At 64.2% G+C, this 57,518-nt stretch carries 51 protein-coding genes and 1 tRNA gene (1 of these 52 running past the window's edge); 15 read left to right on the top strand and 37 right to left on the bottom strand.

Annotation, left to right across the window (positions count from 1 at the left end):
* From ASD80_RS13250 to ASD80_RS13240, 3 genes are all read right to left on the bottom strand, one after another.
* Positions 1 to 142 carry the beginning of a Gfo/Idh/MocA family protein gene (locus tag ASD80_RS13250; RefSeq protein WP_056233612.1) on the bottom strand. The gene continues 797 nt to the left of window position 1, outside the view, so only the first 142 of its 939 coding nucleotides appear in the window; its start codon is at positions 140 to 142; the stop codon falls past the left edge of the window.
* 73 nt (positions 143 to 215) lie between these two features.
* On the bottom strand, positions 216 to 563 hold the full coding sequence (locus ASD80_RS13245) for a VOC family protein (protein ID WP_056233610.1): 348 nt from the start codon (positions 561 to 563) through the stop codon (positions 216 to 218).
* 11 nt (positions 564 to 574) lie between these two features.
* Positions 575 to 1,831 (bottom strand): glycerate kinase, encoded by a 1,257-nt coding sequence (locus ASD80_RS13240; protein WP_056233608.1) that lies wholly within the window; start codon positions 1,829 to 1,831, stop codon positions 575 to 577.
* Between the two features lie 114 nt (positions 1,832 to 1,945).
* Between ASD80_RS13240 and ASD80_RS13235 the strand changes: the two genes are divergently transcribed.
* The 5 genes from ASD80_RS13235 to ASD80_RS13215 are packed head-to-tail and all read left to right on the top strand — an operon-like array spanning position 1,946 to position 4,734.
* Positions 1,946 to 2,641, top strand: coding sequence for a DUF1045 domain-containing protein (locus ASD80_RS13235; protein ID WP_056233605.1), 696 nt, complete (start codon positions 1,946 to 1,948; stop codon positions 2,639 to 2,641).
* Positions 2,641 to 3,777 (top strand): alpha-D-ribose 1-methylphosphonate 5-triphosphate diphosphatase, encoded by a 1,137-nt coding sequence (locus ASD80_RS13230; RefSeq protein ID WP_056233603.1) that lies wholly within the window; start codon positions 2,641 to 2,643, stop codon positions 3,775 to 3,777. Before ASD80_RS13235 ends, ASD80_RS13230 begins: the two co-directional genes overlap by 1 nt.
* 3 nt (positions 3,778 to 3,780) lie before the next feature.
* Entirely contained in the window at positions 3,781 to 4,347 is a 567-nt protein-coding gene (phnN, locus tag ASD80_RS13225; protein ID WP_056233601.1) for a phosphonate metabolism protein/1,5-bisphosphokinase (PRPP-forming) PhnN, read from the top strand.
* 53 nt (positions 4,348 to 4,400) lie between these two features.
* Positions 4,401 to 4,547, top strand: a complete 147-nt coding sequence (locus tag ASD80_RS18965; protein ID WP_200950317.1) for a hypothetical protein — start codon at positions 4,401 to 4,403, stop codon at positions 4,545 to 4,547.
* Complete coding sequence (locus tag ASD80_RS13215) at positions 4,534 to 4,734, top strand: hypothetical protein (RefSeq protein WP_156460449.1); 201 nt, start codon at positions 4,534 to 4,536, stop codon at positions 4,732 to 4,734. Before ASD80_RS18965 ends, ASD80_RS13215 begins: the two co-directional genes overlap by 14 nt.
* Here ASD80_RS13215 and ASD80_RS18780 read toward each other — a convergent pair whose 3' ends face one another.
* Positions 4,735 to 4,956, bottom strand: coding sequence for a hypothetical protein (locus tag ASD80_RS18780; protein ID WP_056257371.1), 222 nt, complete (start codon positions 4,954 to 4,956; stop codon positions 4,735 to 4,737).
* A 535-nt stretch (positions 4,957 to 5,491) separates the two neighbouring features.
* Between ASD80_RS18780 and ASD80_RS13205 the strand changes: the two genes are divergently transcribed.
* A complete protein-coding gene (locus ASD80_RS13205; protein ID WP_082555272.1) occupies positions 5,492 to 6,541 on the top strand; it encodes a LacI family transcriptional regulator in 1,050 nt (349 codons plus the stop codon).
* A gap of 93 nt (positions 6,542 to 6,634) precedes the next feature.
* On the opposite strand, the gene ASD80_RS13200 is transcribed toward ASD80_RS13205, so the two are convergent.
* Positions 6,635 to 8,455: an ABC-F family ATP-binding cassette domain-containing protein gene (locus tag ASD80_RS13200; RefSeq protein WP_056233591.1), complete on the bottom strand. Its 1,821-nt coding sequence runs from the start codon at positions 8,453 to 8,455 to the stop codon at positions 6,635 to 6,637.
* A gap of 1,182 nt (positions 8,456 to 9,637) precedes the next feature.
* Complete coding sequence (gene rirA / locus ASD80_RS13195; protein ID WP_056233589.1) at positions 9,638 to 10,099, bottom strand: iron-responsive transcriptional regulator RirA; 462 nt, start codon at positions 10,097 to 10,099, stop codon at positions 9,638 to 9,640.
* A gap of 213 nt (positions 10,100 to 10,312) precedes the next feature.
* On the opposite strand from rirA, the gene ASD80_RS13190 reads away from it, so the two are divergent.
* On the top strand, positions 10,313 to 10,642 hold the full coding sequence (locus ASD80_RS13190) for an HU family DNA-binding protein (protein ID WP_156460448.1): 330 nt from the start codon (positions 10,313 to 10,315) through the stop codon (positions 10,640 to 10,642).
* On the opposite strand, the gene ASD80_RS13185 is transcribed toward ASD80_RS13190, so the two are convergent.
* The 6 genes from ASD80_RS13185 to ASD80_RS13160 form a co-directional block, all read right to left on the bottom strand.
* Positions 10,613 to 11,818 carry an ROK family transcriptional regulator gene (locus ASD80_RS13185; RefSeq protein ID WP_162247361.1) on the bottom strand — a complete coding sequence of 402 codons (1,206 nt, stop codon included), beginning with the start codon at positions 11,816 to 11,818 and terminating at the stop codon, positions 10,613 to 10,615. The genes ASD80_RS13190 and ASD80_RS13185 overlap by 30 nt on opposite strands.
* Before the next feature lie 252 nt (positions 11,819 to 12,070).
* A complete protein-coding gene (locus tag ASD80_RS13180) occupies positions 12,071 to 13,126 on the bottom strand; it encodes an ABC transporter ATP-binding protein (protein ID WP_056233582.1) in 1,056 nt (351 codons plus the stop codon).
* Between the two features lie 10 nt (positions 13,127 to 13,136).
* Positions 13,137 to 16,349, bottom strand: a complete 3,213-nt coding sequence (locus ASD80_RS13175) for an alpha-mannosidase (protein WP_056233580.1) — start codon at positions 16,347 to 16,349, stop codon at positions 13,137 to 13,139.
* Positions 16,346 to 17,158 carry a carbohydrate ABC transporter permease gene (locus ASD80_RS13170; protein ID WP_056233578.1) on the bottom strand — a complete coding sequence of 271 codons (813 nt, stop codon included), beginning with the start codon at positions 17,156 to 17,158 and terminating at the stop codon, positions 16,346 to 16,348. The genes ASD80_RS13175 and ASD80_RS13170 overlap by 4 nt, the downstream gene beginning before the upstream one ends.
* Positions 17,158 to 18,048, bottom strand: a complete 891-nt coding sequence (locus ASD80_RS13165; RefSeq protein ID WP_056233577.1) for a carbohydrate ABC transporter permease — start codon at positions 18,046 to 18,048, stop codon at positions 17,158 to 17,160. Before ASD80_RS13165 ends, ASD80_RS13170 begins: the two co-directional genes overlap by 1 nt.
* A 347-nt stretch (positions 18,049 to 18,395) precedes the next feature.
* Entirely contained in the window at positions 18,396 to 19,712 is a 1,317-nt protein-coding gene (locus ASD80_RS13160) for an extracellular solute-binding protein (RefSeq protein ID WP_056233575.1), read from the bottom strand.
* Between the two features lie 284 nt (positions 19,713 to 19,996).
* On the opposite strand from ASD80_RS13160, the gene ASD80_RS13155 reads away from it, so the two are divergent.
* Complete coding sequence (locus tag ASD80_RS13155; protein ID WP_056233573.1) at positions 19,997 to 21,034, top strand: LacI family transcriptional regulator; 1,038 nt, start codon at positions 19,997 to 19,999, stop codon at positions 21,032 to 21,034.
* Here the strand turns inward: ASD80_RS13155 and ASD80_RS13150 are convergent.
* The 15 genes from ASD80_RS13150 to ASD80_RS13080 form a co-directional block, all read right to left on the bottom strand.
* A complete protein-coding gene (locus tag ASD80_RS13150) occupies positions 21,031 to 21,957 on the bottom strand; it encodes a LysR family transcriptional regulator (RefSeq protein WP_162247360.1) in 927 nt (308 codons plus the stop codon). The genes ASD80_RS13155 and ASD80_RS13150 overlap by 4 nt on opposite strands.
* Before the next feature lie 28 nt (positions 21,958 to 21,985).
* Positions 21,986 to 22,600 (bottom strand): flavin reductase family protein, encoded by a 615-nt coding sequence (locus tag ASD80_RS13145; protein ID WP_056233920.1) that lies wholly within the window; start codon positions 22,598 to 22,600, stop codon positions 21,986 to 21,988.
* On the bottom strand, positions 22,600 to 23,952 hold the full coding sequence (locus ASD80_RS13140) for a lyase family protein (protein ID WP_056233569.1): 1,353 nt from the start codon (positions 23,950 to 23,952) through the stop codon (positions 22,600 to 22,602). Before ASD80_RS13140 ends, ASD80_RS13145 begins: the two co-directional genes overlap by 1 nt.
* On the bottom strand, positions 23,949 to 25,781 hold the full coding sequence (locus ASD80_RS13135) for an ABC transporter ATP-binding protein (protein ID WP_056233567.1): 1,833 nt from the start codon (positions 25,779 to 25,781) through the stop codon (positions 23,949 to 23,951). Before ASD80_RS13135 ends, ASD80_RS13140 begins: the two co-directional genes overlap by 4 nt.
* Positions 25,782 to 25,783: 2 nt before the next feature.
* On the bottom strand, positions 25,784 to 26,692 hold the full coding sequence (locus tag ASD80_RS13130; RefSeq protein ID WP_056233565.1) for an ABC transporter permease: 909 nt from the start codon (positions 26,690 to 26,692) through the stop codon (positions 25,784 to 25,786).
* On the bottom strand, positions 26,689 to 27,606 hold the full coding sequence (locus ASD80_RS13125) for an ABC transporter permease (protein ID WP_056233563.1): 918 nt from the start codon (positions 27,604 to 27,606) through the stop codon (positions 26,689 to 26,691). The genes ASD80_RS13130 and ASD80_RS13125 overlap by 4 nt, the downstream gene beginning before the upstream one ends.
* 54 nt (positions 27,607 to 27,660) lie before the next feature.
* Positions 27,661 to 29,193, bottom strand: a complete 1,533-nt coding sequence (locus ASD80_RS13120; protein ID WP_056233561.1) for an ABC transporter substrate-binding protein — start codon at positions 29,191 to 29,193, stop codon at positions 27,661 to 27,663.
* Positions 29,194 to 29,397: 204 nt separating this feature from the next.
* Positions 29,398 to 31,308, bottom strand: coding sequence for a glycoside hydrolase family 127 protein (locus ASD80_RS13115; protein WP_056233559.1), 1,911 nt, complete (start codon positions 31,306 to 31,308; stop codon positions 29,398 to 29,400).
* Positions 31,309 to 31,316: 8 nt separating this feature from the next.
* A complete protein-coding gene (locus tag ASD80_RS13110; protein WP_056233558.1) occupies positions 31,317 to 32,378 on the bottom strand; it encodes an ABC transporter ATP-binding protein in 1,062 nt (353 codons plus the stop codon).
* A complete protein-coding gene (locus ASD80_RS13105; RefSeq protein WP_056233555.1) occupies positions 32,375 to 33,202 on the bottom strand; it encodes a carbohydrate ABC transporter permease in 828 nt (275 codons plus the stop codon). The genes ASD80_RS13110 and ASD80_RS13105 overlap by 4 nt, the downstream gene beginning before the upstream one ends.
* A complete protein-coding gene (locus tag ASD80_RS13100; RefSeq protein WP_056233553.1) occupies positions 33,199 to 34,101 on the bottom strand; it encodes a carbohydrate ABC transporter permease in 903 nt (300 codons plus the stop codon). The genes ASD80_RS13105 and ASD80_RS13100 overlap by 4 nt, the downstream gene beginning before the upstream one ends.
* Before the next feature lie 67 nt (positions 34,102 to 34,168).
* Complete coding sequence (locus tag ASD80_RS13095) at positions 34,169 to 35,395, bottom strand: ABC transporter substrate-binding protein (RefSeq protein WP_082555270.1); 1,227 nt, start codon at positions 35,393 to 35,395, stop codon at positions 34,169 to 34,171.
* A 108-nt stretch (positions 35,396 to 35,503) separates the two neighbouring features.
* Positions 35,504 to 36,559, bottom strand: a complete 1,056-nt coding sequence (locus ASD80_RS13090) for a LacI family DNA-binding transcriptional regulator (RefSeq protein WP_056233548.1) — start codon at positions 36,557 to 36,559, stop codon at positions 35,504 to 35,506.
* Positions 36,560 to 36,619: 60 nt separating this feature from the next.
* On the bottom strand, positions 36,620 to 37,522 hold the full coding sequence (locus ASD80_RS13085; RefSeq protein ID WP_056233918.1) for a sugar phosphate isomerase/epimerase family protein: 903 nt from the start codon (positions 37,520 to 37,522) through the stop codon (positions 36,620 to 36,622).
* Between the two features lie 11 nt (positions 37,523 to 37,533).
* On the bottom strand, positions 37,534 to 38,568 hold the full coding sequence (locus ASD80_RS13080; RefSeq protein WP_056233546.1) for a Gfo/Idh/MocA family protein: 1,035 nt from the start codon (positions 38,566 to 38,568) through the stop codon (positions 37,534 to 37,536).
* Between the two features lie 167 nt (positions 38,569 to 38,735).
* Between ASD80_RS13080 and ASD80_RS13075 the strand changes: the two genes are divergently transcribed.
* The gene (locus ASD80_RS13075) at positions 38,736 to 39,773 is read left to right on the top strand and encodes a LacI family DNA-binding transcriptional regulator (protein ID WP_056233544.1); all 1,038 of its coding nucleotides are present in this window, start codon (positions 38,736 to 38,738) and stop codon (positions 39,771 to 39,773) included.
* Between the two features lie 25 nt (positions 39,774 to 39,798).
* Here ASD80_RS13075 and ASD80_RS13070 read toward each other — a convergent pair whose 3' ends face one another.
* From ASD80_RS13070 to ASD80_RS13045, 6 genes are read right to left on the bottom strand one after another with little or no spacing between them, the layout of a single operon-like run.
* Positions 39,799 to 40,698 carry a carbohydrate kinase family protein gene (locus tag ASD80_RS13070; RefSeq protein WP_056233542.1) on the bottom strand — a complete coding sequence of 300 codons (900 nt, stop codon included), beginning with the start codon at positions 40,696 to 40,698 and terminating at the stop codon, positions 39,799 to 39,801.
* The gene (locus ASD80_RS13065) at positions 40,695 to 41,762 is read right to left on the bottom strand and encodes an ABC transporter ATP-binding protein (RefSeq protein ID WP_056233541.1); all 1,068 of its coding nucleotides are present in this window, start codon (positions 41,760 to 41,762) and stop codon (positions 40,695 to 40,697) included. Before ASD80_RS13065 ends, ASD80_RS13070 begins: the two co-directional genes overlap by 4 nt.
* Positions 41,762 to 43,270, bottom strand: a complete 1,509-nt coding sequence (gene argH / locus ASD80_RS13060; RefSeq protein WP_056233539.1) for an argininosuccinate lyase — start codon at positions 43,268 to 43,270, stop codon at positions 41,762 to 41,764. The genes ASD80_RS13065 and argH overlap by 1 nt, the downstream gene beginning before the upstream one ends.
* A gap of 3 nt (positions 43,271 to 43,273) precedes the next feature.
* Positions 43,274 to 44,134, bottom strand: a complete 861-nt coding sequence (locus ASD80_RS13055; RefSeq protein WP_056233536.1) for a carbohydrate ABC transporter permease — start codon at positions 44,132 to 44,134, stop codon at positions 43,274 to 43,276.
* Position 44,135: 1 nt separating this feature from the next.
* Positions 44,136 to 45,071, bottom strand: coding sequence for a carbohydrate ABC transporter permease (locus tag ASD80_RS13050; RefSeq protein ID WP_056233534.1), 936 nt, complete (start codon positions 45,069 to 45,071; stop codon positions 44,136 to 44,138).
* An 8-nt stretch (positions 45,072 to 45,079) separates the two neighbouring features.
* Entirely contained in the window at positions 45,080 to 46,333 is a 1,254-nt protein-coding gene (locus ASD80_RS13045) for an extracellular solute-binding protein (RefSeq protein WP_056233532.1), read from the bottom strand.
* A gap of 176 nt (positions 46,334 to 46,509) precedes the next feature.
* Between ASD80_RS13045 and ASD80_RS13040 the strand changes: the two genes are divergently transcribed.
* Together ASD80_RS13040 and ASD80_RS13035 are read left to right on the top strand one after the other, a co-directional pair.
* Positions 46,510 to 47,754 carry an ROK family transcriptional regulator gene (locus tag ASD80_RS13040; protein ID WP_056233530.1) on the top strand — a complete coding sequence of 415 codons (1,245 nt, stop codon included), beginning with the start codon at positions 46,510 to 46,512 and terminating at the stop codon, positions 47,752 to 47,754.
* A gap of 9 nt (positions 47,755 to 47,763) precedes the next feature.
* Complete coding sequence (locus ASD80_RS13035; protein WP_056233528.1) at positions 47,764 to 50,118, top strand: PIG-L family deacetylase; 2,355 nt, start codon at positions 47,764 to 47,766, stop codon at positions 50,116 to 50,118.
* A gap of 23 nt (positions 50,119 to 50,141) precedes the next feature.
* On the opposite strand, the gene ASD80_RS13030 is transcribed toward ASD80_RS13035, so the two are convergent.
* Positions 50,142 to 50,231 (bottom strand) — tRNA-Ser (locus ASD80_RS13030).
* 244 nt (positions 50,232 to 50,475) lie between these two features.
* On the opposite strand from ASD80_RS13030, the gene ASD80_RS13025 reads away from it, so the two are divergent.
* The 3 genes from ASD80_RS13025 to ASD80_RS13015 all read left to right on the top strand — a co-directional run bounded on the left by ASD80_RS13025 (position 50,476) and on the right by ASD80_RS13015 (position 51,993).
* A complete protein-coding gene (locus ASD80_RS13025; RefSeq protein ID WP_056233526.1) occupies positions 50,476 to 50,799 on the top strand; it encodes a hypothetical protein in 324 nt (107 codons plus the stop codon).
* 57 nt (positions 50,800 to 50,856) lie between these two features.
* Complete coding sequence (gene msrA / locus ASD80_RS13020; protein WP_056233523.1) at positions 50,857 to 51,513, top strand: peptide-methionine (S)-S-oxide reductase MsrA; 657 nt, start codon at positions 50,857 to 50,859, stop codon at positions 51,511 to 51,513.
* A 135-nt stretch (positions 51,514 to 51,648) separates the two neighbouring features.
* Complete coding sequence (locus tag ASD80_RS13015; RefSeq protein WP_156460445.1) at positions 51,649 to 51,993, top strand: MmcQ/YjbR family DNA-binding protein; 345 nt, start codon at positions 51,649 to 51,651, stop codon at positions 51,991 to 51,993.
* 196 nt (positions 51,994 to 52,189) lie between these two features.
* Here ASD80_RS13015 and ASD80_RS13010 read toward each other — a convergent pair whose 3' ends face one another.
* Positions 52,190 to 53,971 carry a hypothetical protein gene (locus ASD80_RS13010; protein ID WP_056233518.1) on the bottom strand — a complete coding sequence of 594 codons (1,782 nt, stop codon included), beginning with the start codon at positions 53,969 to 53,971 and terminating at the stop codon, positions 52,190 to 52,192.
* Positions 53,972 to 54,399: 428 nt separating this feature from the next.
* Between ASD80_RS13010 and ASD80_RS13005 the strand changes: the two genes are divergently transcribed.
* Positions 54,400 to 55,824: an MFS transporter gene (locus tag ASD80_RS13005; protein WP_056233515.1), complete on the top strand. Its 1,425-nt coding sequence runs from the start codon at positions 54,400 to 54,402 to the stop codon at positions 55,822 to 55,824.
* 219 nt (positions 55,825 to 56,043) lie between these two features.
* On the opposite strand, the gene ASD80_RS13000 is transcribed toward ASD80_RS13005, so the two are convergent.
* Together ASD80_RS13000 and ASD80_RS12995 are read right to left on the bottom strand one after the other, a co-directional pair.
* Entirely contained in the window at positions 56,044 to 56,679 is a 636-nt protein-coding gene (locus tag ASD80_RS13000; RefSeq protein ID WP_056233512.1) for a peroxiredoxin, read from the bottom strand.
* Between the two features lie 157 nt (positions 56,680 to 56,836).
* On the bottom strand, positions 56,837 to 57,331 hold the full coding sequence (locus ASD80_RS12995; RefSeq protein ID WP_056233509.1) for a CreA family protein: 495 nt from the start codon (positions 57,329 to 57,331) through the stop codon (positions 56,837 to 56,839).
* Between the last annotated feature and the right edge of the window lie 187 nt (positions 57,332 to 57,518).

The raw sequence follows: 57,518 nt of genomic DNA, 5'->3' as shown, positions 1-57,518 counted from the left end.
ATACCGGCAATCCGTTATGGCCAAGCCCGCGCGTCGACACAGTCGCCGCCAGTTCGAAATCATCGGATGCGTCGATCACCGGCAGGTGCTGGTCCTGCGCGATCTTGCCCACGCCGATGACGGCGATCCTGCGTTTGGCCATGAAATGGCTCCTTCCCGAAAGTCGGGCGTATAGAACAGAGCCACCCCCTCCCTGCCAAGGGGCAATTGTATGATTATTTTGCCGGCTGCCAGAGCTCGACCTGGTTGCCCTCCGGGTCGTGGAGGCGACAGAACCGTCCGGTTTCCGGCGTGTCCCACTCATCCGGCCGGGTTTCGGTAGCGATGCCGGCCGCATTGAGTTGAGCCATCATGCCGTCAAGGTCATCGACGCGGAAATTGATCATCCATTGCTTGTCGGCCGGGAAATATTCCGTCGTCTGGCTGAACGGCGCAAAAACCGTGAGCCCCTTCTCCTGCTCCCAGAGTTCGGTGACGCCCAGATGCAGCTCATACCAGGCGGCCAGGGCCTTGGTGTCACGGGAGCGGAAGAAGATGCCGCCAATGCCCAGTACTTTCGCCATTGTCCAATCTCCTATCGGATGAGGATCGCCCGGAAGTCGTTGACATTGGTGCCGGTCGGCCCGGTCACCAGCAGGTCGCCGATGGCGTTGAACGCGCCCCAGGCGTCGTTGCCGGCCAAAGCCGCCAGCGGATCAATGCCGGCCCGGCGCAACCGCGTCGCCGTGCTGCCATCGGCGAAGGCTCCGGCATTGTCCTCCGAGCCATCGATGCCGTCGGTATCGGCAGCCAGCGCCGAAATGCCGTCGACGCCATCGATGGCGATGGCCAGCGCCAGCAGGAATTCGGCATTGCGCCCGCCCCTTCCGCCCTTGCCGCGCAGGGTCACGGTGGTTTCCCCGCCCGACAGCAGCACCACGGGCTTGCTGAACGGACGGTTGCGCTGGGCGATTTCACGCGCCATGGCGGCATGCACCTGCGCCACGTCGCGCGATTCCCCCTCGATGGAATCGGAGAGAATGGCCGCCTCGATCCCTTGCGCCCGCGCCAGTTCCGCCGCCGCGTCTAGCGACAAAGCGGCCGAAGCGATGGTGCTGACGCTGTTGCGGGTAAAAACCGCATCATCGGGCTTCGGCGCTGGATTGTCGTCACCCGCCAGCAGCGCCTGGGCGTGGGGCGGCAGGTCCAACCGATAGAGTTCGGCATATTGGCGCGCCAGTTCGCGCGAACCCGATAGCGGAATGGTCGGCCCCGAGGCCACCAGAGCCGGATCGTCCCCCGGCACGTCGGATACGACCAGGGTCGCCACGCGCGCCGGAGCGCAATGCACCGCCAGCCGCCCGCCCTTGATAATGGAAAACTGGTTGCGGATGAGGTTCATCACCGAAATGGGCGCGCCCGAAGCCAGCAGCGTCCGGTTGATGGCCTGTTCGTCGTCGAAGGTCAGCCCCGGCGCGGGCGCCGGCAGCAGAGCCGAACCGCCGCCCGAAATCAGCGCCACCACCAGATCGTCCGGCCCCAGCCCGGACACGGTTTCGAGCATGCGTCGCGCCGAGAGGAACCCGGCCTCGTCGGGCACCGGATGGGCCGCCTCGACGATTTCGATCCGCTCGCAGGCCTCGGCATAGCCATAGCGCGTCACCACGAGCCCGGTCAGCGGGCCGTCCCACGCTGTTTCGAATGCACGGGCCATCTGGGCCGAAGCCTTGCCGGCGCCGATGACCACGGTGCGGCCAACGGGTTTGTCCGGCAGGTGCCGGCGCACGGCCAAAGCCGGCTGTGCCTGCGCCACGGCTTGGCGGAACATCTGTTCGAGCAGGGCGCGGTCCATCGTCTCTCTCGGCTTGCGATTCGGTGCGGGCAAGGGTAGCCAGCAATGGGTTGCGTGGACAGTTGTCAAACAGGCGACACAGAGTCCGAATAGCGGGCTGGTCAAGGAGTTCCGATGACAGAACGATTCGCGATCTATTTTGCCCCTGCTGCCACCAGCAATCTGTGGGAGCGGGCCGCCACTTGGCTCGGGCGCGATGCTGCTGACGGCGATCTCTTCAATGGCCCCGTCGCCGGCATAGACCGCGATCGCCTGCTCAATCTCACCCAGTCGGCCAACCGCTACGGCTTTCACGCCACCATCAAGGCGCCAATGGCGCTGGTCGAGGATGCCAGCGAAGCCGACCTTCGCGCCGCCCTCGCCGAATTCGCGCCCCGCCACCGCCCCATCGATCTCGGCCGGCTCAAGCTCGCCTCATTGCAGGGTTTTCTGGCACTGATGGTCGATGGCGAGAACGAGGCATTGCAGGATTTTGCCGCCCATGTGGTGGAAGATTTCGACCCCCTGCGAGCGCCGATGAGCGTCAAGGATCGCGCGGCGCGGGCCGGCAAGGGGCTCAGCGAGCGGCAGATCGAGCTGCTCGACGCCTATGGCTATCCCTATGTGTTCGAGGAATTCCGTTTCCACATGACATTGACCGACCGGCTGGAGGACGGTGATGCGCACGACATCGCGACCGCCGCCGCCACCTGGTTCGGCCCGGTGCTGGAGGAACCCATCCTGCTCGACCGGTTGTCGCTGTTCCATGAAGCCGAGGCGGGCAAACCGTTCCGTCGTATCGCCGATTTCAAGCTGGGAGAGGTCGCCTGATGATCGATGCCCGGTTCCGCAATGCCCGTATCGTGCTGGCCGGCCAGGTTATCGAGGGCAGTCTCGCCACGCGCGACGGCAACATTGCCGCCATCGATTCCGGCCTGACGCAGGCGGGCGAAGATCTCGATGGCGACTATCTGATCCCGGGCCTCGTCGAGTTGCATACCGACCATCTCGAAAGCCACTACCGCCCTCGCCCCGGCGTGTTCTGGGACGCAATGGCGGCGCTGCATGCCCATGACGTGCAGATCATCGGCTCCGGCATTACCACCGTCTTCGATGCGGTGCGCGTGGGCTCGGACCCCGACCTGCCCAATATGGGCGAGCATGTCGAAAAGCTCACCGGCGCCATCGCGGCGGGGCGGGAGGATGGCTGGTTGCGCGCCGAGCATTTCGTGCATCTGCGCTGCGAATTGCCGGCGCATGACGTCATCGCCCAGTTCGAGGCCCATGCCACGCACAACCATACGCGGCTGGCTTCGGTGATGGACCATACGCCGGGCCAGCGACAGTTCCGTTCGCTCGACGACTACAAGCGCTTCTACAAGGACAAGATCGGCCGCAGCCAGGCCGAGCTCGACGACTATCTCGCCGCCAGGCAGGCCGAGCATGACCGTCACTCGGCGCCCAACCGCGCCCATATCGTCGCCCGTGCCCGTGAACTGGGCCTGCCGCTGGCCAGTCATGACGACACGACCCTGCTCCATGTCGAGGAGGGCGTTGCCGACGGCGTGGCGATTTCGGAATTCCCCACCACGCTGGAAGCGGCCTCGGCCGCCCATGATGCTGGGCTCGCCATCCTGATGGGTGCGCCCAACGTGGTGCGCGGCAAGTCCCATTCGGGCAATATATCGGCGACCGACCTGGTGCGCGCCGGGCTGCTCGATATCCTTTCCTCCGATTATGTGCCCTTCGCATTGCTGCAGGCCGCCTTCGTGCTGCCGCAGCGGGTCGATGGACTGGCTTTGCCACAGGCGCTGGCCACGGTGACGCGCAATCCGGCACGCGCCGCCGGGCTCGACGATCGCGGCGAAATCGCCCTCGGCAAGCGGGCCGACCTAGTGCGTGTCAGGGTGATGGGCGGGTTGCCCATCGTCCGCGGCGTCTGGCGGCAGGGCGTGCGGGTGAGCTGACCCATGGCGCGACCGCTCGGTTCACTTGTCCTGGTCGTCGGCCCCTCCGGGGTGGGCAAGGACACGCTGATAGCGGGCGCCCGCCATGCCTTGGGCAATGACAAACGCTTCGTCTTCGTGCGCCGCATCGTGACCCGCCCCACCGATGCCGAAGTCGAGGACCATGACAGCATGGATCCCGAGACCTTCCGGCAGTTGGACGCGGCGGGGCGTTTCGCTCTCTCCTGGGATGCGCATAACCTGCGCTATGCCCTGCCGCTCAGCCTCGATACCGACCTGGCTTTGGGCAAGATCGTGGTCGCCAATGTTTCCCGCCATATCGTGGCCGAGGCGCTGGACCGATATCCGAGCTGCGCCGTGGTCCTCATCACCGCCGAAATTTCCTGCCGTGCCGAGCGGCTCTCCAGACGCGGACGCGAAAGCGGCGACCAGATCACCGCGCGGCTGGCCCGCGAAAGTGCGCCCGTACCGTCGGGCGTCACCCCTATCATCATCGACAATTCGGGCCTGCTCGCCATCGGCGTGACCGCCTTCGTCATGGCTTTGCGCACCATCGCCGCACAGGAATGAACCCTTGCGCTTCTGGCGCGTTGCTCCGGCACGTCAAGCGTCAGGAGTTCTTCATGAATCGCAATGGTCTATATGCCGTGATCGCCATCCTGCTGATCGCGGTCGTCGGCTTTGCCATCTATACCTACCAGCAGCAGACCCGCCCCGGCATTGAAGTGCGCGTGGACGAGCAGGGGATTTCCATCGATGGCAATGGATGATGCACGCGATCGCCGCCAGGCCATCGCCACGGCGATAAGGGCCGAACTGGAACGGCAGGCGCAGAACGGCGCTGTCCGCATTGATGTCGATGCCCTGGCCAAGGCGATCGACATCGCGCTCGATCCGTCTTCGCCGGACGGCGAAGGCCGGCACCCGGACGAATTGAACGCCACCAATGATGATTGATCAGGCTGCGTCGGCGCTGCCCTTGCGGACGGCCTGCGACACGGCAAAGTGCGCCTTTTCGACCGTTTCGAACTGCTGGCCATCGATGGCGAAGGCCGGCAGCTTGACGGCGAGGAAGCGGTAGCCGTCGGCATGCGGCACCACGACGCCGAGCGGTTCTCCGGCGACTTCTATGACAATTGGCTTATGGGCCTGAGCCCGGTCGAGACTGCGTTCCTGCATGGGTGGATGCTCCACTTGCGCATTGCACGGGGCCAGAATTGGGAGCGCGAAAACGAGTCGCACATGCTGGCCGGCAACGCTGGGGGTCTATCGGAAAACTGAGACGAAGGCGTGACAGCAGGTCACATTCGTTTGCAGCGACAGGTCCCTTGCCACCGTTTGGCGGCGTGCAGGTTGGTGCGTACGAGCGGACAACCGGCATGGATAGTGAAGGTAATAGATGGAGACATCTTCATTCCTTTCCTGCGGGGTTGAACGACACGGAGCATCGGCAAGTGCCGATACATGACGGCAAGATAGGAGCGTTTGGCGCCGATTGCTAGACGCGCAGCGACCACGCGATGCAGTTTTTCGGGAAAAGACTGCTCGACTTTAGCCGCATGCCAGAAATCTGATCGACTCGTTCATATTTTGACATACGTCCATCAACGCGCCGGCTCTGCTGGCAGCGCTTGAACTGGGGCGGACAATCTGATGTTGTCCGCTTTCAACAAGGCGCCACCGCGGAACAATCGCGGTCCGGGGGGTATACGACGTGTCCGAAGACGACCTGCCTGCTGCAGCGAAGGGCAAGCGCGGCGTCAAGCCATCCGGCAAGCCGACGCTCAAGACCATCGCCCAGATGACGGGCTTTGCCGTCACCACAATTTCCCGCGCCCTCAACAATGCCCCCGAGCTCGCTCAGGAAACGCGCGACCGCGTACAGAAGATCGCCGCCGAAATCGGCTACCTGCCCGACCGGGCGGCCCTGCGCCTCAAGACCGGCCGCACCAATGTCATCGCCCTGGTGCTGGAGCCCGATGAGCAGATCTATGGCTTTGGCTCGTCTATCGTCACCGGCCTCACCGAGGCGGTGCGCGACACGGCCTATCACGTCGTCATCACGCCCTTGTTCCGCAATGTGCAGCCGATCGAGCCGATCAAGCATATCGTGCGCAACCGCATGGCCGACGGGGTGATCTTCTCCAAGGCCGAGAGTTTCGACGAGCGCATCCGTTTTCTCATCGACAATGATTTTCCGTTTGTCAGCCATGGCCGCACCAACTGGCCCGAGCAGCATGCCTCGGTCGATTTCAACAATGAGGCCTATGCCTATGGCGCGGTGAAGCGCCTGGTGCAGAAGGGCTGCCGCAAGGTGTCGATCGTGCTGCCCGAGAGCGCCCTGACCTATACCGATCACCTCAAGACCGGCATGGCCCGCGCCGCCGGCGAGGCCGGCATCGAGCACGAATTCGCCGCCGACGTGAACCTGGGCAGCCCGACCGACGCCATCCGCAATTATGTGATGAAGCGCACCAAGCGCCCCGACGGACCCGACGGCTGGGTCTGCGCCTCCGAGGTCTCGGCCCTGGCTGTCATCGGCGGCCTCAACGAAGCCGGAAGGGTGGTCGGCCAGACCGCCCATGTGGTGGCCAAGCAATCCTCGCAGATGTTCGCCCAGTTTCAGCCGGGCGCCGAGACCGTATTCGAGGATTTCGTCGATGCTGGTCGCCAGCTCGGCGCCGTCCTGCTGCGCCGCATCACCGGCGAAGGCCCCGAAGGGCTGCAGCAACTGACCGAACCGAAATTCGAGTGGAAGGACTGAGGAGGGCAAGTCTGTCCCTCCTCGCGTCATTGCCCGGCTTGTCCGGGCAATCCATCTTGTCGCAGGTATACGGACCTTGCCCCGACGATTCCCCTACCCCTCCAGCTCTTCCCGCAGCAGTTCCAGCTCCAGCCACTGCTCTTCCGCCGCTGCCCGCTTGGCCTCCGCCTCTATCAGCGCCTTGGACTTGGCCGCAAAACCCGCCGGGTCGCGCGCATAGAGATTGGCATCGGCCAGTGCCGCGTTGATCGTCTTGATCTCGTCCTCGAGCCCATTGATCGTCTTGGGCAGGGTTTCCAGCGCGTGCTTTTCCTTGAAGCTCATCTTGCGCTTCGGCGCCGCCGAAACCGCTGCCGTGGTCTGCACCAGGCTGGTCTTGCCCGCCCGATGCGCCTTCACCACCGGCTCGCGGGCGGTCACCCCCTCGCCGCGCTGGATCACCATGTCGGAATAGCCGCCGGCATATTCGGTCCAGATGCCATCGCCCTCGGCAATGATGACAGAGGTCGCGACACGGTCGAGGAAGTCGCGATCATGGCTCACCACGATCACCGTGCCGGCATAGTCCGACACCATTTCCTCCAGCAGGTCGAGCGTTTCGAGATCGAGGTCGTTGGTCGGCTCGTCCAGCACCAGGAAATTCGACGGCAGCGACAAGGCCCGCGCCAGCGCGACACGCGCCCGCTCGCCACCACTGAGCTTGCCGATGGGCGTATTGGCCTGTTCGGGACCAAACAGAAAGTCCTTCATATAGCCCACGACATGCTTGGGCTGGCCGTTGATCTGCAGCGTATCCGAGCCGCCGCCAGTCAGCGCCTCCTTGAGCCGGGTATCGGGATGCAGCCTGGCCCGGCCCTGGTCGAGCATGGCCAGTTCCAGCGCCGAGCCGAGCTTGATCGTGCCGCTATCGGGCTCCAGCAATCCGGTCAGCATCTTGATGAGCGTGGTCTTGCCGGCACCGTTGGGGCCGACAATGCCGATGCGATCGCCGCGCAGCACGCGGGTCGAGAAATCGTCGACGATGACCCGCTCGCCGTAGCGCTTGGAAATGCCTTCGGCTTCCACCACCAGCGCGCCGGAGGTCCGCCCTTCGCTGACCTGCATATTGACCGAGCCGGTGACCCTGCGCTGTTCGCGCCGGTCCTGCCGCAGCCCGGCCAGCCGCTCCAGCCGGCCGACATTGCGCTTGCGCCGCGCCGTCACGCCATAGCGCAACCAGTGTTCCTCGCGCACGATCTGCCGATCGAGCTTGTGACGGTCGCGCTCCTCTTCCTCCAGCACCGAGTCCCGCCAGGCCTCGAAATGCGAAAAGCCCTTGTCGAGCCGGCGCGTCACGCCGCGGTCGAGCCACACGGTGGCGCGGGTGAGGTCGGAGAGGAAGCGGCGGTCGTGGCTGATCAGCACCATGGCCGACCGCAAACTGTCCAGCTCCGCCTGCAGCCATTCGATGGCCGGCAGGTCGAGATGGTTGGTCGGCTCGTCCAGCAGCAGGATATCGGGCTTGGGCGCCAGCACCCGTGCCAGCGCGGCCCGGCGGCCCTCGCCACCCGAGAGGTTTTTCGGGTCTTCCGCCCCGGTCAGCCCCAGCGAGGTCAGCAGATATTGCGCGCGATACTCATCGTCGCCCGGCCCCAGCCCCGCTTCGACATAGTCGAGCGTCGTCGCATAAGCGGAGAGGTCGGGCTCCTGCGGCAGGTAACGCAGAGTGGCGCTCGGCTCGACGAAGCGCACGCCGCCGTCATGAGTCACATCGCCCGACGCGATCTTGAGCAAGGTCGACTTGCCCGAGCCATTGCGCCCCACCAGCGCGATGCGCTGGCCCGGCGACACGATGAGCTCGGCGCTTTCAAGCAGCGTCGTGCCGCCGAAGGTCAAATGGATATTCTGGAGCGAAAGAAGCGGTGCAGCGGCCATGGCGCGGATAGAGCATAGGAAGGGGTCAAAGGGAAGGCGCAACAGGCGTGCCAAAGCGCCGCCTGAACGCGGTTTTCACTGACGTTGCTGCGACATGGGGCAGGCACCGCCTCGGTGCCGGTCGTCCGGCGATGAAAAATGAAGCAGAGCCTGCCCCATGTTCCGGAGACTCGGCGGACACGATTGAACCAGCGGTATCTTCCTTCTTACAACCGCCCATGACGTCCTGCCGTCCACACCCTGCTGGCGCCGTACAGGTCTCCGGGGCAGTGCAGCCGCCCACGGAAAGGCCATGTCTGACCCTGGGAGTCTGGCCGGGCCTGGTTCGCTCATGCCGTCGGATGGGAAGCGACCCTCCCATCATCCGGCTCTCCCTGCCGACCGTTCGTCGCGACCGCGCAGCTTGCGGGGAGATGGGGGCAGTATGCGCGCGGATCCGGAGAGGTGGATAAGATGGATAGATTTGTGCTTGTGGGCCGCTTGCGCCGGGCTGCGAGTGGCCCTCGGATCAAGTCCGAGGGCGGTCCGGTGGGTGGGAGCGTGACGATCCACCTTGCGGCTGGGGTGTGATCTCGGGATGGATCCCGGCTCAAGGCCGGGATGACATCGGGGATGGGGCAAAGAAAAGGCCGGTCAGGACGTTGAGGATCCTGACCGGCCCGGGGAGACGGTAGCAGCAAGCCCCGTCGTCTCGGCAGCCTGGCGGTTGGTGAAGTCCCCTCGACCCAACCTCCGCCGCGCGATGACGGGAGAAAAGCATAAGTTATTATGAGTGTCAAACTCATAATAATGAGCAGACGGGAATTTGCGGTGCGCGACAAAAGCAGTTCGATGGGTAGCCTTGGAGTGGAGCCCCCTGCCCTATCCCATGCTTCGATGCCGGAGAGAGACCAGCAGCCCCCTCATCCGCCCTTCGGGCACCTTCTCCACTCAGCGGTTGGCGCACGACACCACCCATCCAAGGGACGCTGCGAGAGACGACGAGTGGAGGCCCACCCTCCCCCTTGTGGGGAGGGAAGCGAGATAGGGCTTCGCGTCAGCTAAGTCCGTTGAATCGAGCAGGGTGGGGGTGTCGGAGGTTCCACATACCAGGTGGTAGCGGAACCTCCGACACCCCCACCCTCGATCCCTCCCCACAAGGGGGAGGGAAGAACGACTGAAAACCCGGCGATAGAGCCGTTCTTAATGCGCCGGCTCCATCACCGCTTCCAGCGCGCTCAGCCCCAGGCGGTCGCGGATGGAGCGCTTCTTGCTGGCGAGGTCGGCAATGGTATAGCTGGCCAGCACGTCAAAGAATGCCCCCAGCGCTTCGCGCAGGGCGCCGTTGAGGTCGCATTCGCCGATCAGCGGGCAATCGGCGCCATCTTCGAAACATTCCGCCAAAGCGAAATTCTCTTCGGTCAGGCGGATCGTATCGAGCAGGGTGATGTCCTCGGCCTTCTTGCCCAGCTTGATGCCACCGTGGCGGCCGCGCACCGTGGCCAGCAGGCCATTTTCCACCAGCGGCTTGATCAGCTTGAACAGGAACAACTCGGAAATATTGTAGGCCTTGGCAATGTCGGCCACCCGGCTCAGTCCCGGCTCGTTGACAGCGCAATAGACCAGGGTGCGGATCGCATAATTGGATTGGCGGGTCAGTCTCACTTCGGACCTCATATCGGTCTGGTCGGGCGTCGTAGTCGGCGCCGGCCAGCCATGATTCGACTTGTTATCCGTTCATAGAACGCCTCGCAGCTTATAACCATTCTAAAATATGTCAACGTAACTTGATCGATACGATCATATTTGTTCGTCGCCGCACAAGCTCTGGACAGGGGGATAACTTCCTCCTATGAACTTAAAGAGGGGGACGGCACATTGAACACGACAATTACGCGAGCCATGCTCAGCGAAGCGGCGGCTCGACGAACCGGGGTCAGCAAGGCCGACGCTGCGGCCGTTGGCGAGGCCATGTTTGCGCTGATGGGCGAGGCGCTGATGGCGGGGGAGAATGTCAAGCTCACCGCTTTCGGCTCGCTGCAGGTGCGCTCGCGCGCCGAGCGGCTTGGCCGCAATCCGCGCACCGGCACCGAGCATCGTATTTCGCCGCGGCAGACGGTGGTGTTTACGCCCAGCGCGCAATTGCGCGAGGCGCTGAACCATGCCGAGCCGGCGCCGTCAGCCGGCCAGGTCCGCCAGCGTGCGTGAGAAATAGCGGCGATAGAGCGTCAACTCGGCCCCACCAATGGCGGGGGCCAGCGCGCCCAGATGCCCCGGCAGCACCTGCGGCGGCACATAGGAAGCAATGGGCAATAGCCGCAATTCGGCCTCCAGCCGCTCTACCAGTTGCATCACGATGGCCGGCGGCAGGATGCTGTCGACCAGGACCAGCCCGCTTTCGATGACCGTCATAGTGTTGAACACCACCTTGGCCAGCGCCTTGGCGCTGTCGGCCAGCCATTGGTCGAGCGCCGGCCCGAAATCCTGCCAGGGCCAGCTGGCCGGATCCCGCGTATCGACGGCAAAGCCCGTCGCGACGAGCCGGTTTTCCAGCGCGGTGACCGAGGCGATGAAATGGGCCACTTGCGGACCATCGGCGCCATCCACCAGCATGGAGCCGAGATTGGCGGAATTGTCGCTGGGGCCTTCCCACAGCGTGCCCTCGCCGACAATGCCGGCGGCGATATAGCGGCCGATCAGGAAATAGATGAAATTGGCCGGACGCGGCTTGGGGAAGGCGATCAGCTCGGCCCAGCAAGCGGCATTGCCGTCGTTGAACAGGGTCACCGCTATCCCCATGCGCTGCTTCAGCGCCGCAGCGATATCGAGCTGCAGCCAGTGCTCCTTCTGGTCCTCGGGTGCCACCACCAGCGCCAGGTTGCCGGCAATGTTGGTCGGCAGCGCCACCCCGATATCGGTCAGCCTGGCCCGCAGGCTATCGGGCAGCGTCGCCAGCACCTCGTCCGTCATCGCCACGATATCGTCGACGATCGCGGTGGCGTCGGGAAAATCATGGTCGCGATGCCGCCGCGCCAGCACCTGCCCCTGCAGGTTGAGCAGCAGCACATCGACATGGCGCCAGCCGATTTCGACGCCGACGGAAAAGGCGCCCTCCGGGTTGAGTGAAATCGGGGTCGCCGGCTGGCCGCGCCGCCCACGCAGCACCTCCCCCCGCGTGATGAGCCCCAAGCCGTCGAGGTCGATCAGGATAGCCGAGACGGTCTGCGGCGCCAGCCCCGACAGGCGCGCGATATCGGCATTGGACACGCCGGGATTGAAGCCGATGATGGTCAGCACGGCCCGTTCATTGGCGCGACGAAGCCCCTGGTGCTGCAATCCGCGCCCCCCCGCATCGAAGGCGTCGCGTACGGGCTCAGTGGTCATCGTCGGCATCCCAAAAGGTCAACCACCGAACCGGGCCCGCGCGTGCAGCGTGGGTCCGTCCGGGATCACATAACAAAATGAAGGTGACACGGGCGCCGCAAACGCCCGTAATCCGTGATTCGAAAACAAGTCCGGCAATCATGCCAAACCGGGTCCGCCGCGCCAAGTCCCGAGCCTTCAAATGAATAGAAGACTAAAGTCGTGTCTATTGGGAGATCTACGAGGCGCCCCGCGTCGCGCGGGCCACGGAGCTTAGCGGAGGGCGCGGCCGGCTTCGTCGAACAGATGCACGCCTTCGGCTGGCAGGCCGATATGGATCGTCTGGTGCAATTGCAGGTCGGGCGCGCCATCGAGCTTGATGGTGACGAGGTCGCCGCTGGGCAGCTCGATATAGGCTAGGGCATATTCGCCGAATTGCTCAATCACCGACAGCGTGCCGCTGAAGTGGGCCGCCTCGGGGCTCGCCAGTTCCAGGTGTTCCGGACGCACCCCAAGCGTGCGCGCTTTTTCACGCTGCGGGTGGCTCAATGCTAACAGTCTGTTACCCGGAAGGGACAATCCGTCACCGGTTGGCGTAACCGAAACAAAGTTCATGCGCTGGCTGGCGATGAAGCCGGCGACGAAGGTGTTGACCGGGTTCCGATAGAGTTCGAGCGGGCTGCCGACCTGCTCGATAATCCCCGCGTTGAGCACCACGATCCGGTCGGCCAGCGTCATGGCCTCGACCTGGTCATGGGTCACGTAAATCATTGTGGCGTCTAGCGTATCGTGCAGCTTGGCAATCTCGATGCGGGTCTGCGCCCGCAGCGAGGCGTCGAGATTGGAGAGCGGCTCGTCGAACAGGAAGACCTTGGGATTGCGCACGATGGCCCGGCCGATGGCGACGCGCTGGCGCTGCCCGCCGCTGAGCGCCTTGGGCATGCGTTCGAGATAATCCTCGATCTGCAAAATCCGCGCCGCCTCCCTAACCCGCTGATCTAACTCGGCTTTCGGCGTCTTGGCCAGTTTAAGGCCAAAGGCCATGTTCTCGTAGACACTCATATGCGGGTAGAGGGCGTAGCTCTGGAACACCATGGCGATGCCGCGCTGGGGCGAAGGCACGTCGTTGACAACTTTTCCGCCGATGGAGATATCCCCGCCGGTGATGGGCTCGAGACCGGCAATCATGCGCAGCAAGGTGGACTTGCCGCAGCCGGAGGGGCCGACAAAAACCACGAACTCGCCGGACTTGATATCGAGGTCGACCCCATGGACCACCTCGAGTGATCCATAGGATTTGCGGACGCCGCGCAGCGATACGTCGGACATGAAGGCCTCCTCAGATTTCGATCAGCAGCGTTGATATCTCGAAGGGTCGCAGCGACAGGGTGACGCCATTGTCCTTGAGTTCCAATGGCTTGCTGTCGCCCTCCTCCATCAGGTTGACTGACCGGACCGACTTGACGGGGATGCCGAAGCGGATGGTCGCCTCGGCGCGGATATTGGCGTGCTCGAAGAGGCGCAGCACCACGGCATCGGACTTTTCGGCCTTCTTGACCGTTTCCAGCGTCACGTTGGACTGGTCGGCGCTGGCAAAGCTGAAGCTGGCGAATTCCGCGGCCGGACTGCTCGCATGCTTGAGCGAGCCAATCACGGCCACCGGATTGTTGAAGCGCTCGGCGGCGCGATGCACGTCGGCGAGGTCGGCCACTCCGTCATGCACGAAGAGCGCATAGCGCAGGCGATGCTCGCCCAGGTCGGCATCGGGGCTGGGGAAAGTCGAGCCGCGCACCAGGGTCAGCCGCACCGATTGCTCAAGGCAATCATAGGCATACTTGCAATCATTGAGCAGGGCGACCCCGAAGTCGGATTCGCTCAGGTCTACCCAGCGATGCATCGAGGCCTCGAAGCGGGCCTTGTCCCAACTGGTGTTGCGATGGGTCGGACGCTTGACATGACCGAACTGGATTTCCGCACGGATTTCCGAGGTGTTGAGGTCGAAGGGGAACTGCGCCTTGAGCACCGTCTGGCGCTCCTGCCAGTCGATAAAGGTATCGAATTCCACCTGCCGCGCGCCTGATGCCAGCGAGATGACCTGCACGACTTTCGAGGCCTGGTAACTCCGCTCGATGCGGATGGCCGCACGATGCGGGCCGGTTTCTACTACTGCTATCAAGGCTTTGCCATCAGCCAGCGGCCAGAACTGTTCCTCGAAATATCGGTCGATATCCCAGGCGTCCCAGTTCATTGGCTTGTCTTCGTAGGCGATGAGCCGATTGGCTTTTTCGCCCGCCGCCAGAGTCTCGCGATGGCGCGTCTTGTCGAAGACCGAGGTGATTTCGCCCGCCTTGTCGAAGGTGATTTTCAGCAGCTCGTTTTCGAGGTGCTTTTCGGAAACCGAGAGGCTCGACGTGCTGTTGACGGCGCCGCCGGCGACAACTTGTCCCCCGGTCCAGCCGAGGGGAGACATGTCGGATACCGGGGCGGCGAAGCTGACGGACCCATCGGCGGACACCAGCTTCTGGATTGGCGCGACCCCTGAACTGGTCGCCAGCGAGGCACCGGCAAGCTCTGCGGTTTCCTGCGCTTTTCCTGCGAGCTGCACGAGTCCCGCTCGTGTCTGGCCGGTGAAGTTGAACAGGCGGAGCTGATCGGCCCCCGGTTTGGCGAAGGCCTGGGCGGCAGAATGCCAGGGACCGTTCTGCGAACCGAGCGTCGAGAAGATCTGGCCATACTCGTTGTCGCTGTCGACATAGACCTCGGGGATCGAGGTGCCGGGCAGGATATCGTGGAACTGGTTGATGAGGACCAGTTCCCAGAACTCGGCGAGCGTGTCCGCCGGATACGGCGCGCCAGACTGGGTCAACGCCATGGCGCCGAGGAATTCCAGCTCGCGCAGCAGCCGCTCGGCGCGACGGTTGTTGGCCTTGTTCTTGGCCACCGAGGTCAGCGTGCCACGATGATATTGCAGGTAAAGCTCACCATTCCATGTGGGGAAGCGGTTGCCCCTGGCGTCCATCGCCTTGCCGAGACGGTCGAGGAAGGGAACGATGCCTTCGAGCTTGACGCGGGGGGCGCCGGGAATGCCGCGTTCAAGGCGGATGCCGCGCTCGATCATGGCTCGGGTCGGGCCGCCGCCGCCATCGCCATAACCATAGGACATGACGACTTCATCATGCACCGCCTTGGGCTCGTAGCGCTTCCAGGCGCCCATGGTCTCGCTGACCGAAAGATCGCCATTATAGGTGGTAAAAATCTGCTCGCTTTCGAGCCGCTGGGCCGTGATGAGCTGGGCCTTGGTAACGGTGCCGTCGATGCCGCGCCAGTGGAAACTGTCATAGGGGAAACGGTCGGTATCGTTCCAGCTCAGCTTGGACGTGACGAAATATTTGAGGCCGGATTTGTCCATCACCTGCGGCAGGTTGGCCGAATAGCCGAAGGTGTCGGGCAGCCAGACCGTCTTGGGATCGACGCCGAAATGCTCGAGATGGAAACGCCGGCCGCGCATGATCTGGCGGACGAGGCTTTCTCCCGAGACGATGTTGACGTCGGGCTCCACCCACATGGCGCCTTCTATCTCGAACTGGCCGGATTTCACCCGCGCGACGAGGCGGTCCCACAGCTCCGGATAGTCCTTCTTCAGGAAGTCGAAGAGCACCGACTGGTTATACATGAAGACAAATTCGGGGTACTCCTCCATCAGGTTGAGCACCGTGGCGAAGGAGCGGCCGGTCTTGTCGCGCGTATGCATGACGCGCCACAGCCAGCCCACATCGAGATGGGTCGAGCCGACGGCCGTGATCTGCGGCTGGTTCTCGGTATCGACCAGCTTGTAGATTTCCGTTGCTATCTTCTCGGCAGCGCCCAGCGAGGCGGCGAAGGCCTCGCTATGGCCGCCGCGTCGGTCCAGCGCGCGCAACGCGCGGTCCACTATGGCGAGGATGGCATGGCGGCGCGGATCGGACTGGTGCAGGCGGATAGCGACGTCCAATGGGGTCTGCAAGTCGTAATAGAGCTTTTCGGCCCTCTCGTTGCGCACGAAGAACTCCACCGTGAAGCCGACCAAAGGCCGGTCGAAGAAAGTGAAGGCATTGACCAGCAGGACATGCTTGCTGCCCGGCTTGGCTTTGCGCTCGATGACCAACTCGGTGTGGTTGCCATCCAGCGCCTGAGCGATCTTGCCGTCGAGATAGGCGAGGCATTGCGGGTCGGTGGAGCCCGGCCGGTCCTGCCACTGGCTGGTGAATTTGAGCACCAGCGTCTGGCCCGCTGCCGCCTCGGGCACGTCGACTTCGGCGGCAAACCAGGTATGGCCCTGCTTCTTGGCCCAGACCGAATGAGGGCCGAACTCTTCCCAGGTGCGCCAGTCATCGGCGAGGGCCGCCGCCGTGGTCGTATCGGCGCGCAGCACATGCCACTGGAACGGCGCATCGGCGATGGGCGTCAGGATTTTCTTCTCCAGGTCGGCGCAGAGCCGCAGGAGTTTCCCTTCCATCTTGAGGTCATCGTCCAGCAGGCCCAGTTTGGACGAAAGGGGGTTGGAATAGGTCATCCTTTGACTCCGACACCGGCGAACCCTGTGTTCATGTTGCGCCGTAACAAGAAATACACGCCGACCGCCGGCGCAGCGTAGATAATGGAAAAGGCCGTGAGGAACCCGTAATTGATGGCGCCCTGCTGGCCGAAGGCCGCGTAAAGCCCGACCGACATGGGAAAGGCATCCTGCACGCGGGCGAAGATCAGCGGCAGCAGGAACTCGTTCCAGGCACCGGTAAAGCTGTAGAACCAGACCACGGCGATGCCGGCCCGCGACATGGGCAGCACGATCTTCGTGATGATCTGAAGCAGGCTCGCGCCTTCGACATAGGCCGCCTCCTCAAGCTCGATCGGCACGGTGTCGAAGAAATTCTTCAGCAGCAGCAAGGTAAACGGCAGGTTGAGCACGGTCAGCGCGATGATGACGCCGAGCTGGTTGAGCAGGCCCGAGCGCTGCGCGGCGAAATAAAGCGGCACCAGCACGCCGGCCGAAGGCAGCATGCGCAGCAGCACCAGCGTCCAGAGGAAGGCATTGCGGCCGGGAATACGCAGCCGCGACAGCGGATAGGCCGCCGAAATGCCGACAATGACACTGAGTGTCGCCGTGCCGGCAGCGATCAGCATGGAATTGATGAATTGCCGTCCGGCATTGCCGCTGACCGCCAGCGCGAAATTGTCGAGCCCGACGGCGCGCGGAATTTCCAGTTGCCCGGTAGAGAGCGGGTTGAAGGCATTGAGGAAGAGCCAGGAAAACGGGCTGATCCAGATGACGGCCATGAAGGCCAGGGCAATGGCTGTGGTGCGCGACGGGCCGGTGGATTCCATTATTTCGGCTCCCGCAGCATGCGCAGATAGACCAGCGACAACAGGCCGACAATGAGCAGCATGGCCACCGAAATGGCGCTGCCGAAGCCAAGATTGCCGCGCGAAAAGCTCTGATTGTAGAGGAACACCGCCAGCACCTGGGTCTGGCCGCCCGGGCCGCCACCGGTCATGGCGAAAATCAGCGGGAAATAGGTGAAGGTCCAGATGGTGATGAACAGCATATTGGTGGCGATATGCGGCCTGATGATCGGCAGCTGCACCAGCCAGATGCGCTGGAATGGGGTCGCCCCATCGACCTTGGCCGCCTCGACCACTTCACGCGATACCGAATCCAGCGCCGCCGAGAACAGCAGGTAGGACCAGGCCGTGCCCTTCCAGATATTGGCGATGGTGACGATCGGCAGGGCATATTCGTTGATGAAATTGATCGGGGGAAAGCCCAGCGGCACGATGATGAGCTGGTTGATCAGCCCGGTCTGGCTGGTGGTGGCCGACCACAGAAAGGCCGCCACGATATCGGGCAGCAGCCAGCCCAGCATGATGCAGACCTCGACCACGCTGCGAATGCTGGATTGTGTTCCGCGCAGCAAGGCCGCCAGCAGGAAACCCAGCACCGACTGGCCGACAATGGCCGAGAAGAAGACGAAAATAACCGTGGTCCAGAGGGATTCGAGGAAGCCGCGGCGGGTGAACAGCCGTTCGAAATTCTGCAGGCCGACCCAGCTCCATTCCACCGACTTGCGGCCCACAAGCGCCAGATCGGTAAAGCTGAAGGCGAAGGCCCAGGCCGTGAAATAGAGCAGCGCGCCGATGAGTATGGCGGCCGGCAAAAGCCCCAGGCCGAGGACGAACAGATTGCTGGTGAGCCAGGGATTGGCCTGGTTTTTCATGGGCTATTCTCGCTCAGTGCCGTTCCTCCCCTTGCGGGGAAGGGTATTCAGTCAAGCGCTTCGTTCCTGCCCCGGGGAGGGATTGAGGGAGGGGGTCGTTCAGCGGCCCGCAAGTCCACCCCCACCCCAGCTCTGCCACGGCCCTTCGGGCCTGGCGACGCTACCCTCCCCTCAAGGGGGAGGGGGGCGCAAACTCATACATCTACAACGACCACGCCCCGTCACGGCGGCACCCGGAGGACAGTGGGCGCCGCCGCGTCGGGAGGTGCCATTCGAGCATGGCTCTCATGGCCTTCTTGCCTCAGATCGCTCCACTGGAGCGATCTGCCCTTCGGGACGGCTCGAAGTTATTCGTAGGTGATGACATTCTCTTCGCCGAATTCATCGACCAGGGCATCGTGATAGCTCTGGGCGACCTCATCGACGCTGGCGCCATCGAGCAGGTCGGACGTGGCCTGCTGCACGAGGGCCGAGACGGTCTGATAGCCGGGAATGGTGTCGCGGCCCGTCGTCGTGGCGGCGAGCTTGGTCGCCTCGGCCAGGAATGGATCGGCGGTATATTCGGCGCTGTCCGAAATATCGGTCCGCACGGCCATGCGATGATTGGCCAGAGTCCATTCCTTGAAGTTGGCTTCATCGAAGATGGTGGTGATCAGCTTGAACGCCATGTCCTTGTCGGCGGCATTGGCATTGACGCCCAGGGTCCAGCCACCGGAAATGTTGGTCGTGGTCATGGCGCCCGGCTCGCCAGAGCCAGGGAACGGCGTCCAGGCGACCTGCGCATCGCGGTCCGCACGGCTGGGAGGATTGTTGCAATCCCACAGGCACGCATCTTCCCATGAACCGGAGGCCAGGATGCCCAGCTTGTCGTCGGCAAGGGCCTGGCGCACCGCGGCGCCGATATCGGTGGCGTAGTTGAGATCGGCCGGGTTCAGCTCCTGCTCCACATAGACCTGGTGGTAGAGGTCGAAGACGCGACGAAGCGCCGGGCTGTCGCCGATCCACTGGTTGGTATCGCGCTTGAGCAGGCGATTGCGATCGCCATCCGGAACGTCGGCGCCCAGCAGGGCCATGTAGAAGCCCTGCATGGTGGTCGCTTCACCCTGCTTGATGCCAGCGGGCAACTGGAAGGGGTATTGGACGCCCGCTTCCTTGAGCTTGGTGGCGGCGTCGAGAATATCGGCCCAGGTCTTGGGCTGCCATGGCGTGGCAATGCCGGCCTTCTCGAAATTGGAGAGATCATACCACAGCATGCGGACGTCAGTATCGGTGGGCAGGGCGTAGACCTCGCCCTGATAGGAGGCCACTTCGAGCAGGCCGGGCAGGTAGTACTGGAACTGATCCCAGCCGGCGGCGAGTTCGCCCAGCGGAGCCAGATACCCCGCGGCGGCCAATTCGCTGACCATGAAGCTGTCGACCAGGCTCACGTCGGCGGCGGTGCCGGCCGCCAGGTCGAGCGCGATGCGCTGGTCATAGCCCTGGCCGGGCAGCTTGATGGCGTTGACGGTCTCGCCGGTCTCGGCCTCGAAATCGGCAATGCCCGACTCGATCAGCGAGCCGAAGGCTTCGATATACATGATCGACACTTCAGCCCTTGCGGGGATCGCGGCGGCGGCCACGAGCGACACGGCGGCCACGGTGGTCAGAAAACCTCGTTTGAGCATCAACTCCTCCTCTGCTGCTCGCGCTGCCTCTGGTCGGGCAGCCTTGCGCCGGAACCCTCATCCGAAACGCGGCCCGAGATAAACACATGTTATGCAACGTTGCAATTCTGAATCGTATTGCGGCAGCTATCGTGACATTATGCAAATTTTCATGTTATTTATCAGCGTATTGGCGATCTTAAATCGTTTCAAAAGGATTAATGGGTGCTATGTATCGTTGCAAAATTTGGCCTGTTTGGTTTCCGTGCCGACCGGTGTAGAAACGGGTGGGGGAAGCAGGACGCATGAGCAGCAAGACCATATCGGGCGGCAATGGCAGGGGGGCGGGAAGCCAGCGGGTTACCCTGCGCACCATCGCGGAGGTGACGGGGCTGAGCCTGTCCACGGTGTCGCTGTCACTGCGCGGCGGCACCACGCTGAAGCAGGAGACCCGCGACAAGGTGGCCGAGGCGGCCAAGGCGCTGGGCTATATTCCCGACCGCGCCGGCGTGCGCCTGCGCACCGGCAAGACCAATGTCATCGCGCTGGTGCTCGACGGCGCCGAAGATTCGATCGATTTCGCCCGGCAGATGATCCAGGGCATCGGCCATGCCATCAGGGGCACGCGCTATCACCTGACGGTCATTCCCGAATTCGAGCGCAATCTCAGCGCCGACACGATCCGCTACATTCTCGACAACCGCACGGCCGACGGCGTCGTCATTACCCATACCGGCCCGCGCGACCGGCGCGTGCAGATGATGATCGATGCGGATTTTCCCTTTGTCAGCCACGGCCGCACCGAATTCTATACGCCGCACCCCTATCACGACTTCCATTCCGAGGTATTTGCTGCCCTGGCCGTGGAACGGCTGGCCAGCAAGGGCTGCAAGCAGGTTATGCTGGTGATCGGCGACGACAGCACCACCAACTACCACAACATCGTCACCGCCTTTCACCGGGCGACGGCGCGCGCCGGCATCGAGGCCCGCATTCTCGAAGGCACGCAGGGGCTGACGCCGGCCGAAATGCGCAAGATCGGGCTCGACCTGGCGGCGGAGACCCAGCGGCCGGACGGCATTATCTGCGACAGCGAGATGCGTACCATCGCGCTGGTCGGTGGATTGCAGGAGAGCGGGCTGGTGGTGGGGCGGGACCTGCACCTGATCTACAAGCAGACCTCGGGCATCCTGCCCACGCTGTTCCCCGATCTCGACAGCATCCGCGAGGATGTGTTTGCCGCTGGCACCGAACTCACCCGGCTGCTGATGAAGCGGATCGAGGGTGCCGAGGCGGAAAGCCTGCAGACCATGGCCGAACCACAGCCGCACTGGCGCAGCTAGATCAGGCGCAGCATGGCGCCGGCCTGACGGCGGCCGGTCTCGGCGCGGATGAAATCGCGCATGGCCTCGATGAACTGGCCGCTGCGGGCCGGCCGGGGGCCATTGGGATGGATCGTGGCGTAGGTGATCCACTTTTCGATGGCCAGGGGTTTGAGCAACAGCGGTTCGTCATCGGCGATGCGGCCGCAGATGCAATCCACCACCGTCAGGCCGGCGCCGTCGCGGACGAGGCTCTTGACCACCGGAGTCGACGTCGTTTCGAGGTGGATTTCGGGCATGAGGCCGGAAGCCGAGAAGATGTCGTCCAGGCGTTCGCGCCAGCGCTGCCCCTTGGTCAGTGCCACGATGGGGTGCCTGGCCAGCTCGTCGATGGTAATTTCGGCGTGCCCGGCCAGCGGGTGGTCGGTTCGCATCAGCACGCCGAGGCGCGTTTCGAGGAAAGGCTCGATGGTGAGATCGAGAATGCCATTCTCGATCGGCAGCGAGATCACGCCGACATTGTAGGCGCGCGCGGCGACCTTGCTTTCAAGATCGAACCGCGTCTCGACATTGATGACGCATTCAAAGGCCGCGTCGCGCTGCTGCATGAGCGCCAGCGAGGGCGAGATCAGTCCCATGGCCAGCGGCGCCGCCGTCACCAGGCTCAGCAGTTCATTGGTCTGGGCGCGGATTTCGGCGGCGATAAGCTCCATCTCGTCGAGGCCGCGCAGGATATGCTCGGTCTGCCGGTAGAAGCGGTCGCCTTCCTCGGTCAGTTCGAGCCGGCGCTTGGAGCGGGAGAACAGGGTGAGCTTGAGCTCGGATTCGAGCAGCGACAGCAGGCGGCTGGCGGCCGAGGGCGATATATTGAGGTCAAGCGAGGCCTGGGCGAGCGACCCTGTCGTCACCACCCGGCGGAAAATCCTGAGCGAGCGCAAATTCACCGGGCACCTCCCGCAGACCGTTGCAGTCCTAGCGTCCCGGCCGCAGCATTTCAAATGTCTCGCCGGCCTCGACATAGTCGCCGCGATAGCCGCAGCGGGCGATGGTCCGGGCGCGGGTGATATCGAACAGGCCATCGACCAGGCAGGACTGATTGATGTGAACCTGCACCACCTGCCCGATGACCAGATGGGTATCGACCGGCGCGCCGTCTGCGTCGGTGAGCTGCTGCACCTGCACCAGCCGGCATTCCATGGCCGCGGCCACCCCGGCAACCCGCGGCGGCGCGACCTTTGTCGATGGCGTCCTGTCGAGGCCCGCCAGCACGAATTCATCGATATGGGGCGGATGGGGCGCCGAGGTCTGGTTGACGGCTTCGGCCAGGTCGCGCGTCGCCAGGTTGAAGACGAATTCGCGGGTCGCTTCGATATTGCGCACCGTGTCCTTGCGGCCTTCGCTGCCGAAGATGAGGATGGGTGGCCTGTGGCTGAAGATGTTGAAATAGCTGTAGGGCGCCAGATTGGCTATGCCCGCGCTATCCAGCGAGGAAATCCAGCCGATGGGCCGCGGCGCGACGATGGCCTTTATCGGATCGTGTGGCAGGCCGTGGCCCAGGGCCGGGTCGAAGGAATGATAGGTGGTCATCACCCCGGCCATGCCTCCGACCGGGACCGGATTGCGCTGGCGGTGGCGGTGGCAAGCGAGGCAGCCTTGCGCGCGATGGCGACGCTATCGCCCAGATAGTGCGCGGGGACCAGCGCCGCCTCCATTTCGGTCCGGCTCATCGCGCCGCTGACCAGGCTGTTTTCGAGAAGGCTATCGGCAAGGCTGGCGGCGTCGCTGTGGAGGACGGCGTGATGCACCACATCATGCGCCACGGTCCTGCCGAGCTTGTGCGCGAGCAGCATCATCAGCTTCTCGCTGGCGATGACGCTGGCATTGAGATCGAGATTTTGCGCCATGCTGGCGGCGTGGACTTCGATATTGGCCAGGGTGGTCTCCAGCCGCTCGGCCAGCTCCCAGGCCAGGGCCGAGGCGCTTTCGATGGTGCTCGACATCAACTGGTTGCTGGCCGCGTCGCCTTCGTGGGCCGGCATGCCCGCCTCAAGGGCCGGGGTGACCTTGGAGCGCAGATGAGCGGCGGTCGACACCAGATGCACGACATGCTTGGGATTGACCTTGTGCGGCATGGTGGAGCTGCCGACGACCTCGATGCCGAGGGTTTCGCTGACTTCGCCGACCTCGTCGGCCATGAGGCGATAAAGTTCGGAACCGATGCGGCCCACACTCATGCCGAACAGAGCCAGACAGGCCACGTATTCGGCCTGGCCGTCGAGCGAGACGCGATCGGGAACCAGCACCGGAGTCAGGTTGAGGCGGCGGGCAATGGCGGCGTTGAGGGCTTCGCCCTTGCCCTCGAAGGAGTGCATGGCGCCGATGGCGCCGCCGAAATGCAGGGCGAAGACGCGCTTTTCGGTCGACAGGAACCGCTCGTTCTGGCGCGCCAGTTCCTCGATCCAGCCGGCCACCTTGAAGCCGAAGGTCATGGGCAGGGCCTGGCGGTGATTGGTGCGCCCCACCATGGCAGTTTCGGCATGCTGGTCGGCCAGCGCTGCAAGCCGGTCGATGGCGCCGGCCAGCGCGGTGAGCATGGCCTGGTGGGAACGGCGGACCAGCAGCAGCCTTCCGGTGGACATGATGTTCTGCGTGGTGCCGCCCCAATGCACGAACCGGCCGGCCTCGCCACAGATGTCGGACAGCGCCCGCACCAGCGACACGATGGGGGCCATGGTTTCGGCCACCGAGAGTTCGAGTTCGGCCGTGTCGAAATTGTCCAGCCTGGCCTTGCTCGCGATCTGGTCGGCCGCCCATTGCGGGATCATGCCGATCTCGGCCTGGGCCAGCGCCATGGCCGCTTCCACATCGAGCCAGGTCTGCCACAGATTGGCGCGGGAGAAGACGGTCTGGGGCGTGATCATGGTTTCGCCGGCACTCACTGGTTGTTGCTCCCGGCGGCGGCCAGTTCGGGCACTGAGGAAAGGAGGAGCCTGGTGTAATCATGCTCGGGCGCGCGCAGGATCTTGCGGGCCTCGCCCATTTCCACGATCCTGCCCTGGTGCATGACGGCGATCCGCGAGGCGACCTGGTGCACGACGGCGATATTGTGGGTGATGAGCAGGTAGGTCAGGCCGAGATCCTGCTGCAGGTCGGCCAGCAGGTTGAGAATCTGGGCCTGCACCGAAACGTCGAGCGCCGAGGTGGGCTCGTCGCAGACCAGCAGAGCCGGCTTCATGATGAGGGCGCGGGCAATGGCCACGCGCTGGCGCTGCCCGCCCGACATCTGGCTGGGATAATTGTTGAGGACGCGCTCGGGCAGGCCCACGCGGGTCATGACATCCAGCACCGCCTGCTTGCGCGAAGCGGTGTCGCCGATGCGATGCACATCGAGCGGCCGGGCGATGATCTGCGCGATGGTGTGGCGCGGATTGAGCGAAGAGTAGGGGTCCTGGAAGATCGGCTGCATCAGGCGGGCGCGCTTGCGCGCATCCATGGCGTTGACCGGCTCGCCATCGAGCAGGACGTCGCCGCCATCGGCCGGGCTCAGGCCAAGCAGGATCTTGGCGAGGGTGGTCTTGCCCGACCCCGATTCACCGACCAGCGCAAAGGTCTCGCCGCGCCGTATCTGCAGCGACACGGCATCGAGGGCATGGAGCGTCCTGGTCTTGCCGAAGAGGCCCTTCCTGTCGCGGTAGAATTTGTGGATGCCGCGCGCCTCGATCAGCGCCGGCCCCGTTTCCACCATTGGCGGCGACATTTCTTCATTGGGCTGGGCCGGCGGGAGGGTGTCGATCTCGTCGGGCGACAGGATGCAGTTGTAGCTGCGCTGGCCATCGCCCTGGATTGGCGGACGCTGGGTGCGGCAGATGTCGCGGACATGGGCGCAGCGCGAGGAAAAGACGCAGAAGTCGACCTCGCCCAGCAGCGCCGGCACGATGCCGGGAATGGCGCCCAGCCGGCGCGGCGTGCCGTCCATCCTGGGCACGCAGGCCAGCAGGCCGCGCGTATAGGGGTGCATGGGGTTGGCGAGCACCTCGTGGCACGGCCCTTTTTCGACGATCTCGCCGCCATACATCACCGCCACCTTGTCGACGGTCGAGGCGACCACGGCCAGGTCGTGGGTGATGAGGATCATCGCCATGCCGAATTCGCGGCGGAGTTCGGCCAGCAATTCCATGATCTGGGCCTGTACCGTGACGTCCAGAGCGGTGGTCGGCTCGTCGGCAATGATGAGTTCAGGCTCGTTCATCAGCGCCATGGCGATCATCACCCGCTGGCGCTGTCCGCCGGACAGCTGGTGCGGATATTGGTCGAGCCGGCCGACGGGGTCGGGTATGCCCACCCGCTCCAGCAGTTCGATGGCGCGGGCGCGCGCCACCTTGGGCGAGAGGCCGGCAAACTGCACGGCCGCCTCGGTCAACTGCCTGCCGATGGAATAGACCGGATTGAGCGAGGTCATCGGCTCCTGGAAGATCATGGAAATCTTCTGCCCGGCGATGGAATGGGCGAATTCCCGGTCATTGGCCGTGTCTATGGCCACGCCGTCCAGCGCGATGGCATTGGCCCGCAACCGCGCGACGCGCGGCAAGAGCCGCATCAACGCCAGGGCGGTCATCGACTTGCCCGAGCCCGATTCCCCGACAATGCCGATGGCTTCGCCGGCCTTGAGATCGAAACTGGTGCCGCGCACGGCCTTGAGGTCGCCGACCGCGGTGTGGAGGACGACTTCGAGGTCATCGACGCTGAGGATGGTGCGTTTGTCGAGCATGGTCAGTTCCTCCCCTGCGGCGAGGTGATGTCGCGCAGGCCATCGCCCAGCAGGTTGGCGCCGATCACCAGCAGGAACAGCGACACGCCGGGCAGAATGACCAGCCACGGTCGGTAGAACAGGGCCTGCTTGCCCTCGGCGATCATCAGGCCCCAGGACGGGGTGGGCGGCTGGATGCCGACGCCCAGGAAGGACAAAGAGGATTCGGCCAGGATCGAAATGCCCAGCTCGAAGGTGAAGATGACGATGATCTGGCTGGAGAGGTTGGGCAGGATTTCGGTGCGCAGGATCTGCCAGCGCGTGGCGCCCATCGCCCTGGCGGCGGCCACGAAGTCCTGTGATCGCAGGCGCTGCGTCGCGGAGCGCGTGACCACGAGGAAATAGGTCCAGTGCAGCACGCCGATAATGCCGATCACCACCCAGACCGACGGGCCGATGATGAAGACCAGCGCCATGGCCAGCAGCAGGCCGGGAAGGGCCAACTGGGCGGTGAGCAGGAAGCTGACCGAATGATCGACCCAGCCGCCGAAATAGCCGGCGCAGACGCCCAGCGTCACGCCGATCATCATGCCGATCAGCGCGGCGCCGAAGCCGATGGTGAGCGAGACGCGGGCACCGTAGATGAGCCGGCTGAGATAGTCGCGGCCGACCTGGTCGGTGCCCAGCAGATAATCCCAGTTGCCACCCTCGGCCCAGACGGGCGGCAACAGCCGGTGGGGCAAGGATTGCGCGAAGGGATCGTGCGGCGCCAGCCACGGGGCCAGCAGGGCGACGAGGATGAGCGTGCCGACAATGACGACGCCGGCAATGAAGCCCTTGTGCTCAAGGGCCCGGCGCAGCATCAGCGCGCGGGGCGTGGGGGTTTTCGCCTCCGAGGCGGCGGGCAGGTCGGCTGGCGTGGAGATGGTCATGTGATGCGGATCCTCGGATCGAGCGCTGCATTAAGCAGGTCGGCCAGCAGATTCATGAGCACGAAGATGAGGGCGAAGATGAAGATCAGCATCTGCACCGTTGGAATGTCGGAGCCCAGGATCGACTGCAGCGCCAGCCGGCCGAGGCCATTGATGGCGAAGACGCTTTCGGTGATCACCGAGCCGCCGAATTTCTGGCCGAGTTGCACGGCCAAGACGCTCACCACGGGCAGCAGTGCATTGCGCATGGCGTGGCGCCGGAGCAGGGCAAAGCCGCGATAGCCCTTGGAACGGGCGGTGCGGATATAGTCGGATTCCATGACTTCGATCAGCCCGGTGCGGGTCAGCCGCATCACGGCGGGGACTGAACTGGCCCCCAGCACGAAGGCGGGCATGACGAAATGCTGCCAGGAGCTGTCGCCGGAAATCGGCAGGATGGGGAGCATGACTCCCAGGAGGATGATCAGCATCAGGCCGAGCCAGAAGCTGGGTATGGCCTGGGCCGATACGGCGAAGGTGAGGGCCAGGCGGTCGGCCCAGGAATTGGGCCGCAAGGCGGCGATGGCCCCGAGCGGGATGGCGATGACGATGGTGACCATGAGCGCCGACAGCGCCAGAGCGATGGTCACCGGCGCGCGTTCGAGCACCAGGACGGCCACATCCTTGTTCCAGTAGTAGCTCTCGCCGAAATCGCCGCGGGCGACGCCGCCCAGCCATTCGAAATAGCGCACGAAGACGGGCCGGTCGAAGCCGTAGGTCTGCCTGATCTGCTCGACGATCTCGGGGGTGGCATCCTCGCCGGCCAGGGCCGAGGCGGGGTCCGTCGCATAGTTGAGCAGCATGAACGTGGCGAAGGAGACGACCAGCGCCACGGCAAGCGCCAGCGCGGCCCGCTGCAGGATGTATTTGAGCATAGCATCAATCCCTGTTCGGGCCGGCGCCGGGCCGGCCCGATGTTTGGAACAAGCCTATTTCCAGCTTGCCGAATAGAGACGCGGCAGGCCATCCGCATTGAGCGGGAAATTCAGTTCCGAATTGATCAGATAGTTGACCGAATAGGTCACCAGCGGAACCCAGTAGGCTTCATCGGCGATGATGGTCAGCGCTTCGGTATAGAGGCGCCGCCGCTCGTCCTGATCGCTGGTCGCCTCGGCGGCGAGGACCAGTTCGGTCAGTTTTTCGTCGCCCGACAGGTTGCGGTCGGTCGTCGCGTTGAAGTGGATATTGGCGATCAGCGCCGTATCGGCCGTGCCGCCCGAGCCCCAGGTGCCGATATAGGCCGGGATTTCCTGATTGGCACGGGCCTGGTCGAGCGAGGCCAACTGCACGTAACGCAGATTGACGTCGATGCCGATTTTTTCGAAGTCGGCGGCAACGGCTTCGGCAATGGAGCGATCGCGATAGGCCCAGAGATCGAGCGGGAAGCCATCGGGATAGCCGGCCTCGGCCAGCAATTGACGGCCCACTTCTGGATCGTAGGGATAATCCTGGATGCTGGTATCGCAGCCGAACTGTGCCGGATGGCAGGGTGTATGGATGGGCTCGGCCGAGCCGCCGACCAGATACTGGGCGATGTCGGCCTTGTTGACCGCGTGGTTCATCGCCTGGCGCACCTGGCGATTGGTCAGCGGACCATCCGGATCGGTCAATCCGGCGGCGTCCAGCACAACGAAGGACACGCGCAGATCGGGTCCCGACAGGTGCTCCACCATGGGCAGGCCCTCGACGCTCTGCGCCACATCGAGCGGCACATTGTACATCCAGTCGATGCCGCCGCTCATCAGCTCGGCCTGCTGGGTGCCGATATCGGGAATGGTGCGGATGACAATATTGTCGATCGGCACGTCGCCCTTGGGGCTGTTGGAATAGTAGCCGTCATAGCGCTCGAGCACGAGTTCCTGGCCAGGCTCGAAGCTGACGACGCGATAGGGGCCGAGGCCGACCGGCTCCAGAGCGGCCGCGTTGCGGACGACCTTGCCGTCGACGTGATAGGTGTTTTCGGGGCGGATGCTGACGCGCGTGGCCAGGTCGCGAATGGCCAGCGGGTAGTCGTTGAGCAGGTGGAAGCGGACGGTATAGTCGTCCACCACTTCCGCCGATTTCAGCCAGGTGGCATGGCCCGGTCCGGGATGGCTCTCGCTTTCGGGGTCGATGATCCAGTTATAGGTATAGGCCACGTCACGGGCGGTCAGCTTCTGGCCGTTGTGGAAGGTGACGTCGTCGCGCAGCTTCACCTCGATGGTGAGCGGATCGATATATTCGTAGCCCGTCGCGACCGCCGGCTCGAAGGCATTGGTCTCGGGATTGATCTCGAAGAGGTTCTCGTCGATCAGGTCGGCGATGATGATGTATTCGCGCTTGGTGGTGTAGTTGTAGTCGAGTTCGAGGATTTCCTCCACGAAGGCGACGCGCAGCGTGTCGTCCGCCTTGCCCGCCATGGCGGGATTGACGACAGCCGTGCCCAGCAAAGCGGCAAGCGTGATGGCTTTCAAGAAATGCATTGGCTCCTCCCTAACACTTCCGCGTAGCCTTCCCAAACTTCCGTCTGTTCCAAAAGTCGAAACATTGGAGGAATAGATGCGAAATCTCGCAGAGTCGTGCCGGATAGCGGCGTGCCTGCCGCCTTTTTCAGCAGTGCCGGACCAATGCAACTGCGTCGGCTCGCCATTGGCGGGCCGCGCGATAATGGCGGGAACCTGCCGGCCTCAGCCGGCCGCCTCCGGCATCCAGACCACCATGGAGCCCTGTTCTCGATTGGCCCAGAGATAGTAGGGAATGGCGGTGAGGCTCGAGCGGGATTCGGGAGCCGGAGAGGTCTGGTAGAGGCTGGTCCACGCGCTCTCGTCGATGGCGGACGCTTCCGCCCTGAGTGCGACTATGCCGCCGAAGAGGTCGGGACGCTCCTCGGCAGTGATCTGCGAACTGCGGGGGAGCTTGAGGCGCTGCACCCGGCCGCCGGGATTGTCGGCTTCCTCCAGGCAATAGACCAGCGGCCCCCGCTTCAGCGCCACGCGGCCGGCATCCATGATGACGCCAGGATGGGCATAGAGCCGGACTGGCGGCATGGGAAGGTCGAGGGTGACGACATCGCCCTTCGCCCAGCGCCGGTTGATGGTCAGGTAGCCGTCGACGATTTTGCCGGCATCAACCGCGGCGCCATTGACCGACACCACGGCCCCCGAAGACCAGCCCGGAATGCGCAGCTTCACATCGAACGTCGCCGGTTCTGCCGGATCGACGTGGATCCTGATATCCCCGTTCCAGGGATAGGCCGACACCTCGCGCAACGCGACCCTGATGCCGGCCACTTCAACATCCGCGGCAATGCCGCCATAGAGGTGGAAGGCGACGCCATCGGGCGCCGTTGACAGGAAATAGCCGCCCACTGACGCCACGAGGCGGCTGACATTCATCGTGCAGCAGGGGCAGGTATGCCAGTCCCAGCGCATCGGCGTGCCGTTGCTTTCGAGCGGGTTGGCGTAGAAATAATGCTCGCCGTCGCGGCTCAGCCCCGAGAGGGCGCCATTGAACATGGCCAGTTCGAGAATGTCGCCATACTTGCCGTCCAGATCGAGATGCAGCATCTGCTGGGCCCAGAAGATCAGGGCCACCGAAGCGCAGGTCTCGGCATAGGCGGTCTGGTTCGGCAGGTCGAAATCGTGGGTGAAACCTTCATTATGCGCCGACGGGCCGAGGCCCGCGGTCACATACATCTTGGTTTCCATCACATCGTCCCACAGCACCTCGCAGGCATGCTTGAGCGCGGCATCGCCGAGTTCGGCGGCGAGATTGGCCATGGCGGTATAGAGATACATGGCGCGCACGGCATGGCCGACGACCTTGTCCTGCTCGCGCACTGGCCGGTGGCTCTGGGAATATTCGTAATTGGCGAAGACGTAGCGCTGCCTGGTGTCGCCAGCCTCGCGGGCTTCGCGTTCGATGTCGAAATAGTGCGGCTGGCGGCCACGCTCGTTGATGAGGTAGGTGGCGAAATCGAGATGCTTGCGCTCGCCGGTGAGGGCATAGAGCTTCATCAGCGCCAGCTCGATTTCCTCGTGACCATCATAGCCGCGGCGCTGGTCCGGTCCGGTGCCGAAGACCGAATAGATGTGGTCGAGATAGCGCTCCATGATGTCGAGGAAGCGGCGGCGGCCGGTGGTGCGGAAATAGGCGATGGCGCCTTCCAGCAGGTGGCCGGCATTATACATTTCGTGATTGTCGCGCAGGTTGGTCCAGCGATTTTCCGGTTCGTGGCCGAGATACCAGCAGTTGAGATAGCCATCGGGCAACTGGGCCTTTTCGAGGTCGTCGATGGCGGCCTCGATTTTCGCCTCGATATCGGCATCGCGGCGATGCGCCAGGGCATAGCTGGCCGCCTCGATCCATTTGCCGACATCGCTGTCCCAGAACACCTGAACCGTGAAGCCATTGGCGTGGCGCGGAAAGCGCAGCGGCGGCGTTGGACTGGGCAGCTTGAGCGAGTCGAGAATGCCGTATTCGCCGAGCTTGCGATGCTGGCTGGGCACGGTGCGGGTCAATACAGTGTCGAGCCGCTCGCGCCAGAATTGCCCCTCCAGCCTGACGTCGGGGAATGGGACCGGGGTATAGTGTGACATGACTGGAGCTAGATCCTGGCGCTGGTTTCGGGATCGAAGAGGTGGATACGGGCCGGGTCGATTTCGAGGCCGACGCGGTCGCCGGGCCTGAGGTCTGCCCGTTCGCTCTGCACCAGTTGCAGGGCCCCGTCGGCCGAAGCCAGGTAGGTGGCCGAGCCGGTGGATTCGATGGTCCCGACCTCGAGGTGAAAGCTGGCCGGCCCTTGCGCCATGCGCAGATGCTCGGGCCGCATGCCGGCAATGACCGCCTGGCCCGGTGCTGCCGGGGATGCGAGCGGGATGCGGTCTGCGCCATAGCCGTCGAGCGTCAGGCCCTGTCCGTCGGGGGTGACGGTGGCCGGCAGGAAGTTCATGGCGGGCGAGCCGATGAAGCCGGCAACGAAGCGGTTGACGGGCTTGTCGTAAAGATCGAGCGGCCGGCCCTGTTGCTCGATGACGCCGTCGCGCATCACCACGACCCAATCCGCCATGGTCATGGCCTCGATCTGATCGTGCGTCACATAGACCGAGGTGGCGCCCAACCGGTCGTGCAGGGCACGAATTTCCTTGCGCATCTGCACGCGCAGGGCCGCGTCGAGGTTGGACAGCGGCTCGTCGAACAGGAAGGCCTTGGGGTTGCGGATGATGGCGCGGCCCATGGCCACGCGCTGGCGCTGGCCGCCGGAGAGCTGCCTCGGGTAGCGCCCGAGCAGTTGCGACAGCCCGATCGTGGCCGCGACCTCGCCGGCCTTCAGCCGGGCCTCTGCCTTGCCCACGCCATGCAGCCGCAGCGAATAGGTAAGGTTCTCCTCCACCGTCATATGCGGGTAGAGCGCGTAGGACTGGAACACCATGGCCACATCGCGCCGCCGCGGCGGCACGCCGGTCATGTTCTGGCCGGCAATGGCTATGTCGCCAGAGGTGATGGTCTCGAGGCCGGCGATCGAGCGCAGCAGAGTGGACTTGCCGCAACCCGAGGGTCCGACCAGCGCGACGAAAGTGCCCTTTTCAATGGTGAGTCTGACGCCTTTGAGGGCATGAAAACTGCCATAGTATTTGTCGATGTTGCGCAGTTCGATCTGGGCGGTCATTTGAGGGCTCCCGAGGTCAGGCCGGCGACGATGCGCCGCTGCAGGATGACGAAGGCGGCCAGAATGGGCGTCACATAGATCGCCGCATAGGCCATGATGGAGTTCCAGTCGGTCGAATTGGGCCCGAGAAAGCCCGACAGGCCGACACTGGCGGGCTGCAGGTTCGGATCCTGGATGATCGACTTGGAGTAGATGTATTCGCCGAACGAACTCATGAAGGTGAGGATTGCGCAGACGAGAATGCCATTGCGCGCCAGTGGCAAGACGATGGTGAAGAACGCGCCGACGCGGGAATTGCCATCGACCAGCGCGGCTTCCTCCAACTCGCGCGGCACGCTCATGAAGGTGGCGCGCACCAGCACGACGAAGAAGGGCATGGCCTTGGCCGCCGCCGCCAGCACCACCGCCGTCCGCGGATAGCTCAAAAGTCCGACCTGATTGAAGCCAACAAACAGCGGCGTCACCATCACCGAGGCCGGAAGGACCTGCAGCATCAGCACGCAGAACAGGCCGATATCGATCCAGACATTGCGGTAGCGCGCCAGCACATAAGCGCAACCGGTGCCCAGGATCACGGTGATCGCCGTGACACCGGCGGCAATGATCACCGAATTGCTGAGGAAAACGGGCATGTTGCGACGGGCCCACACCGCGGGATAAACGCCCGGATCGGGTGCCACCGGCCAGAAAGTGGGCGGATTGGCGAAGATTTCCGAGCTGCCCTTGAGGCTGGTGACATACATCCAATAGAGCGGGAACAGGTAGACGGCGGCCAGCGCCAGGGCGACGAGCAGCAGCAGCCAGGGGGTATAGGGCCGGGTCATCCGCGCACCTCGTGGCGGGTGGAGCGCACATAGACGATCGAGGCGAACAGCACGAGCACGAACATCATTACCGAGACGGTGGCGCCCTTGGCGAAGTCATAGAGCTGGAAGCTCAACTGCCAGGACCAGTAGCCGGCCACATTGGAGGTATTGGCCGGGCCGCCCTCGGTGAGCGCGGGGAACAGGTCGAATTGCTGCAGCGTGCCGATGAGGCCCAGCGACAGCACGGCGCCGATGGTCGAACGCATCATCGGCAGGGTGATGGTCCAGAAACGCTGGAAGGCATTGGCGCCATCGAGCTCGGCCGCTTCGTAGAGATCGCGCGGAATGGCGGCGAGGCCGACCGAAAGCAGCAGCATGTTGAAAGCCAGGCCCAGCCAGATATTGGCGATGATGACGGCCCAGATGGAAAAGTTCGGATCGGACTTCCAGAAGACATTGGCCTGGATAATGCCGAGGCTCTTGAGGATGACGTTTAGCACGCCGAAATCACCGGCGAGGATCCAGCTCCAGATGGCGCCGACCACCAGGCCCGGCATGACCCAGGACACCAGGAACAGGCCGCGAATGGTGGCGGCGCCAGGAAATTTCTGGGCGAAGAACAGCGCCAGCGCGAAGCCGAGCACGAATTGTCCGGTCATCGAGCCGAAGACGAAGATCAGCGTGTTGCGCGTCACCAGCCAGAATTCGGGCTGCCGCACCACGGCGACATAGTTGTCGAAGCCGACAAAGGGCCGGAACAGCACGCCCAGGGTGAACATATCCACCTGCTGGAAGCTCATCAGCACATTGTAGAGCAAAGGCGCACCGGCCAGAGCGAGCAGGAAAAGCAGGGCTGCGCCGACCAGCAGGACATCAAATCCCACCCCGTCGCGCAGGGCGTTGAAAAATCGCGACACCGGACCTCTCCATGCGCTTGAATGAAAAGTCCGGCCGGAGCGAACCCCGGCCGGTCAGTCGGGAGGACTAGTTGAAGATGGTGTCGATGGTGGCCTGGGCCTGGTTCAAGGCGTCCATCGAGGACATCTGACCGGTCAGGGCCTGCTGCATCGCGTCGTAAATGGCCTTGGAAATCTTCTGCCATTCCGGGTGGGGACCACGCGGGCGGGCATACTGGAGCTGTTCCTGGAACACCTTGAGCGCGGCATCCTTTTTCTCGACGCCGGTCACCGGCAGCGCGATATCGCCGCGGGCCGGCAGGTTGCCGAATTCGGGGAACAGGCGATCTTCCTGGCTCACGTAATATTCGAGCAGGCGGAAGGCCTCATCGGGATGCTGGGTGGTGGACATGATGCCCCAGTTGAATCCACCCAGGGCCGATGAGCGCTCGCCGCCCTCGGTGATGGTGGGCAGCAGCGCCACGCCCCAGTCGAACTTGGCATCCTCGACCATGCGGTCGATTTCCCAGGGGCCCGATATGGCCATGGCGGCATTGCCGGCATTGAAAGTGCCGGTGGAGTCCCACTGACCCAGGCTCAGCACATCGCGCGAGGCCCAGCCGTTGTCGATCATCTGCTTCCACAGATCGAGTACTTCGGCCGCGCCCTCGGTATTGACCTTGTTGGCGTCGCCCCCGGACATCTGGATGATCGGCAGGAACTGGAAGGTGCCCTCCTCGCCAGCGCGGGCGGAGAAGGTGGCGCCATAGACATTGTTGGCCGGGTCCGTGAGCTTTTCGGCATAGTCCACCACCTGGGCCCAGGTGGTGGGCGGCTCGGTGAGGCCGGCGGCGGCAAACATGTCCTTGTTGTAGAAGATGCCGATCGTGTCGGTATATTTGGGCAGGCCGAAGAGCTTGCCGTCCCAGGTGACCGAGTTCAGCGGGCCCTGGAAATACTCGGCCTTGCTGACGATGTCGGAATTGGCGACGCGGTCGGTGATGTCGAGCATGGCGCCGCGCGACGAAAACAGGGCGAAGTCCGGATTGTCGAAGGAGACGATATCGGGGGCATTGCCGGTGGCAAAGGCGCGCAAAGTCTCGTTCACCAGTTCGTCGAACGGGATATAGCGGTACTCGACCACGATATCGTCGTTGGCGTCGTCGAATTCCTTGGAGAAGGTATCGGCGATGCCGGGGCGGTCATTGCCATCGATGGACCATACCTTGAGCGTTACCTGTGCATAGGCCGGGGCCGCTGCGACCAATGCGCCGACAGCGAGACCGGCCAATAGACCGAGCTTAACAAACTGCATTATATCCTCCCTTGCGGCCCTCGGGCCGCGATCCATGCCGCTTGGGTTCCTCTTCCCTTGCGGCCTTTCCTCGCTGCTGCGGGCGGTTGCACGCCTGCAGCAGCACCCTCAAACCTCCTGAAGCGCCTCTCCCTTGTTGCGCGGGGCGAGAGCATCGCCGCCGCAGGATTGGCGCACCACGAGCTTGCATGGCAGCTTGCGGACGCCCGGTTCGACCGGCTTGCCCTCGGCAAGCTCCAGGATCAGGCGTCCGGCCTCGCGGCCAAGTTCCTTGAGATTCATGTCCACGGTGGTCAGCGGCGGCCGCGTCGCGGCAGCCACGATTTCCCAATTGTCGAAGCCGACGACCGAAACATCCTCCGGCACGGCCACGCCGCGTTCGCGCAGCGCATCGACCACGCCGCGGGCGATCTGGTCGTTGCCGCAGAAAATGGCGTCGGGGCGGGTTGCGTCCGACGACCAGAATTGCGCCACAGCCTCGTGGCCCCAGGCTTCGGACCAAGGTCCATAGACAATTGCAGCGTCCGCCCCGGCCACCGCGCTGAAGGCGCGGGCACGCGCCGTTACCGAGGCGAAGCTCTGCGGGCCAGTCACATGCGCAAGGCGTCGCCGTCCCCGGCCCAGCAGCCACTCGGTCGCCTGGCGCGCACCCTGTTCATCATCGGAAACCAGGGTAACGGCGTCGTCCGGCCCTTCGGTAAAGGCATAGACGACAGGCACTTGCAGGCCCGAAAGGTCAACCGGCAGGCGTCGGTCGATGCGCTTGCCCGTGGCGATGATGCCGTCGACCTGCTTGTCGAGCATGGCGTCGACATGGAGGGCGGCCAGCGCGGCGTCGTCCTCGATGCCACACAGGAAGACCGACACGCCGTGATCCACCAGCGCCTCGTTGATGCCGGCCATGACCGGCAGCGTGAAGCGGCCATAGGTATCGTTGGTCAGCAGGCCGATGGTGAAGCTGCGCTGCTGGGTGAGGGCCCGCGCCATGGCGTTGGGGCGGAAGCCCAGTGCCGCCGCAGTCTGCTTGACCCGCTGGCGAGTCGCGTCGGTCATGCGGCCCGTGTCGTTGAGAGCCTTTGAGGCCGTGGCAACGCTGACGCCGGCGACGCGGGCGACGTCGTAGATGCGAATGCGTTCTGCCTTGGCCACGTCGGCGTACCTCAAAGGAAAACCCTTTTCTCACGCTTGATAAAACGGTTTCTCACGACTCGTCAATAGTCATACTTATCCGGCTATGGCCACATGGTCGCCACCACGAGCATGCTTGAGATGGTTCAGCGCATGAACCTGCCCGGTCATTTCCAGCGCGTCGCGATAGACCGGATCGTGCCAGCCCTCGATATCGATCGAGCCCGACCAGCCGGCCAGGCGCAGCTCTGAAATGATGTCCGTCCAGTTGCTGTCACCAAAGCCGGGCGTCCGCATGAAGACGAATTTTTCCTTGCCGAAGACGCCATGCTCGCGGATCACCTCCCAGCGGATGGTGGCGTCCTTGCCATGCACGTGGAAGAATTTGTGGGCCCACTTCCGAATCTGCGGCAGCGGATCGATGAGATAGACCATCTGGTGACAGGGCTCCCATTCGAGCCCGATATTGTCATCCGGCGTCTCGTTGAACATCAGTTCCCAGGCGTCGGGATTGTGCGCGATATTCCAGTCGCCGGTCTGCCAGTTGCCGTCCATGGCGCAGTTTTCGAAAGCAATCGTGACGCCCTTGTCGGCGGCGCGCCTGGCCAGTTCGGACCAGACTTTCCTATATTGCGGCAGGCTGTCAGTCAGCGGCTTGTTGCGAATGCGGCCGGTAAAGCCGGCGACGCAGGTGGCGCCGAAGTGATGGGCATTGTCGATGCAGTCCTTCCAGCCCTGCAGGGTCTGGCGATCCAGCTCCTGGTCTTCCAGCGGATTTCCGAACATGCCCAGGGTTGAAATGGTGATGTCGCGATTGCCGATGGCTTCTAGGCTGCGCTTGCCCAGCTCGGCCAGATCCTGCCCGTTGGTGGTCTGCCAGAAGAAGGGCTCGAAGCTCTCGAAGCCCAGATCGGCGATGGCCGCGATATTGTCGGCGGCCTTGCCTGACGTAGCCTGGATCATGGTGCCGATGCGGATGGACTTGGCGGGGTCGGTCACGTGAAATTCCTTCAAACTGCAATAGGGACGCGCTGGCCGGTGCGCGCGCTGTCGATGGCGGCAAAGACCATGGCGAGGCTGTTGATATTGTCGCTGCCGGCGGTCTCGGGGGATCGCCCGGTTTCGATGGCGTCGAGAAAGTCGGCGATGACGCTGGCATGGCCATGCGTCTGGTCGGCATCGGCGGGTGGCGGCACCTCGATGGGCTTGAGGTCGCGGAAGAAGCCGGTGTCACCATCGACGATGCGGGCTTCGAAATGGTCCTCGCCATCCCAGAGCAGGGTGCCCTTGCTGCCGGTGATGCGCCAGGCGCTCTCCCAACTTGTATTGGCGCCCTCGGCGCACCAGGAGCCGCGATAGTTGAAGACGACATCGTCCTCGAATTCGAAAATGGCGTTGGCGGCTGCGCCCTGGCGATACCACGAGCCGCGCGGATTGGTTTCGAGACAGTAGACGGCCCTGGGCCTCTTGCCGGCCATGAAGCGAGCCGCGTCCAACGTATGGATGGCCATGTCCAGTAGCAGCACGTGGTCCATGTCCTCGCGGAAGCCGCCGAAATGGGCGCCTATGAAGAAATCGCAGTTAAGGCCGGTGAGCTCACCCAGCGCGCCGCTGTCGATGAGCCGGCGAATGCGGCGGACACCGGCGACGAAGCGACGGTTCTGTACAACGGCATGCAGGCGACCGGCGGCGGCGGCCTGGGCAATCATCGCCCTGCCCTCGTCGATACTGGCCGCCATGGGTTTTTCGCTGAGGACGTGGCAGCCATGGCGCAGGCCGCTTTCCACCACGCCGGCACGTGCGCCGGGGACAACGACGTCGAACAGCAGGTCAGGCCCGGTCTGGGTAAGGATCGCGTCGAGATCGGTGCCGATGGGGATGCCGGCGAGGCCGAACTCGGCCGCCCGCGCCTCGGCCGTGGCGCGATCGAGATCGACCAACCCGACCACCTGCACCCTGCCTGCCAGCAGGGGATGGGTGGCAATGGCGGTCAGCCAGCCCCTGGACATGCTGCCGCAACCGGCCAAAACTGCCGTGAATGCCAAAGCAATCCTCCCTCTGGACTTCGGCGTGTCCTTGCCGTCTTGTGCGGCATCGTGAAACGCAGTCCCGTAAACGTTTACGACGCTATTGTTTCGCCATTGGATGTGTCAATGGGGATTCGTAAACGTTTACGACTCGCACGGACTGCTGGGGGAAACTTCGGGAAAACATGACTGGCATCAGACGCCTGGCGCAGCAGCTCAATGTGTCTATCGGCACAGTTTCGCGCGCGCTGAACGGCAAGCCCGACGTGAACGAGGAGACCCGCCGGCGCGTCGTGGAGGCCGCGGCGGCGATCGGCTATGTGCCCAACCAGGCCGGGCGCTCGCTGCGCAAGGGGTCGACCGGCGTCGTCGGCTTCATGATGCAGACCGGTCCGCAGATCACCGGCGAGGGCGACGTGTTCTTCATGAGCGTGTTCGACGGCGTGCAGACGGTGTTTGCCCGGCACCAACTCGACCTGGTTGCCCTGCTGTGCTCGTCTGAAGAGGATCCCGAGGCCTATATGCAGCGCGTGGTGGCGCGGGGCTTCGCCGATGCGCTGATCATCTCCGCCACCAAAAGGGTGGACCATCGCATCGACTTCATTTCCAGCCGCAAGATTCCATTCATCGCCCTGGGGCGGTCGGAAACCGATGCGGGTCATCCCTGGCTCGACCTCGATTTCGAAGGGATGGCCGAGGTCGGCGTGTCCCGGCTGATCGCCAAGGGGCACCGACGGATCGGCGTCTTCGCGCCGCGCGACGACACCAATCTCGGCTTCGTCTTCGTCGACGCCTACCGCAAGGTGCTGGAACGGCACGGCATCGGCTTCGACGCCAATATGGTCTTCCGCGCACCCCCCAATGAACGGGGCGGGCATCAGATCGCCCATGCGATAGCCGCCATGCCGGCAGATCGACGCCCGACCGGTTTCGTGCTCACCAACGAGGTCATGTGCGTCGGCTTCTACAATGGCCTGCACGAGGTCGGCCTCGTCCCCGGAAAGACCTTCGCCATTATCGGCCGCGACAGCCCTCAGGCCCATTACCTGGTGCCCAAGCTGACCTGTTTCCGGCTGTCGCTGCGCGACCTGGGCATCACCCTGGCCGAAAGCCTGCTGGCCACCATGCCGGCCTATGCGGAAGCCTATCCGCTTGGAGTCGTTCGCAAGGTCGTCCCGCTGGAACTGGTACCTGGTGACAGCGACATGGCTTTGCCCGGGTGAGCCGGCAGATCGGCCGCTGATGGTGCTAAGCCGCGCCGGATTGCAGCGCCGCCGTGCCGCCCACAGCCTGGACCGACAGGCTGCCTGCCATGATCGCGGCGTCGAGGCACAGCTCGGCCCTGAGCCCGTCGAGCCAGGCATCCAGCAGGCCGGCATTGAAGGCATCCCCAGCGCCAGTAGTGTCGACCACCGTGACCGAGGGCGCCGGCCTGGCGAAACGCCATCCGCCGACGCTCAGCATCGCGCCGTCTGGCCCGAGCTTGATGGCGACAACCGGGAAGGCGTCCTCCAATATGGCGATGGCGTCCTCGACCGTGCCGGTGCCGGTGATGGCCAGGGCTTCCTCGGCATTGGGCAGGAAGACGTCGACCCCGGCGCATGCGGCCAGCAAAGCCGGCTGGCGGATCAACGTTTCGTCCCAGCTCGGATCGAGCGACACGGTCAGTCCGCCAGCCTTGGCGCGCTGCACCAGGTCGGCGCATTCCGCCAGCGTCGCGAACTCGGCAATATGCAGATGGCACGCCTGATCCCAATCCAGCGCAGCGCCATAGTCGCGCGGCAATGCCTGCCCGGCCCGGCGCGACAGGAAGGCGCGATCGCTGGCGTGGGCCATGACGACGGTCACCTGCGGCCCCGCATCGGCCTGGCGCTCGACGAACCGCAGATCGACGCCGCTGGCCACCAATTGGCTTTCCAGCATCATGGACAGCGGGTCGGTGCCAAAACGCGACAGCAGCGCCGAAGGCCGCCGATGCGCGGCAATATGGGTAGCGGCGATGAAAGCGCCACCGCCCAGCACCGGCACCATGGCCTCGGCAAAAACCTCGGCCCCGAGACGCGGCATGTCTTGCAGCCCCGTGAACACCAGGTCGCAATAAATCCTGCCGGCGCTGATGATGCCGCGCCGGCCCTGCGGAATGGTCATAGCCGGCCCAGGCTCTGCTCGGTTGCGGCATCGAACAGGTAGAGCGAACCCGGCGGCGCCGCCGCGGTGATCGTGCCGCCGACCTTGGGGACCAGCTTGCCGGGCGCCGTGGCGATGACTTCGGTCCCCGCGATATCCAGATGCACCAGGGTCTCGGAACCCAGCGGCTCGACCGCGGTAACGGCGCCGGAAAGTGACAGGCCGGGCGCACCGGCTTCGCCGACCACCAGATCGTGCGGCCGCACGCCGATCAGCACATCGCCGATGGCGCGTCCCGACTCGAGGCCGGCGACCGTGGCGCCGGTCGCGGTCAGCGTGTTGCCCGCCGCCTTGCCCGGCACCAGGTTCATCGAGGGGCTGCCGATGAACCGCGCGGTGAACACGTCCACCGGATTTTCGTAGAGGTCCGTCGGAGTGCCAACCTGCAGAATCCGCCCGTCGCGCATCACCACGATCTTGTCGGCCATGGTCATGGCTTCAATCTGATCGTGGGTGACATAGACGATGGTTGTTCCCAACCGCTGATGTAGCCGCTTGATCTCGATCCGCATCTGCGCCCGCAATTGCGCGTCTAGATTGCTCAGGGGCTCATCGAACAGGAACGCCACTGGATCGCGCACCATGGCCCGGCCGATGGCAACGCGCTGGCGCTGTCCGCCCGACAGTTCCGCCGGCCGGCGCTTGAGCAAATCCTCCATGCCCAGGATTTTCGCTGTGGCGAGGATACGCTGGTCCTTTTCGGCCTTGCTCAGCCTGGCGGTGTAGAGCCCGAAGCCGATATTCTGCCCCACGCTCAAATGGGGATAGATGGCATAGTTCTGGAACACCATGGCGATGTTGCGTTGCTTGGGTTCGCGTTCATTGACCACTTCGCCGCCGATGCGCAGCGTGCCGTCGGTAATGTCCTCCAGCCCCGCGATCATGCGCAAGGTCGTTGACTTGCCACAGCCCGAGGGACCGACGAGAACCACGAATTCGCCATCGGCGATATCCAGGTCGATGCCATGCACCGCCATGGTCTTGCCGTAGCTTTTGACCAGCCCCTGCAGTTCGATATTTGCCATCAGGCCGCTCCCATCAGGGCAGAGAATTTGCGTTCAAGCTCATCGGCGGCAGCGGCTTGCCCATCGGCATGTTGCCGCATGCGCGCTGCAAAAGCGGCGGCCTTGTCGCGGTAACCGGCAATCGCCGCACCGAGAGGCGCCGGCGCCGGGCCACCCAGGCGGTCGCGTACCGCCACGAAGTGCTCGGGCGAGACCAGCTCGGCAAAGAGCGCCGCGTCGATTGCCGGCCGGCGGCCGGTCGCCGCCGCGAACGCCGCCACAAACGGGGCAAATCCATCCACCGGCAGATCGCCATCCATGGCCACCACGGCCCTGGCCACCGCCGCGGCGATCTCGTGCCCCTCGCGGAACGATAATCCCTCGCGCCGCACCAGGCTGTCGGCCAGCTCGGTAATGGTGATGCAGGAGCGGCGGATATTGTTGGCCACCCGCGCCGGATCGATACGGATCTGCGCCATCACCGCAGCCAGCAGGTCGAGCACCCGACCGGCGCTGTCGAACGCCTCGTAGCCCATGGCCTGGGTCTCGCCTTCGCTGTCGTTCATGTCGGTGAAGGGCGTGTTGTGCATCACGTCCAGCATGGCTCGCGCCCGCCCGAACGTCTGGCTGGCGAGCAGGCGGAGATGCTCGATCGGCACCGGATTGCGCTTTTGCGGCATGATCGAGGATATCTGCACCAGGGCGTTGGGCACATAGACCTGCCCCACCTCGAAGCTGGTCCAGAACTGCAAATCCTGGATCGGCCGACCGAGATGGAGGAACAGCAGCTCGATGGCGCCGTAGGTGGAGGTGACATAATCCACCGCCGCGATGCAGCTATAGGAATTCTGCAGCGGCGCGGCAAAGCCCAGCAATTGCGCGACGCGCGCCCGGTCGATGGGAAAGCCCGAGGTGGTGATCGCCGCGGCGCCCATCGGCGACAGGTCGACGATGGCGCGGGCTTCGAACAAGCGCTCGATGTCGCGGCCCAGCACTTCGATGACCGCCGCCAGATAGTGTCCGAAGGTCGTCGGCTGCGCCGGCTGGCCATGCGTATAGGCCACGATCAACGTCGCCTTTTCCCGCTCGGCGGCCGCGATCAGCGTATCGCAAAGCGCTATGGCCTTGCCCAGCAGCAGGTCGAGCCGCGTTTTCAGTCCCAGCTTGAACAGGGTGTGATCGATATCGTTGCGCGAGCGCGCCGTATGCAGCCGCCCGCCCAGGTCCGGACCCAGCCGCGCCTTGAGTTCCTTCTCGATGAGAAAGAAGAAATCCTCCACCTCGCCGGTATAGACCAGCTTGGCCGGGTCGACTTCGGCATCGATGGCTTGCAGCGCCCTGGCGATCTTGCCGGCCGAGGCGGCATCGAGGATGCCGGTCTCGACCAACATCACCAGATGCGCCCGGTCGATGGCGCGAAAACCGTCGACATGATGAGCCCTGGCCCCATCGAAAAGTGGGCGCAGCACCGTGTCCTTGTAGACTGGATCGGGAAAGGCGCTGCTGTCGCTCGAATGCGGATCGCTCATGGTCTAGCCCTTCAGCCCGGCCAGCATCACGCCGCGCACGATGAAGCGCTGCAGCACCAGGAACACGACCAGCGTGGGGATCGTCGCCAGGGCCGCCCCGGTCATGATCATTTCCCAGCGCGTGTCCTGCGCGTCCGAAAAGCTCGATAGACCCACCGGCAGCGTATAGAGCTCACGGCTGGTCGTGACGATCAGCGGCCAGAAAAACGCCGTCCAGTTGCCAAGGAAGGTGAAGATCGCCAAGGCGGACAGGGCCGGCGCCACCAGGGGCATCGCCACCTTCCACCAGATCTGGAACTCGTTGAGCCCGTCGATGCGCGCCGCTTCGAGAAAGTCGTCCGGCACAGTCTCGAAGAACTGTTTCATCAGGAAGGTGCCAAAGGCCGTCATCATGCCGGGGAACATGATGCCCCAATAGCTGTCGAGCCAGTGCAGTTGCGCGCTCATCAGATACCAGGGGATCACCAGCATTTCGGTGGGGATCATCAGGGTGGAGAGGATCGCGAGGAAGATGAAATAGCGGCCGCGGAACTCGAATTTGGCCAGCGTGTAGCCCACCATGGAATCGAAGAACAGGTTGGAGAGCGTCACGGTGATGGCAATGAAGCTGGAATTGAGGAACCAGCGCATGAAATTGCCGTCCGACAATACCTTGACGTAGTTGTCGAAGCTCGGCGCCGCCGGGATCAGCCGCAGGTCATAGACCTGGCTGGCCGTCTTGAGCGAGGTCGAGAACATGTAGAGGATGGGCGTGATCATCAACAGGCCGCCCAGCAGCAGTACAGTCCAGATCAGGATCTGGCCGGGCCGGATGCGGCCGAACTTCAAGGGCGGGCGGGCGGCGTCGGGGGCAAGGGCGGTCATCTCAGCGGCTCCTCAACACCCAGAGTTGCAGCAGGGAAACGATCAGCAGGATGGTAAACAGCACCACCGTCTGCGCCGCGGCATAGCCCATGTCGAAGGACGAGAAGGCGGTCTGGTAGATCATCAGCACGATCGGCTTGGTCGAGCCCAGCGGCCCGCCCGGATCGTTGCTGGTCATGTTGTAGACCTGGTCGAAGATGCGGAGGAACCCGATCGAGGAGAACACGACCAGGAATACCGTGGTCGGCTTGAGCAGCGGCAGCGTGATCTTGCGCAGGATCGCGCCCTCGCCCAGCCCGTCGATGCGCGCCGCCTCGTAAAAGGTCTGCGGAATGGCGCGCAGCCCGGCAAGGAAAATGATCACCTGGAATCCCAGCCCGGCCCAGATCGCCGTGACCATGATGGCCGGCAAGGCCTGCGTCGTGGACTTGAGGAAAGCCTGTTGCGGAATGCCGAACTGCGCCAGCAGCCCGTTGATCAGCCCGATGGGTACGGGCTGGTAAATCCAGCGCCACACCCAGGCCAATGCCGCGGCCGTGGTGAGGAACGGCAGGAAATACAGCGCCCGGATAAAGCCGTGCATGAAGCGGACACGATCAAGGTAATAGGCAACGGCGAAGGCCACCACCAGGCTCACCGGCGCGCCGATGATGAGATAGGTGAAGGTGTTGCGAAATACCTTCCAGAATGCCGGATCGTGGATCAGCTTGTCGTAGTTTTCCAACCCGACGAACTGGGCCGGCTTGAGGATGTCCCAGTCGGTGAATGAAATCCAGAAGGCCTGGAAGGTCGGATAGAACCGGATCCAGCCATAGAAAATGATGGGCAGGGCGAGAAACGCCCAAGCCCAGATGACGCGTTTGGTGCGGATCGGGAACCGGTCCCAGACGCGGCCTTTGGGGGCCGCGTCGCTGAGGGTTGCGCCTTGCGTCACGATGAGGCCGGTTACTTCGTCGCGTCGTCGATGATGGCCTGCTCGGCGGCTGCCGCCTCGGCCACCGAATCGGCGGGCGACTGGCCCTCGAGCAGCACGCGGTTGGCCATGTCGATGGCAACCTGGCGCTGGCCGGCCTCGTCGACGAACTGCGTCGTCTGTGCATAATCCAGTGCCTTGAGGAAGGGCGCCAGGACCGGATCGGCCAGGTTCGTATCGGTCAGCGCGGCTTCCTTGCGGGCCGGCAATTCGCCGACGACCTCAAGCCAGATCTGCATCGCCTCGGGCGAGGAGACATAGGCCAGGAACTTCTCGGCGGCGGCGAGTTCTTCGCCCTGCGCCGAGGAACCGATGCCATTGGCAAAGTAGCTGGCATAGTTGGAACGCAGCCCGTCGGCATTGGCCGGCAGCTCGGTGACGCCCCATTCGAACTGGTCGATGGTCCGGAACGAGCCGAGCCGGAACGTGCCGTCGATGGTCATGGCCGCCATGCCGCCGCGGAACGCCGCCTGCCCTTCATCCATGAAGCCGGTCTGGCCCACCTTCTGCTCGGTCTGCAGGTCGGTGTAGAATTTCAGCGCCTCGACGCCGCCCTTCTCGCCATAGGTCACCGTGCGATAGTCATCGCTATAGGGCACGCCGCCGAACTGGCGGGTCAGGACTTCGCGCCACCACTGGTGATCCTGCCCGGCCATGTCGAGCGTGATGCCTTCGGAGATCAGATTGCCGGCATCGTCATGCTTGGCGGTCGCCACTGCAGCGGCAACCAGCTCGTCCAGCGTCTGGGGCGGCTTGGCGGGGTCCAGCCCGGCTTCCTCGAACAGCTTCTTGTTGTAGAACAGCGCCAGCGAGCGCACCGCGGTCGGCAGGCCGTAATAGTCGTCGCCGCGCTTCATCGCCGTCACGATCGGGAAGAAGTCGGCTTCGATCTGGTCATGGGGGAATGCGGTGGTCGACAGGGGCTGCAGCACGCCGCCGCTCTGGAACTTGTCGAGCCAGCCGTAGAAGAGCTGCAGCACGTCCGGACCCTGCCCCGCCGCCTTGGCCGCGATCACCCGCGTCTGGTAATCGTCATAGGGAAAAGTCGTCTGCTTGACCGTGATATCGGGATTGGCCGCCTCGAAATTAGCGATCAACTGATCCATCGCCGCGACGCGGGTGTCGTAGGCATATTGCCAGTATTCGATCTCCACGGCCTGGGCCGCGCCCAGCGTGAGCAGACTGATCCCGGCCGCAAGGCCGGCAAGCATGAACCGATTGCGCATCGTAACCTCCTGATGGTCCGCCACGCGACATTCCTGCCGGCGTATGAACGGACAAACTCCCTGTTTCGAGACCAGCCATGGCCACGCCTCAAGCCTCGCAGCACATCTGGCGCGGCCAAACTTGTCAATACAATAATCTACTTGAGTTATTCTGACGCCAGAAATAGCCTTCCGCCATGGAGCGGGATTTAAGCAAACGCGAAAGATCGGGGGCGCGTGGGAGCCTCGCCATCGGCAGCAATCCCGAGCGCAACCGGCTGCATAACCGGCGTGTCGTGCTCGATGTGGTGCGCAGCCAGGGCCATCTCGGACGCACCGAAATCGCCCGCCGCGCCCATCTGACGCCGCAGGCAGTGACCAATATCGTCGATGAACTGGTGGCGGAAAACCTGCTGATCCAGCTCGGCCGGCTGCGTTCGGGCCGCGGGCAGCCACCCATCCAGTTCGCCGTCAATCCCGACGGGCCGATGACCGCCGGCATCGAAATCGCCGCCGACCATATCGGCCTTGTGCTGCTCGATCTCAGCGGCCGGGTACGCGCCCAATCGGTGCGGCCGGTCGCCGATACCAGCCCCGCCGGAATTCTTGCCGACCTGCGGGAGGCCGTGGATGGCCTGCGCCAATCGGTGCCCGGCATCGCCGTCAACCTGCTTGGGGTCGGCGTGGTGATGCCCGGTCCATTTGAGATCGAGGGAATGAGTTCGGTCGGCCCTGCCACCCTGCCCGGCTGGGACGGGCTGGACGCCAGGACCCTCGCCTCCGAAGCCATCGGCGAAGCGGTCGAGATCGAAAACGACGCCACTGCCGCCGCCGTGGGCGAACGGCTTTATGGTGCGGGCCGGGATTTTGCCAATTTCGGCTTCGTCTATTTTGGCGTCGGCCTGGGATTGGGCATCATCCAGGAGGGTCGCCCCCTGCGCGGCGCCTTCGGCAATGCCGGCGAAATCGGCCACTTCGTCGTTACCCCGCGCAACCGGCAGGCGCTTTACGGCCCTGACGGCGCGCTGGAGAATTTCGCCTCGCTTTACGCCCTGCGCGAAAAGCTGGCCGCCGCCGGTATCGTGGCGGGTGATGTGGCGGACCTGCAGGTTCTGCATGACGCGGGCAATCCGGTGCTGCTCGACTGGATCGCCGAAGCCGCCGACTATCTCGCGCCGACGGTCGCCGCGCTGGAAAACCTGCTCGATCCGCAAACCATCATCTTTGGCGGCGCGCTGCCCGACTCGGTGATCGACGCCATCATCGCGGCGCTCGATCCCATGCCGGTCTCTGTCGCCACGCGCCGCGTGCGCACCGCCCCGCGCGTCATTCGCGGCCAGACCGGGCAATTGACCGCGGCGCTCGGGGCTGCTGCATTGCCCATGCTCGAAACCGTGACCCCCCGGCTGCATCTCGCGCCCGGCCTGCCGACCACGCCGTAAGGACAGACCATGTTGACCGCCCGCGAGCGCCTTGCCCGCCAGAAATCCCGCCCCCTGCTGATCGAGCTGCACCGGGCGCTCAGCCGGCTGACCTCGACGCTGACGGTGATGAATACCGGGGCGCATCCCGATGACGAGCAATCGGGCATGCTGGCGGCCATGCGCTTCGGCTATGGCATGCACGTCATCGTCGCCTGCTCGACGCGCGGCGAAGGCGGCCAGAATGGGCTGGGGCCCGAACGGGGCGGCGCGTTGGGCGTCATGCGCACGCGCGAGATGGAAGAGGCCGCCCGTACGCTGGACGCCGATATCGTCTGGCTTGGCCATGGTCCCGACGATCCGGTGCATGATTTCGGCTTCTCCAAGAACGGCGCCGATACGCTGGCGCGCTGGGGCCAGGACCGCATCATCGAGCGCCTGGTCGTCGCCTATCGCCGCGACCGGCCCGATATCGTCATTCCGACCTTCCTCGACGTGCCGGGACAGCATGGCCACCACCGCGCCATGACCGAAGCGGCCGAAGCCGCCATCGTCCTGGCCGCGGACCCCAGCTATTTGACACCGGGCCTGGGCCCCTGGTCGGTCGGCAAATATTATCTGCCCGCCTGGCCGGGCGGCGGCGATACCTATGACGACGAGGTGCCCCCACCCAATGCCAGCGTGCGGGTCGTCGCGCCTGGTATCGACATGCCCACCGGTGCGGCGTTCAGCGAGATTGGGGAATGGTCGCGTGCTTTCCACGCCAGCCAGGGCATGGGCCGCTGGAAAGTTGCGCCCACCACCGAATGGCCGCTGCATCTCAAACTTGGCCCCGCCGGTGCCGAGACCGATATCCGCCAGAACCTGCCCGCAACGCTGGGCGAACTTGCCGAAAGCCTGAGCGGTCCGGCGGCCAGAGCGCTCCGCGCCGCGCAGGAAGGCATCGATGGGGCACTCGAAGCCTTCCCCGATAGAGCGGCCATCACCGACGCCCTCATTACCGCCGCGACCGCGCTTGACGGCATTCCAGACCTCGAGGAAATCCACACCCACCGCATCCAGCGCAAACTGACCGAGATCGATGCCGCCTTGCTGCTGACCGCCGGCATCGCGCCGATCGCCTGGGCCGAGCCCAATCGGGCGGCTCCCGGTGAAAAGGCAACGCTGAGCGTCGCCTATGGGACGCATGCCGTCTCGGCTGCCCCGATAGTCCGTGGTCCGCTGCATGTCGGCTCTGCAGCGTTCGTCGATGGCGTTGCGCGCTATCCGGTTGCCGTCAATTCCGAAGCGCCGTTGAGCAGCCTCTATCCGCCGGGATTTTCCAGCCTGGGCGGTAATGGCGAACTGAGCGTCGCCATCGAGACCACTATTGCCGGCCGCGTCGTTCGCGTCACGATCGACCTGGAGGAGCCATTTTCCATCGGCCCGGCCCAGTCGGTGCAGTTGCTGCCCGAAGCGGTCATCCTGCCGTCGGGCGAGCCCGGCCGTCCCCTGCCGATCGCCATTCGCTCGCAATCGTCCATTGCCAATGCCACGTTGATCGTACCGACCGCATGGGGTGCGGTTCGCACCGAAACCGGCGTCACCGTCAGCCCGCCGCCGAAGCTGCCCGACGGTCTTTATCGCCTGCCCCTGATGATCGACAGGCGCCTGGCCTATCGCCAAACCACGATCGACTATCCCCATATCGGCCGCAGCCAGTTTCTGGCGCCGCAGGCGCTCAATGTGCTGGCGCTCGACCTGAAACGTCCCGCCGATACAAGCATCGGCTATGTCGGCGGCGGCAGCGATCGCGTCGGGTTCTGGCTGGGCGCCATGGGATTCGACGTCGCCGATCTCGACGCCGACGATCTGGCCGGAGACCTGTCCAAATTCACCACCATCGTTGTCGGCACGTTCGCCTTCGGCGTTCGCCCCGACCTTGCCGCCGCCACCGGCAAATTGCGCGCCTGGGTCGAGGCCGGCGGTCATCTGCTTACGCTCTATCATCGCCCCTCCGACGGCTGGGCGCCCGAAGCCACCCCGCCACGCCGCGTGGTGATCGGCAGCCCATCGCTGCGCTGGCGCGTCACCAATCCGGAAGCGCCGGTCACCATCCTCGCGCCCAACCATAAACTATTGACCGGACCCAATAAAATCGGCCCCGACGACTGGGCCGGCTGGAACAAGGAGCGCGGCCTCTACTTCGCGGCCGATTGGGACGCGGCCTACGAGCCGCTGCTGTCATTGCATGATGCCGGTGAGAAGCCGCTGAAGGGGGCGTTGATCTCGGCGCCGGTCGGCAAGGGCCGCCATACCCATAGCGGGCTCGTGCTGCATCATCAGCTCGACCACCTGGTCCCCGGCGCATTCCGCCTGATGGCCAACCTGGTGCAGCCTGCATAAATCCAAATATAATCAAGGAGTTATGGCGGAGAGAAAGGGATTCGAACCCTTGAGACGGTTCCCCGCCTACACACTTTCCAGGCGTGCGCCTTCGACCACTCGGCCATCTCTCCGCATCGCCTTATCCCCGGGCTGGAAACGCCGGAGGGGCCGGCCGGTTGGCCGACGCGAGCGAGGCGCAATATACTTATCAACGCCCCGGGCGCAAGGGATCACGACACCGGGATGACGATTGTTTTTGCGCAGAAGCATTCCCACCTTGTGAGCGGGCCGCCCGACATGGCACAAAGAAATTGTGCACGGGGCGGAACGGGTAGGCCAGCCTCAACTTATCCCCGGTAAGCACAGGGAATGTGGATGCGGCTCGTCTTACGAATTACAGGCACCTGGCTGATCGGCCTGGCGCTGGTTCTGCTTGTTATCGATGGCACCAGATCGCTGGGCGCCAATAGCCTGGTCTATACCAGCCTGGCGGATCTGTGGACGCAGGTCCATCCGCCCAGCCTGGCGGCGGTCGCCGCGTTCTTCGAGAGCCGGTTCTTTGCCGACCTGCTCGATGCGGCGCTCAAGGCGGTGCTGGACTATCCCGCCTTTGCCGTGTTCGGCGTGCCGGGAATCGTGCTGGCGCTGGCCGGGCGCAAACCGCGCCGCGAGCGCTATCTGCGCGCCGACCAGATTTGACGGCGCCTGTAACCCAGGCGACCGATGCTGCGAATGAGGCAGTGAAAGGAGACAGACATGTTCTTCAAAGCCAAGCCCACCACCATTCCCGATGCCAGCGAGGCCCTGCCCGGCCGTGCGACGGAAATGGCTGTGGCCAATGAGCATTTCGTCAATGGCGCGGCGCTGAAAGGCCCCTATCCCCAGGGTGCCGAGACCATCTATTTCGGCCTTGGCTGCTTCTGGGGCGCCGAACGGCTGTTCTGGCAAATGCCGGGCGTGATCGTGACCGCCGTGGGCTACCAGGGCGGTTCCACCGCCAATCCCAGCTATGAGGAAGTCTGCTCGGGCCGTACTGGCCACACCGAGGCGGTCAAGGTGGTCTATGACCCCAGCAAGGTCAGCCTCGACACACTGCTCAAGACGTTCTGGGAAGAACATGACCCGACCCAGGGCATGCGGCAGGGCAATGACGTGGGCACGCAGTATCGCTCGGCCATCTATACGACGACGCCCGAACAGGCGGCGGCGGTCGAAAAGAGCCGAGCGGCCTATCAGGCGGCGCTGAACAGCCGGGGCCTCGGGGCCATCACCACCGAGATATCCCCGGCCGGGGACTTCTTCTACGCCGAGACTTATCACCAGCAATACCTGGCCAAGAATCCGAACGGCTATTGCGGTTTGCAGGGGACCGGCGTGTCCTGCCCGATCGGGTTGGGTGTCGCCGCCGAATAGAGAAAACGGGGGCCGATCCGGTTCACGGACCGGCCCTTTTCGTTAGCAGACTGTTAACGTTGAGCGTCACAGGTCGGTTAAGCTCCGACCGAAAAATCGGGCCCACTTTTGCTGGAAACGCTCTACCCTCCCATCATGACGAGACCTGGCTTCGAAGCGTTCATCCTGACGCTGCCGCAGGCAACATTGGTGCGCCAGTGGCGCGACGACTCGGTCGCCAAGATCGGCGGCAAGGTCTTTGCGCTGCTCGATCGCGATCCGGGCGAGGTGTGGCTCAAGGCTTCCGATATGGCCTATGAACTGCTGACCGAACTGAAGGGGGTGCGGCCGGCGCCCTATTTCGCGCGGGCGGGGTGGGTGGCGATCTCGGTGGCAAGCCCGCTGAGCGGGGATGAGGTGGAGGCCTATCTGCGGGAGGCGCATCGCATCGTGGCGGGGAAGCTGACGCGGAAGGTGTGGGCGGAACTGGGGTTGGGCTAGGGTATGAACCTGGCGGGCGTTCAGCCCGATATCGCGGCTCCCAACACCCCCTCCCAACCTCCCCCCGTCAAGGGGGAGGAGCCGCGCTGTGGACGTGGCGGGCTCGTGCCAGCCCATATGCGATAGCCTTGCTTGTGGAGCATCAGCTTACCTGATGTGTTGGAACCGGGCACCAATTGTAAACAGTGCCCTCCGTCTATTCCGGCAGAACTGCGAAAACCTGCAATGTGGCGCCGGGGAGGCTCACATCCTGCAGCCAGTCCGGCAGGTCGCCCCTGGCGTAGAGGTTAGCGAAACTGTCGTCGGCGCGGCTGGGCAGGCCCTTGAGCTCAGCCATGGCGGGGCAGAGGACGACGAGGCCGATGCCCCGGTTATCGAGAATGGCGCGGGCGTCGGCGATGGGGTCGTTGAAGAAACGAAAGGCGTCGCGCACGCCCTGCTGGTTGCGGTGGTAGGGCGCGGCGACGACTTCGTGCGGGGTATAGAGCAGCAGATGAGCGCCCAGATCGATGGGCGTCATCACCCGCTCGGGCGGGATTGCGGCAAGGTCGGCGAAGGCCGATGGCAGCAGGCAGGGCTCCTTGCCGGCGCGGGCCTCGGCCATCTGCTGGGGGCGGCCGGGCACGACATTGACCAGGGCCATTACCAGCAGCGACAGCACGACGCCGGAAAAGGCCAGCCAGCTCAGCACCAGGCCGGCAATGGTGCCGATGCGCGGCCTGGACAGATAGCGCCGGCGGGCGGTGACGATGAGCCAGGCGGCCGCCGGCATGGCCGGCATGATGGCGAGGCGCGCACCGCGTATCTGGATCAGCATGACCAGGGCGGTGCAGACGAGAAACAGCAGCAAAGCCGCCCATTCGGCGCGCTGTTCGCGGACGGTCCACAGGCGCCAGACCACGACCACGCTGGCCAGCAAAGCGGGTAGCCCGACAGCGACCGCGTAGGCCGGCAGTTCGGTAATGGTGGTGAACCAGGGGCGGGCCTCGATGATGGTGGCGATCCAGTTGGCCTGGAGCCATGGATCGAGTTCGCCATAGGGACCGTGGAGACATTGCGGATAGACCAGGGCAACCGTGCCCATGCCGATGCCGGCGAGGACGGCGAGCAGGGCCAGGCGCTGCCAGGGGGTGCGGACGGGGACGAGGCTGGCCAGGGTGAAGACCAGGGCGACGACCAGCGCCACCGCGACATAGACCGGCGAGAGCACGTCGCAGGCCGCTTCGAGCCAGCGCGATGGCGGCCGGAAAATGGCGAGATGGACCATAGCGCTGCCGGCGAAGGCCAACCCGAAATTGCGCATGGTGCGGGCCTGGGCCGGATCGGCGACGAAAGCCAGGCCCATCACCAGGATGGCGGCGGCAATGGTGGGCAGCGATTCCGTGGCGATGGCCAGGGCACTAGCGGCGAAAAAGCCGCAGAGCAGGGCAAAGCGCGGGCGGCGGATGGCTTCTATGCCGGCCCAGATGAGCGCCAACGTCAGCAGGATGACGACATTGTGGTGATCGACCCGGCCGGGGGTGAACTCGGCGGTGATGGCGGGGCTCAGCACCGGCAGGACCAAGGCCGGCAGCACGCCGTCGGGTCCGACAAGACGCTGGGCCAGCAATGCGCTGAGCCAGAGCAGCAGGGCAAGCAGCAGCAGTGGCCAGGCATAGCCGGCGGCAACCAGCGCCTGATCGACCCCCAGCAGCGGGGTGAATACCATGACCAGCAGCGCCAGCGGCAGGTCGATCAACCGCGACCAGTGCAGCTCGGCGCCGAAGGGCGTGTTGAGGCGATGGGCCGTCAGATCGTACCAGGGCTGGCCGGCGAGGAAATCGCGGACCATGACCATGCGCATGGCGTCGTCGGTATCGGCGAAGAAGGGCAGATCGGCGTGACCGACCAGCGTGCGAACGACCAGGATCGTGGCGGCCGCGGCGCAGACGAGGGCAACGACGCGAAGATCGGGGCGGGAGAGGGGAGCGGCGGTCAAGCGGAGGGTCCTGCGCTGGGATGGCGGCAGGATGGACCGGGGCGGTTAAGATGGGGTGGAGGGGGACTATGCCGCCCACCCTCCCCCTTGAGGGGAGCGTAGCGAAGCTAGGCCGGTAGGCGATAGCGTAGCCAGGGAGGGGGTGTCGTGGGCGCCAAAAACTCTGGGATCGTGGAGCGCTCGACACCCCCACCCTGCTCGATTCAACGGACTTAGCGAAGGGCTAAGTCCTATCTCGTTTCCCTCCCCTCATGGGGGAGGGAAGACCCGCTGGGCGTGGAACTCACCACACTACCGGCGACGGCCTGACTGAGAGCCGAGCTCCGCCTCACATTCCGCTCGCATCCCGCCTGCTCAAGGATTAAGCAATTGCCTTTGCGTCGCGCCTAATATACCAAGCATATGCTTTTTTAATTCCGAGTTTTGTCATGACCGATTCCGTTGAAGGCAACTGGGCCGAAATTTTCACGCCGCGCTACGCGACCGTGACGCTGATCCTGTGCCTGGGCGTGGCGCTGCTGGCGTTCAACGCCTTCCTGGCGTCGATCTCGCTGCCGACGGCGGTGCAGGAAATGGGCGGGGTGGCGCTGATTTCCTGGGCGTTGACGCTGTTCCTGGTGTTTGCCATTGTCGGCGGCTCGGGCGCGGCCCTGCTCAAGCAAAGGCTTGGCGCCCGCACGGCTTTGCTGATCTCGGCCGGCATTTTCCTCGCCGGCACGGTGGTTGCGGCCAGTGCTGCGTCGATGGAACAGGTGCTGGTGGGGCGGGCGCTGCAGGGGCTGGGCGAGGGCGTGGTTTCGGCGATCTGCTTTGCGCTGATCCCGGAACTGTTTCCGTCGCGGCTGGTGCCCAAGGTGTTCGGACTGCAGGCGATGATCTGGGCCGTTGCGGCCTTTGGCGGGCCGGCGGCAGCCGGGTTGCTGACCGAACTGGTGTCGTGGCGCGCCGCCTTCCTCGTCAATGTGCCGCTGGTGCTGATCTTTGCCGCCATGGTGGTGGTGAAGGTGCCGGCGCATTCGCCGCAGGATCGCAAGGTCGTCAGCTTTCCGGGATTGCGGCTGCTGACCATCGGCGCCGCGATCATGCTGGTGGCGCTGGCGGGACTGGCGCAGCCATTGCCGGCGGGCGGCCTGCTGGCCGGCGCGGGACTGCTGCTGGTTGGTGTGGTCTGGCTCGATGGGCGCAGCCGCGACCGGCTGATGCCATCCGATGCCTTCCGGCCGGTATCGGTGGTGGGCACGGGATTGTGGATGGTGCTGCTGATCAATATCGCGGGGGCGGGCTCGGCGGTCTATCTGGTGCTGGTGGTACAGGAAATGTGGGGCTATGGCCCGACCGCGGCAGGCGCCATTGCCGCCGTGCTCGCCGTGGCCTGGAGCATTTCGGCCGTAACGGTGGCCAATGTGCGGAGCAAGGAGACGCGCAAGACGCTGATCCGGTCGGGGCCGGCGATGATCGCGGTGGGGCTGGTGCTGGACCTGATCGGATTGCAGATGGACCAGGTCGCCATCGTGGTGGTGGGCCAATTGGTGATCGGCGCGGGCTTTGGCACCTGCAACGGCTATCTCAACCTCACCATGATGGAAGCGGCGAGCGACGCGGAACGCGACCGCACCTCGGCGCTGATGCCGACGACGCAATCGGCGGGCAATGCCATCGGTGCGGCGCTGGCGGGCGTGGCGGCCAATTCAGCGGGCATGGCGGCGGCGATTTCGGCGGTGGAGGTGAAGCTGGCCGTGGTGCCGGTCTATGCGCTGGGTGCGGCGATGGCGGCGCTGGCCTTTGTCGCAGCTTGGCGGATGGTGGGGATGATCCGGCCGCAGGACGTCAATTCGAACTTCGCGGCGGGGTAGGGTTTGAGGGTGCGCGGGCAGCACCAAGCCTTTCCGTCTATCGTCGTCACCCGGCTTTTCCGGGTGATCCACCTTTCAGCGTGTGCGGAGATGTGAATTGCCCGGACAAGCCGGGCAATGACGATGGAGGGGGCCTTGCCCGAGGGGCGGTGACAAAGAAAAAGGGCGGTGGGATGAACCACCGCCCAGTTTTGTCAGGGAGAAAACGGGGTCCGCGTATTATGCGCGGGGCTGGGGAACAATGCGCAGATAGGGCTTGGGTTCCTTCCAGCCATTGGGGAACTTTTCCTTGGCGGCTTCGGTCGACAGGGAACTGGAGATGATGACATCCTCGCCATTCTTCCAGTTGACCGGGGTGGCCACCGAATGGTTGGCGGTGAGCTGCAGGCTGTCGATGACGCGCAGCACTTCATCGAAATTGCGGCCGGTGGAGGCCGGATATTCGATCTTGAGCTTGACCTTCTTGTCCGGGCCGATGACGAAGACCGAACGCACGGTCAGCGAATTGTCGGCATTGGGATGGATCATGTCATAGAGGCGGGCGACTTCGCCCTTGGTGTCGGCGAGCAGCGGGAAATTCAGCGCCGTGCCCTGGGTTTCCTCGATGTCCCTGGCCCAGCCGCCGTGATCCTCGAGCTTGTCGACGGAAAGGCCCAGCACCTTGACGCCGCGCTTGTCGAATTCGGGCTTCAGCTTGGCGGTATAGCCCAATTCGGTAGTGCAGACCGGGGTGAAATTCTTGGGGTGGCTGAACAGCACCGCCCAGGACCCATCGATATAGTCGTAGAAGTGGATGGGGCCTTCGGTGGAGTCGGCGGTGAAATCGGGGGCGGTATCGCCAATGAGAATTGCCATGCTATTTCCTCTGGGGCCGCAACGGCCCTTACTCGCTTGAAACAGAATATCGTACTCCCACCCGCGCATTGAAGCGGCCGGAAGCGAAATCCTTTTATGTTTTGGGCAACGGAAGCGCCATGATGTTCCAAGGGCGCGCGCTGCGGCAGCAAAGCCCTCAGGGCGTGGGCGCGCCGTTGCTCCAGGTGACCTGCTCGCCATTGAGCGGAATGACCGACAGACTCATCTTGCCCGAGCCCTGCTGGATTTCGCGGGCATGGGCCAGGTAGACCAGCGCATTGTTGTCGGCGTCATAGACGCGGGTGACGCGCAGCGACTTCCAGATCAGCGAGCGGCCCTCCTTGAAGATTTCCTCGCCGCCGGCGCGGGTATTGATATCGCCGATGGTAATGGGGCCGGTGACCGAGCAATCGAGCGCCGAATAGGAGGGATCCTCGAACCAGTTGCCCTGGCTGATGCGATCGATGAAGGAGCGGTTGAAATAGGCCAGGTGGCAGGTGACGCCATCGACTTCGGGATCGGCCACCGCATCGATGGAAATGTCATTGCCGGTCCAATCGACCCCGACATTGCCCACTTCGCGGCTGTCGCCACAGGCGGCAAGGGTGACGGCGACGGCGGCGGTCATGGCGATGGCGGCGAGGCGGTTCATGGGCGGCTCCCTGGTTGCGGGAATTAGATGGGATGTTTGGGGGCGAGTGCAATGGGCGGGTACAAATGAGCCTCATCCTCGGTCGTCATCCTCGGGCTTGTATCGACGAAATCTGATTAAGATGTCCCGGGAGGCGGCCGCACCCGCGCTCCCGGGCAGACATCGACCGTCCTCGGGCAGGCCTTAT

This window comes from Devosia sp. Root635 (assembly GCF_001427605.1).
GTDB lineage: Bacteria > Pseudomonadota > Alphaproteobacteria > Rhizobiales > Devosiaceae > Devosia.
The sequence above is the reverse complement of the archived record's forward strand: the minus strand, read 5'-3'. Positions and strand labels throughout refer to the sequence as shown.

Bases quoted from the DNA above. Each gene is read 5' to 3' on its own strand.
- ASD80_RS13000 (WP_056233512.1), bottom strand. From the start codon at position 56,679: ATGGCAATTCTCATTGGCGATACCGCCCCCGATTTCACCGCCGACTCC.
- ASD80_RS13095 (WP_082555270.1), bottom strand. From the start codon at position 35,395: ATGCAGTTTGTTAAGCTCGGTCTATTGGCCGGTCTCGCTGTCGGCGCA.
- ASD80_RS12995 (WP_056233509.1), bottom strand. From the start codon at position 57,331: ATGAACCGCCTCGCCGCCATCGCCATGACCGCCGCCGTCGCCGTCACC.
- ASD80_RS13110 (WP_056233558.1), bottom strand. From the start codon at position 32,378: ATGACCGCCCAGATCGAACTGCGCAACATCGACAAATACTATGGCAGT.
- ASD80_RS18780 (WP_056257371.1), bottom strand. From the start codon at position 4,956: ATGCAGGAACGCAGTCTCGACCGGGCTCAGGCCCATAAGCCAATTGTC.
- ASD80_RS13135 (WP_056233567.1), bottom strand. From the start codon at position 25,781: ATGCTCGACAAACGCACCATCCTCAGCGTCGATGACCTCGAAGTCGTC.
- ASD80_RS13035 (WP_056233528.1), top strand. From the start codon at position 47,764: ATGTTGACCGCCCGCGAGCGCCTTGCCCGCCAGAAATCCCGCCCCCTG.
- ASD80_RS13170 (WP_056233578.1), bottom strand. From the start codon at position 17,158: ATGGAATCCACCGGCCCGTCGCGCACCACAGCCATTGCCCTGGCCTTC.
- ASD80_RS13180 (WP_056233582.1), bottom strand. From the start codon at position 13,126: ATGTCCGACGTATCGCTGCGCGGCGTCCGCAAATCCTATGGATCACTC.
- ASD80_RS13075 (WP_056233544.1), top strand. From the start codon at position 38,736: ATGACTGGCATCAGACGCCTGGCGCAGCAGCTCAATGTGTCTATCGGC.
- ASD80_RS13125 (WP_056233563.1), bottom strand. From the start codon at position 27,606: ATGCTCAAATACATCCTGCAGCGGGCCGCGCTGGCGCTTGCCGTGGCG.
- ASD80_RS13015 (WP_156460445.1), top strand. From the start codon at position 51,649: ATGACGAGACCTGGCTTCGAAGCGTTCATCCTGACGCTGCCGCAGGCA.
- ASD80_RS13155 (WP_056233573.1), top strand. From the start codon at position 19,997: ATGAGCAGCAAGACCATATCGGGCGGCAATGGCAGGGGGGCGGGAAGC.
- ASD80_RS13065 (WP_056233541.1), bottom strand. From the start codon at position 41,762: ATGGCAAATATCGAACTGCAGGGGCTGGTCAAAAGCTACGGCAAGACC.
- ASD80_RS13055 (WP_056233536.1), bottom strand. From the start codon at position 44,134: ATGACCGCCCTTGCCCCCGACGCCGCCCGCCCGCCCTTGAAGTTCGGC.
- ASD80_RS13145 (WP_056233920.1), bottom strand. From the start codon at position 22,600: ATGACCACCTATCATTCCTTCGACCCGGCCCTGGGCCACGGCCTGCCA.
- msrA (WP_056233523.1), top strand. From the start codon at position 50,857: ATGTTCTTCAAAGCCAAGCCCACCACCATTCCCGATGCCAGCGAGGCC.
- ASD80_RS13120 (WP_056233561.1), bottom strand. From the start codon at position 29,193: ATGCATTTCTTGAAAGCCATCACGCTTGCCGCTTTGCTGGGCACGGCT.
- ASD80_RS13185 (WP_162247361.1), bottom strand. From the start codon at position 11,818: ATGACCACTGAGCCCGTACGCGACGCCTTCGATGCGGGGGGGCGCGGA.
- ASD80_RS13115 (WP_056233559.1), bottom strand. From the start codon at position 31,308: ATGTCACACTATACCCCGGTCCCATTCCCCGACGTCAGGCTGGAGGGG.
- ASD80_RS13025 (WP_056233526.1), top strand. From the start codon at position 50,476: ATGCGGCTCGTCTTACGAATTACAGGCACCTGGCTGATCGGCCTGGCG.
- ASD80_RS13005 (WP_056233515.1), top strand. From the start codon at position 54,400: ATGACCGATTCCGTTGAAGGCAACTGGGCCGAAATTTTCACGCCGCGC.
- ASD80_RS13160 (WP_056233575.1), bottom strand. From the start codon at position 19,712: ATGCTCAAACGAGGTTTTCTGACCACCGTGGCCGCCGTGTCGCTCGTG.
- ASD80_RS13245 (WP_056233610.1), bottom strand. From the start codon at position 563: ATGGCGAAAGTACTGGGCATTGGCGGCATCTTCTTCCGCTCCCGTGAC.
- ASD80_RS13215 (WP_156460449.1), top strand. From the start codon at position 4,534: ATGGCAATGGATGATGCACGCGATCGCCGCCAGGCCATCGCCACGGCG.
- ASD80_RS13240 (WP_056233608.1), bottom strand. From the start codon at position 1,831: ATGGACCGCGCCCTGCTCGAACAGATGTTCCGCCAAGCCGTGGCGCAG.
- ASD80_RS13200 (WP_056233591.1), bottom strand. From the start codon at position 8,455: ATGGCCGCTGCACCGCTTCTTTCGCTCCAGAATATCCATTTGACCTTC.
- ASD80_RS13165 (WP_056233577.1), bottom strand. From the start codon at position 18,048: ATGAAAAACCAGGCCAATCCCTGGCTCACCAGCAATCTGTTCGTCCTC.
- argH (WP_056233539.1), bottom strand. From the start codon at position 43,270: ATGAGCGATCCGCATTCGAGCGACAGCAGCGCCTTTCCCGATCCAGTC.
- ASD80_RS13130 (WP_056233565.1), bottom strand. From the start codon at position 26,692: ATGACCATCTCCACGCCAGCCGACCTGCCCGCCGCCTCGGAGGCGAAA.
- phnN (WP_056233601.1), top strand. From the start codon at position 3,781: ATGGCGCGACCGCTCGGTTCACTTGTCCTGGTCGTCGGCCCCTCCGGG.
- ASD80_RS13040 (WP_056233530.1), top strand. From the start codon at position 46,510: ATGGAGCGGGATTTAAGCAAACGCGAAAGATCGGGGGCGCGTGGGAGC.
- ASD80_RS13230 (WP_056233603.1), top strand. From the start codon at position 2,641: ATGATCGATGCCCGGTTCCGCAATGCCCGTATCGTGCTGGCCGGCCAG.
- ASD80_RS13175 (WP_056233580.1), bottom strand. From the start codon at position 16,349: ATGACCTATTCCAACCCCCTTTCGTCCAAACTGGGCCTGCTGGACGAT.
- ASD80_RS13045 (WP_056233532.1), bottom strand. From the start codon at position 46,333: ATGCGCAATCGGTTCATGCTTGCCGGCCTTGCGGCCGGGATCAGTCTG.
- ASD80_RS13105 (WP_056233555.1), bottom strand. From the start codon at position 33,202: ATGACCCGGCCCTATACCCCCTGGCTGCTGCTGCTCGTCGCCCTGGCG.
- ASD80_RS18965 (WP_200950317.1), top strand. From the start codon at position 4,401: ATGAATCGCAATGGTCTATATGCCGTGATCGCCATCCTGCTGATCGCG.
- ASD80_RS13070 (WP_056233542.1), bottom strand. From the start codon at position 40,698: ATGACCATTCCGCAGGGCCGGCGCGGCATCATCAGCGCCGGCAGGATT.
- ASD80_RS13235 (WP_056233605.1), top strand. From the start codon at position 1,946: ATGACAGAACGATTCGCGATCTATTTTGCCCCTGCTGCCACCAGCAAT.